Consider the following 55,704-nt stretch of genomic DNA (forward strand, 5'->3'; position numbering starts at 1 on the left):
TCGTAGAAGCCTTCCTTCTTCGCCAGCTCGAAGCCCTGGAGCGTCACCGGAACGTAGCCGGTGTCCATGTGCCACTTGGCGTCCACCTCCGGACGGGCGAGGTGGCTGAAGAAGGCGGCGACGGCCTTGTACTCGTCGGCGGTGCGCTTGGGCGAGGTCATCACCCAGAAGGCGGCGCCGCCGATGATCGAGTTCTTCGGCGACGAGATCGCGTCCGGCCAGTAGGGCAGCGGCGCGGCGCCCCAGTTGAACTTGGCCTCCTTCACGATGCGCCCGCGCAGGCCGGACGAGGCCTGGATCATCGCGCATTCACCCGACGGGAACAGCGAGTCCGCCGCGTTGTCGCGCCCGCCGTAGCGCAGCGCGCCTTCCTTCTGCAGGTCGATCAGCGTCTGGAGATGCTTCACGAAGAACGGGTCGTTGATCTTCAGCGTGGCGTTCAGCCCGCCGAAGCCGTTGGCCTCCGACGCGAAGGGCTTGTCGTGCAGCGCGCCGACCTGCTCGAACTGCGTCCAGGTCGGCCAGGAGAAGGTCATCGGGCAGGTCACGCCGGCCGCCTTCAGCTTGCGCGCCGCGTCGGCCACCTCCGGCCAGGTCGCCGGCGGCCTGTTGGGGTCGAGCCCGGCCTTCTGGAAGGCGTCCTTGTTGTAGAAGGTGATGGTGGTGGAGCTGTTGAACGGCAGGGCCATCATCTTGCCGTCCTTGGAGCTGTAATAGCCCCGGACCGCCGGGATGTAGGCCGCGGCGTCGAGGCCCGACCCCGTCTCGCTCATCAGCTGGTGCACCGGCTTGATGGCCGGGCCGGCGGACAGCATGGTGGCGGTGCCGACCTCGAACATCTGCACGACGTGGGGGGCGTTGCCGGCGCGGAAGGCGGCGATGGCCGCCTGCATCGTCTCCGGATAGCTGCCCTTGAAGGTCGGGTTGACCTGGACCTTGTCCTGGCTCTCGTTGAAGCTCTTCACCACCTGCTCGAGCTGGCCGCCGAGCGGCTGGGGCAGGCCGTGCCAGAATTCGATGACGGTTTTCTGCTGGGCGTGGGCGGCGCCGGTGAAACCGGCGGCGAGCGCGAAGGCGGCCGTCGAGACGGCGAGCTTGCGGCGGGTCAGCATGGTGGTCTCTCCCTGGAACCAATCGATTGCGTGATGTGCTGACATGCAGGGCGCGGGTTGCGGTCCCGCGACGGTCTTGTGAAGATTTGATGACGTGTCCCTCAGGCGCGCGCACGGACGCGCCGCATCCGCTTCCCACGGTTGCAACGTCAGTCCGGCATAAGGCACGGAACGGGACTTAGGATGGTGACGGGTGCTGCGCCGGCATCGATGGTTTTCCTCCCCGCATGTGTTTCTTTTTTGCAAGCCTTAAGGATAGAGGGGAAGGCTGTCAATCAGCCGTACGTATCAGTACGGACTATCACCCTTACGTCATCTCTCGGGGTGCCGATTTTGCGCGAGCGCCCACAGCGCGGCGTCGTCGCGGCACAGGGAGCCGGCCAGTTGCGACAGCCTGTCCCCCATCAGACCCGAGGAGCGCAGCAGGCAGTGGGACCGGCTTGGCGCCGACAGATAGAGCGACGCCGCCGGGGCCGCGACCGGCGGGGCGGGGTACAGCGCGGCGGGCGGCGGACAGTAGTAAGGCTGCGCACCGGGATTGTAGCCGGGCACCAGCCGGTCCAGACCGGGCCGGGGGCCGAAGACGCAGCCGCGCTGGTCCCAGTCCAGGCTCGTCGTCTGCGCGGCAGCGGGCAGGGCAACAAGGGCGGTCACAGCCAACCCCGCCAGTTGTCCGGCCAGCCGGAACCCTGCTTTGCGATGCATGCTTCCCTCCGATCCCAGGCCGCGCCTGTGATGCACCCAGACCATGACGCCCGGGCCGGCGGGTCGTGAACGGACCCGGCCTTCGGAGGAATTATGCGCGCTCCATCGTCCATCGGAGCCGCGCCGATGGACGGGTCGGAGAGCGCAAGCGAGGACGACGCTCTCTGTTCGTTCGGTGGAAGGAGGAGGCGGGTTTCCCCGCCCCGTCAGGCCGCGCTGCTCTTCTCGACCGACCGTTCCTCGGCGCTCTCCGCCGCCAGCGGGACCTCCACCGCGAAGACGGAGCCCTTGCCGGGGACCGAGCGCAGCGAGACCGTCAAGCCCAGCAGCGTCGCGAGACGCCGCACGATGGCGAGGCCGAGCCCCAGCCCGTGCCGGCGGTCGCGGTTCGGGTTGCCGAGCTGGCGGAAGTCGTCGAAGATCGCCGACTGGTCGGCGGGGGCGATGCCGATGCCGGTGTCCCACACCTCGATGCGCAACGCCGCGCCGCGCCGCCGCGCCGCCAGCAGCACGCCGCCCGACTCGGTGAAGCGCAGGGCGTTGGACAGGATGGGGCGCAGAAGCTGCTCCAGCAGCACCGGGTCGGTGCTCACCTCCGCATCGGCGGAACGGACGTTGAAGCGCAGGGCCTTGGCGTCGGCCTCCGGCGCGAATTCGTTGAGCAGGCGGCTCAGCGTCTCGTCGATGGGGAAGCTCTGCACCTGCGTCCGGACCAGCCCGGCCTCCAGCTTCGACACGTCCAGCAGGGCGCGCAGAAGTCCCTCCGCCGCCTCGATCGACATCTCCAGCTTCTCGCCGAGGTCGCGCGCGCCGGGATCGGTCAGGCGGCCCATCAGCAGATGGTGGAACAGATGCATGGCCTGGAAAGGCTGGCGCAGGTCGTGGCTGGCCGCCGACAGGAAGCGCCCGATCGCGGTGCGTCCCGTCTCGGCCTCCTGGCGGACCCGCTCGGTCTCGGCCTTCGCCCGCTCGGCTTCGGCGCGGGCGGCGGCCAGGGCGGCGGCGTTGGTGTCGGCGATGGCGGCGACCGCCGTGATCACCCCGTCCGCGTCGCGCACCGGGCTCAGCACCATCTCGCCCCGGGGCAGCAGGCCGAAGGCCGACACCGGCGCCCCGGTGAGGACGGCGCGGCGGACCTGCGCCTCGACCTGGGACACGATGGCCGCCGGAACGTCCAGGTCGGTCAACGCCCGGCCCTCCACCTCCTCCGGCAGACGACCGAAGGCCGCGGCAAAAGCCTGGTTGACCACGAGAAGCCGCGCGTCCAGCCCAAGCAGAGCGTGAGCGGCGCCGTTGGCGGAGACCAGAGCCTCAAGCCAGATCGCACGATTGGTCATATGACCTTCGGTTGAGTTCTTTCTGGTATACTCGCCCACAACTTCACCGCAAAAACTGAGAGTGCATCATACTTATCTTGCCACTTGCCCATCGGAGTCAAATGTCACATGCAAGACTCACTTGGGACAAATTCCGTTTGAATGTGAAAGACAACGGCCCCATTGGCCGCAGCCGGCCGCGCGGGCTATAAGTCAGGTATGTTCTTCCGCCGGAAATCCCACCCCTCCAAGCCCGCGGTTCCCCGCCCGAAGGCCCCGCGCGCCCTGGCCGTCGCCGGCCTGCCCGTGCCGCTGGAGTTGCGGGAAAGCGCCCGCGCCCGCCGGATGACCCTGCGGGTGGACGCCGGCCGCGGGCTGATCCAGGTGGTGATCCCGGTGGGCGTCCCGGAGGCCGAGGCGCTGCGCTTCGTCGGGCGGCACGACGGCTGGGTCCGGGCGCGGCTGGCCGCCCTGCCGCCGCAGCTTCCCTTCACCCACGGAGCGGTGGTGCCCTATCTGGGAATCGACCATGTCATCCGGCACGCCCCGGACCTGCGCGGGGCGACCCGGCGCGAGGACGGCGCGATCCTGGTCGGCGGCCGGGCGGAGCATGTCGCCCGCCGGGTGCGCGACTTCCTGATGGCCGAGGCGCGGCGGGAGCTGGCCGAACGGTCGCGCGCCAAGGCCGCGCTGATCGGCGCGCGGGTCGCCGCCGTCACCGTGCGCGACACCAAGAGCCGTTGGGGAAGCTGCTCGGCCACCGGACGCCTCTCCTTCTCCTGGCGGCTGATCCTGACCCCGGAGTCCGTTCTGGATTACGTGGTGGGGCACGAGGTGGCGCATCTGCGCGAGATGAACCACTCCCAGCGCTTCTGGACGCTGTGCGCCCAGCTGACCGGCGACGTGCGCACGCCCCGCCTCTGGCTGAAGGCCAACGGCGCCCGGCTGCTGCGCTACGGCGAGGGTGGCGGCGAGGGAGGCGGCGAAGGAGCGGAAATGGTTTCACCTGCAAATGACGGTCATGCCGAAACGCCGTGACGGGGCCACGCCGAGCCTCTGCTAGAGTGCGCCACCTCCCCCCTCCCCCGACGACCCGACCCCGTCCATGCCCCGTCCCGATTCCCTGACCGTCCGCGTGCTGCTGACGGCGCTCGTCGCCTTCGGCCCGCTGTCCACCGACCTCTACCTGCCCTCCCTGCCCACGCTGGTCACCGTGTTCGACACGGACATCGCCACGGTGCAGCTCACCCTGTCGGTCTTCCTCGCCGGCTTCGCGGTGTCGCAGCTCGTCTACGGGCCGGTGTCCGACCGGTTCGGGCGGCGGCCCGCCCTGCTCGGCGGCATCTTCATCTATCTGGTGGCGAGTGCGGCCTGCGCGCTGACCGACGACATCGAGACGCTGATCGTCGCCCGCTTCTTCCAGGCGCTGGGCGCCTGCTGCGGCCCGGTGGTGGCGCGGGCGGTGGTGCGCGACGTCTTCGGGCGCGACCGGGCGGCCACCGTCCTGGCTTACATGGCGATGGCCATGACGCTGGCCCCGGCCGCCGGCCCCATCCTGGGCGGCGTCCTGACGGAGTGGTTCGGCTGGCGGAGCAACTTCCTGCTGCTGACCGGCTTCGCCGCCCTGATCCTGGCCGCCACCTGGGCCCTGATGGGCGAGACCAACGCCAACCGCGACGAGACGGCGCTCCAGCCCGGCCGGCTGGTCGCCAACTACGCGCTGCTGCTGCGCGACCGCGGCTTCGTCGGGCAGATGCTGACGGTGGCCTTCGCCTACAGCGGCATCTTCGCTTTCATTTCCGGGTCCAGCTTCGTGCTGATCGGGCGGCTGCACCTGACGCCCGCGCAGTTCGGGGCGAGCTTCGGCGCGGTGGTGCTGGGCTACGCGGTGGGTTCCTTCCTGGCCGGGCGGCTGAGCGCGCGGCTGGGCGGACCGCGGATGATCCGCACCGGCACGGCGGTCTCGCTGGCCGGCGGGTTGCTGGGGGTGGGGCTGGCCCTGGCCGGGGTGCTGCATCTGGCGGCGGTGGTCGCCCCGGTCTTCCTCTTCATGCTGGGGGCCGGGCTGACCCTGCCCAACGCCATAGCCGGGGCGGTCGGTCCCTACCCGATGATGGCCGGGCTGGCCTCCTCCCTGGTCGGCTTCGTGCAGATGACCGTGGCGGCGCTGATCGGGGTGGTGCTCGGGCACACCCACGCGGACAGCCAGCTTCCCATGATGACGGCCATCGGGCTGGTCGCGCTGGGCGGCGCGCTGGCGCATCGGCTTCTGGTCAGTCCTCGGACTTGACGGAGTCCGGAATCCAGCGCAGGGCGTAGGAGAAGACGATGGTGACGGCGAGGCAGAGCGCCAGCGCCATGCCCGCCAGCAGGTAGAAGCCGGCCCCGCAGGCGATGCCCAGAGCGCCGGCCATCCAGATCAGCGCCGCGGTGGTCGCCCCGCGCACCGTGGCCCCGGCGCGGAACATCACCCCGGCGCTGATGAAGCCGATGGCCTGGGCGATGCCCTGGATGACGCGGGTCGGGTCCATGTCGCCTCCGCCCCCGCCGCCCTTCCCGGCCATGCCCCAGTAGAGTTCCAGCGCAACCAGGGTCGTCACCGCCGCGCTGATGGCCACCAACGTGTGGGTGCGCAGCCCCGCCGCCTTGCCCCGGATCTCGCGGTCGAGTCCCAGCGCCGCCCCGCAAACCGCCGCCGCGGCCAGCCGGGCCGCCATGTCCCAGACCGGAATGGCCGTACTCAAGTCCATGTTATTCCTCCCTATTTTTACCTTTGCGTAACGCTTGCTACTTTTTTGCGCCCCGTCGCATTTTTCACTTTAAAAGGCGGCCGGTTCGATCTATGTAACCGCAACTCGCAAGCGCACGTGCCGCTGGCCCGCCCCTCGTCCTTTTCGAGATGTGGTTATGCAACGACGTAACGCGTGATCCCCGACCGTCCCTTAAGCAAGGCGGCGTCTTGGAGGTTACGATGGTTCATGTTGTTGTGGGTGGGCGCCGGCTCACCCGTCTCCGACTCTTTCCGGTTCTGTCCAGTTCGGCTCTTCCCCGCAAGGCGACGCGGCAGTCCAGTATGGGCGGCCTGAACGCCTGACCGTCTTTTCTTTCTGACCGGTCAGCAGCGTTCGGCCGCTCCGCCCCTGCTTTTTCACAATTTGTCCGACACCTTCATCTTGCGTCCGGGAGACTGAGATGACCGAAAAGATTGCGCGCTTTTTCGAAGAGCAGCGTCCGCAGACCCCGTGCCTCGTCGTCGATCTGGACGTCGTGGAAGCGAACTACCACGACCTGGAGGAAGCGCTCCCGGACGCCAAGATCTTCTACGCCGTGAAGGCCAATCCGGCGCCGGAGATCCTCGGCCTGCTGACCCGTCTGGGCTCGGCCTTCGACACCGCCAGCGTCCCGGAAATCCAGATGGTTCTGGCCGCCGGCTGCGCGCCGGAGCGGATCTCCTACGGCAACACCATCAAGAAGGAAGCGGACATCCGCCGCGCCTTCGAGCTGGGCGTGCGCCTGTTCGCCTTCGACAGCGAGGCGGAGCTTGAGAAGATCGCCCGCGCCGCCCCCGGCGCCCGCGTCTTCTGCCGCATCCTGACCTCCGGCGAGGGCGCCGAGTGGCCGCTGTCGCGCAAGTTCGGCTGCGACCTCGCCATGGCGCGGGAGCTGCTGCTCAAGGCCAAGGGCATGAACGTCGTTCCCTACGGCGTGTCCTTCCACGTCGGCTCGCAGCAGAAGGACCTGATGCAGTGGGACCACGCCATCTTCCAGGTGGCGCAGCTGTTCCGCGAGCTTGAGGTGCTGGGCGTCGACCTCGGCATGATCAACCTGGGCGGCGGCTTCCCGACCCGCTACCGCACCGACGTGCCGGAGACCACCGCCTACGGCCAGGCCATCTTCGAGTCCCTGCGCACCCACTTCGGCAACCGCCTGCCGGAAGCCATCGTGGAGCCGGGCCGCAGCATGGTCGGCAACGCCGGCATCATCGAGAGCGAGGTCGTCCTCGTCTCCCGCAAGTCGGCCAACGACGTGAAGCGCTGGGTCTATCTGGACATCGGCAAGTTCAGCGGTCTCGCCGAGACGATGGACGAGGCGATCCAGTACCCGATCCAGGTGATGGGGGACGACGGCGAGGGCGACACGGAAGCGGTCGTGCTGGCCGGCCCGACCTGCGACAGCGCCGACGTGCTCTACGAGCGCGCCGAGTACAAGCTGCCGATGGACCTGAAGGCCGGCGACCGCGTGCGCATCCACGCCACGGGGGCCTACACGACGACCTACTCGGCGGTCTGCTTCAACGGCTTCGCCCCGCTCCAGCAGATCTGCATCTGATCGGACGGCGCTTCGGCCAAGCAAAAGGCCCCTCTTCCTTCGGGAGGAGGGGCCTTTTCTTTTGGCCGCTTGCGGGAATGCCGGGACCCGGATGCGAAAAGGGCCGCTCCCTTAGACAGGAGCGGCCCTTTTCCTTGCGGTCTCCCGCAGCCGTGACGGCGGCATCAAGCCTTCCAGAACGGCTTGCTGATCTCGCCTTCGACGTCGATCTGGGAGATGCCGATGTCGTGCAGCATCCGGTCGTCCAGCCGAGCCAGCTCGCGGCGGGTGATGGTGCGCTGCCGCCACAGGGCGAACGTGTCCAGAACGCTGTCCAGCACATACGCCACCGGAGCAGGGCGCAGGGTACGGCCGGCGGGGGCCGTGCGCAGAGCGATTGCCATGGTGGTCATCCTATCTTTGAAGGTCCCGAGGGGGCCTGCCGGAAGTGGCCGCCGCGCCCTCGCTTTGTGAGAAAGAATATTGCTCATCCCGCGCAAACCCGCCACCGCCATGTGGGTATGCGAGCCGTGAGCTTTCTCGATAGCTGTCGTAGGAATATCACCGATGCAAGAATAATGGACGAATGCACAGCTTTTGGGCGCCACAAATTGTGCAGTTCACCAACAAACCGAGTTTGAAACGGAGCGCTGGACAGGCGCCGCGGCGCGTCCTACCTCTGATCCCGACCGTCGTCCGACACCGAGTTCTTCCCATGATCGACACCATCGCCTTCGACGGCGACGACACGCTGTGGCACAACGAGTCCCTGTTCTCGATGACGCAGGACCGCTTCCGCGCGCTGCTCGCCAACCATTTGGCCGATCCGGCGGACATCGACCGACGGCTGCTGCAGGCCGAGCGCGAGAACCTCCGCGTCTACGGCTACGGCATCAAGGGCTTTGTCCTGTCGATGATCGAGACGGCGGTGGACCTGACCGACGGGCGCATCGGCGGGCGGGACATCCAGAGCCTCGTCGAGTTCGGCAAGGCGATGCTGGAACACCCGGTCGATCTGCTGGACGGGGTGCAGGAGGTGGTGGAGGGGCTGGCCGGGCGCTACCGGCTGCTGCTCGTCACCAAGGGCGACCTGTTCGACCAGGAAAGCAAGATCGCCCGCTCCGGCCTCGCCGGGCGCTTCGACGCCATCGAGATCGTCAGCGAGAAGGACCCGGCCACCTACCGCCGCCTGCTCGACCGGCACGGGGTGGACCCGGCGCGTTTCGTCATGGTGGGCAACTCCGTGCGGTCGGACATCCTGCCGGTGCTGGCCGTCGGCGGCCACGCCGTCCATGTGCCCTATCACGTCACCTGGGCGCACGAGGTGGCCGAGCCGCCCACCGAGAACTACCGCCGCATCGACAGCCTGCACGGCCTGCCGCCGCTGCTCGCCGCCTGGTGAAGGGAACGTGGTGAAAGGGAGACCCCGATGAGCTTCGCCCTGCTGACCGACCCCGCCCGCCCCGCCGTGGAGCCCGAGACCGGTGGCCCGGCCGCCGACCGCGTCCTGTCCGGCGCCCCGGTCTTCACCACCTGGAACGAGTACGAATCGGCGGACGGCAAGCGCTTCGCCGGCGTCTGGCGTTCCACCCCCGGCTCCTGGCGGATCGTCTACGACGAGTGGGAGTATTGCGAGATCCTGGAGGGCCGAAGCGCCATCAGCCACGCCGACGGGCGCCGCTGGGTCGTCGGCCCGGGCGACCGCTTCACGCTGGAGCCGGGTTTCGACGGCGTGTGGGAGGTGCTGGAGACCACGACGAAACGCTACGTGGTCATTCTTCCCTGAGCAGATCACGCCATCCTCAGCCCTCTCCCCTCCGGGGAGAGGGTGGCCCGAAGGGCCGGTGAGGGGGATGCGCGTGGCGGGAAGTTCGGCAAAAGCGCACCCCCCTCACCCTAACCCTCTCCCCAGAGGGGAGAGGGAACATCAAGCGCTTCAGCTTCGCTCCCCGAACAGGTGGACGGCGCCCAGGTCGGCGCGGTTCAGCACGACCACCGCCTTGCGCCCGATCTCCACGGCCAGCGCGCACAGCGCCATGATCGACAGCACCAGGACGACCCGCGCGACGTCGCGCGCCCAGGCGCGCCGCTTGCGCCGCCGGGCCGCCAGATGCGCGGCCAGCTTCTGCCGCAGGGCGCTGCCGCGCCGTCCGTAGCCGCCCGACCAGCCCCAGCCGCTCGCCACCGGCGGCGGATCGCCGGGGGCCGCGTCCGGGGCGGGCTTGGCGGGAACGGGCAGTCCGGCGCCACCCGCGGGCGGCGACTCGGCGTCAGGAGTCTTGGCCGGGGTGGCGGTCGGGCTGGCGGTCGGGGTGGCGGTCGCGCCGGTCGGGTCGGTCGCGGTCACGGCGGTCATCCTGCGGCGGAGGAACGGTCGATGGGCCGTTATCTACGCCCTTTTCACGAAAGCGCAACACGCCGCGCCCCGGCGCCCGGAAAGGCCACACGGAAAAAAGCGGAGCCGCGACCGGATGCCGCGCCCCGCCTTCCGTCCCGTCAGCGCCGGCCGCGGGGATCGCGGCTCAGGCCCTTGGCCTCCAGTTCCGCCAGATATTCCGCCCACAGGCGGTCCTGGTCCTCGCCCAGCTCGTACAGCAGCTTCCAGGAATAGATGCCGCTGTCGTGCAGGTCGTCGAAGACGATCCGCAGGGCGTAATGGCCGATCGCCTCCAGGCTCATGATGCCGACATGGCGGCGGGCCGAGACGGTCTGCTTCTGGCCGGGGCCGTGGCCCTGCACCTCGGCGCTGGGGCTGTGGACGCGCAGGAACTCTGCCGGATAGGAGAAGGTCCGGCCGTTGTCGAAATCGACCTCCAGCCGCTTCTCCTCCTTCTTCAGCCGGACTTCCACCGGCCAATGCTTCGTGCCGAAGGCATCCGACGCGAATTGCTCGTCGGACATCAGGCCGCCCCCGGCTTCCCGTCGAGGCTGCGGGCCTCGTCGATCAGCATGATCGGAATGCCGTCGCGGATCGGGTAGGCCAGCCCGGCGCGGTCGCTGATCAGCTCGGCGCGCTCGGCGTCATAGCGCAGCGGACCCTTGGTCAGCGGGCAGACGAGGATCTCCAGAAGCTTCGGATCGACGCGCGCCTGCGTCTTGCCGTCGGCGGGCGTATCGTCGTGGGGGTGGGCGCTCATGGATCGGGCCTCGCAGTCGGAGAGTGCAGTGTCGGTTGAAGGACGTGGTCGTCAGTGACGCAGCGCGCCGCCGCCGTCGCCCTCGTGGCCGTCGAGAATGGCCATCTCGACCAGGGCGATCAAGAGCTTCGCGCGCTCCGGCAGGTCCGGCGTCTCCAGAAGGGCCTGCTTTTCGCTGGCTGAGAAGGGGCAGATCATGGCCAGCGAGGTGACCAGCCGTTCGTCCGGCGTCCCGTCGATGGCCTTCCAGTCGACCGACAGCCCCTGCATCCTGAAATAGCCCTTCAGCCCGGCCAGCAGACGCGCGCGATCCAGCCCGCAGCCGTCGGCCCCGCCGCGCTCCAGCGGGTCGATCAGGTCGCCGGAGAAGCGGTCCCAGTCCGCGGCGACGCGGCGGTAGCCGCGCTGGCCCTCCAGCTCCCGCATGATCGCGAAGCGGCTGACGCCGGTCAGGGTGATCAGGTAGCGGCCATCCTCCGTCTCGGCGAAGCTGGTGATCCGCCCGGCGCAGCCGGTGCCGTAGACCGCCGGCTCGCGCAGGCGGCAGGCGGGGTCGGTCGGCTGGACCATGCCGATCATGCGGTCGCCGGCCAGCGCGTCCTCGACCATCGCGAGGTAGCGCGGCTCGAAGATGTTCAGCGGCAGACGCCCGCGCGGCAGCAGCAGGACTCCCGCAAGCGGGAAGATCGGGAGCTGCCGCGGCAGGCGGTCCGTTGACGGGTCGATGGGGTTCCGGCTCATGCGACGAATATAGAACCCCCGGGCACGGCGAACAGAGCGATCACGAACGAAGCGGCCGCGAACGACAACGGCCCGCGGCCGCCCCCGTGATCAGCGGAACAGGATCGAGGACAGCCGGCGGCGGCTCTGCACCGTCAGCGGATCGGTCGGGCCGAAGGCCTCGAAGAACTTGACGAGCTGCTTGCGGGCGGCCTCGTCGTTCCAGGCGCGGTCGCGGCGCACCAGCTCCAGAAGCTCGTCCACCGCGGCCTCGCGCTTGCCGGCGGCGAACAGCGCGAGCGCGAGGTCGAAGCGGGCCTCGTGGTCGTCGTGGTTGTGGGCGACCTTCTCCATCAGTTCCGGGATCGGGCCGGCGTTGGCGGCCTGCTCGGCGACCTCCAGCGCGCTGCGCACCGCGGCGATCTCCTTGTCCTTGGCGATCTGCTCCGGCACCTTGTCGAGCATCTGCTTGGCGCGGGCCAGGTCGTCGTTGACGATCAGGCAGCGGACCAGCCCGGCGTAGGCGGCGGCGTTCAGGTTCTCCGGATCGGCCTGCAGGATCTCGCCGTAGATCTCCGAGGCGGTCTGGGTGTCGCCGGCCTCCAGCGCCTCCTTGGCCTGGGCCATCGCCTCCTCCAGGATGTCGCCCTCGCCGCCGCCCGCGGCGCCGGCCAGCTTCACCAGCTTCTCCACGAAGGCCTTGATCTGCGACTCCGGCAGGGCGCCCATGAAGCCGTCCACCGGACGCCCCTGGAAGAAGGCGTAGACCGCCGGGATCGACTGCACGCGGAGCTGCGAGGCGATCATCGGGTCCTTGTCGGTGTCGATCTTGACCAGCCGCACCTTGCCCTTCGCGGCCAGCACCGTCTTTTCCAGGATCGGGCCGAGCTGCTTGCACGGGCCGCACCAGGGCGCCCAGAAATCGACGATCACCGGCACGGACTGCGACGCCTCGATGACGTCGACCATGAAGGCGCGGTCGCTGCTGTCCTTGATCAGGTCACCGGCAGCGGGAGCGGCACCGGCGGCAGCGGGCTTGTTGGCGGGCGGAATGGAGAACATGGCGGTCACGTATCCCTTTGCGATCTCGCGTGATAGATGAGCGCACGGGGCGCGTTAAGCAAGCGTCGGCTGACAGTCCGGCGGCTCCTCCCCGAAGGGCACGATCAGCGGCTCGTGCCCGCCGGCCCGGAGGAAGCGCAGCAGGTCGGCGGCGGCGATGGCCGTGGTCCGGTCGTTCAGCAGCGGATGGTAGTTCAGCGGGTCGTGGGCCAGCATCTGCTCCTGCAGCACCACCCTCACCCGCCGCTCGCGGTCGTTGACCAGCGCGAAGGGCGTGACCGAACCGGGCCGCACGCCGAGATAACGCCACAGCCGGTCGGCGGAGGCGAAGGACAGCCGCGCCGACCCGATCACCTTGTCGAAGCGGTTCAGCTCGACCCGCGCGTCCTCCAGCGCGACGACCAGCCAGTGCTGCTCCTTCTTGTCCTTCAGGAACAGGTTCTTGCAATGGCCGCCGGGCAGCGCGCCGCGCAGCGCCTTGCTCTCCTCCACCGTGTGCAGCGGCGGGTGGCTGTGGGTCATAGTGCGGATGCCGAGCGCCGCGAGATGCTCCAGGAGCTGCTCCGGGCTCGTCGGCAGCGGCTCCTCGGCCCTGCCCTCGGGGGTGTCGCGGGTGTCCATGGAGCCATCTTTAGCGGTGCCGGGAAAATTCGTCCAGGCGCTGGAAAAAAGTGAAACATGACGCTTGCATTGCGCCGATCCATGAGTATAGTCCGCCGCACGCCGCCGGACGGCACCGAACAAGGGTCCGAACGGCAGCGAAACGGAGCGCGGGCGTAGCTCAGGGGTAGAGCACAACCTTGCCAAGGTTGGGGTCGAGGGTTCGAATCCCTTCGCCCGCTCCATCTTCCCGGCGGAGGCGATGATCCTCCAGACGGGAAGCAGCACGGTGGATGGAAAGGCTGGACCTTCGGGTGCCGGCCTTTTTCGTTTTTCCCGCCCGGCCATCCCCGATCCCCGTGCGTTGCAAGCCCGCGACCGGCGCCTTCGCTTCTGAAGCCGAGTCTGCACCGCAGCCGGCCGCCGGCCGCGACCGGCATCTCACCCCCCGAGTATCCCAACCCCGGCCCAACGCAGCCATACAGGGCGCGCGCCGCCGGAGGCCGCAATCTAAAGACGCGAAATATGACAAACAGCATGCCTTTGTAGGTCATTCCTCGCGCACATACCCCATATGATCGCGTGAATAAATTTACTCTTAGGCAACCTACTTGCGTATGACCTCCGGAAAGACTAAGCTTCAAATACGAAACAAATAGAACTTCTATCCGATTAGGGTTGTATGCACCATGGATGGTCTGGTTGCGTCGGACGGGCTGAGCCCGTGATTTTCCCGGATAGGACGCTCCTGTCCGGCCGGCGTCCGCCGCTCCGGCAACACCGGCCCTCCCCCGCCTGATCGTCAACGGCTCCGCTGTCGTCGCGCTGCGACCGGCGGTGCCGCTGGTCGCGCTTCCAAGCCCCGCTTCGTACAGCCCAGACGACACTCCGTTCAGACGAGAAGAGGTCCCTCCCATGGCTATGCAACGCTACATCGTGAATTTTCCGCGCCTGTCCCCGGACATGCTGGAGATCTGGAAGACGGTCCCCAGCAGCATCGCGTCCGACGTGCAGAACCGCTGCCAGAGCATGGACGCCCGGATCAAGCCCTGCGCACCGGGCATGCGCATCTGCGGCCAAGCCCGCACCGCCGTGTCGATGCCGGGCGACAACAGCATGCTGCTGACCGCCTGCAGCCTGGCCGAGCCGGGCGAGGTGGTGGTGGTCGCCGGCGCCGGCCTGGAAGAGGTGGCGCTGGCCGGCGAATGGGTGGTCCGCGGCTGCAAGTCGCGCGGCCTGGGCGGTCTGGTGATCGACGGCTCCGTCCGCGACCTCCAGGAAATCCGGACCATCGGCTTTCCGGTCTTCGCCAAGGGCTCGGTCCCGCGCGGCCCGCACAAGGCCTTCGGCGGCAAGATGGACGTGCCGGCCGGCGTCGGCGGCATGGTGGTCAATCCGGGCGACCTCATCATCGGCGACGACGACGGGGTGACCGTGGTTCCGCTCGCCGTGATGGACGAGGTGCTGAAGCGCTGCCTGGAGCTGATGGCCAAGGAGAAGATCTGGTCGCAGCAGCTCGACGCCGGCAAGTCGCTGATGGAGGTGCTGGGCGTGCCGGAACCGGAGATCGTCGAAACGCCCACCCTGCGCTGACCCCGGACATCCGCCGGACCACGCGGGCCGGCGGACCGCACAGCCCTTCGAGCCGCCCCCAAGACCGGTTTCCGCCGCCATGACGCTCATCTTTCAAATCGTGCTGCCGATGTTCGTCCTGGTCGCGCTCGGCTTCTACGCCGGGAAATCGGGCAATTTCAGCAACACGGCGGCTCAGGGGCTGTCGCGCTTCCTCGGCATCTACGCCCTGCCCGCGCTGCTGTTCGCGGCGATGGCCAAGGCGAAGATCCCCGATCCCATCGAATGGGGCTTCGTGGCGTCCTTCTTCGTCGCGGCCTTCATCATCTTCGGGCTGGGTGCCGCCTGGATGCTGTCCATCCGGCGGAAGGACGAGGCGGCGATCGGCGGCTTCGCCCCCTCCTTCTCCTCCATCGGCCTGCTCGGCGCGCCGATCCTGATGGACGCCTACGGATCGTCGGTGGCCATCCCGGTGATGCTGCTGATCCTGTTCCAGTCGCCGCTGCTCTTCACCACGGCGACGATGATCGCCGAGGCGCAGCGGACGGCCGGCGGGCGGCCGGTCGTCGCCGCGGTCAACGCCGTCAAGGCGACCCTGCTCAGCCCGATGATCCTGTCGATCGTCGTCGGGATGGGCTTCAACCTGACCGGCGTCCATGTGCCGGACGCGGTCATGAAGGCGGCCGACTACGCCGCCGCCACCGTGCTGCCCTGCGCCTGCTTCACGCTCGGCACCGCGCTGTCCTTCGGAAAGCTGTCGGGCAAGTTCGGACAGGCGCTCGTCCTGGCGGTGATGAAGACGGTCCTGCACCCGGTGCTGACCTGGGTCCTGGCGGTGGAGGTCTTCCACCTGCCGCCTGACTGGCTGGCTCCCGCCGTGACCGCGGCGGCGCTGCCCATCGGCGTCAACGTCTACGCCTTCGCCGAGCGCTACCAGACGGGGCGGGAGCTGGTGTCCATGTCGCTGCTGCTGTCCACCCTGATGTCCCCGATCTCGATTTCCGTCGCCTTCATGGTGGCGATGGGCTGACGCGGTCATTTCGCCGCAGGCAACTTTCATTATGCGTCCATTTGACGCTTATCACGCACGCCCGATCGCGCGGAACTCCAAGAAACCACGCCAGATAGAAAGCATTCGTCGAAAATCGCTGTGATTTCCGGATGACCGCACCGGTCAGCACGATTGATACACGAATAGAGACTCTGTATCTTCCACTTTGAAGCGTCAAAGCCGCTTCCATCGGGTCGATTTGACAGCGTTGGGCCTATGAACCGCTCCTTTTCGCGAGAATGGCGACCGAACTCCGCCGCTGTGCCGGCAATGGGATCGGCCATCCACGAAGACAGACATACCGAAGTATGTGTTCATCCAATACAAGGTGATGACGGATCTTCGTGTCGTTCGTGACCCAACATTTCAATGCTGTCAAAATCAATGACCGCCGATCTTTACGAGAATTTCAGAAAAGGAGCCCCAGCCTGTGTCCGCATCGGGACGGGCGGGATCTCCCGGGACCCCACCGCGTCCGCGGCCAAGGGGGTCTTCCGCAATAACGCAGGAAAGAAGGGCATCCAGATGATCATTCGCAGCAAGTTCCTGGCGCTGGCGACCGGGACCCTGGCGCTGGCCATGTCGACGACCGCTCTGTCGACGGCCCGGGCCGCCTATCCCGAGAAGCCGATCACCGTGGTCGTCGCCTACGACGCCGGCGGATCGACCGACGTGACCGCGCGCCTGCTGGCTCCCTTCATCGAGAAGCATCTGGGCGGCACCCGGATCGAAGTGGTGAACAAGCCGGGCGCCGGCGGCGAGATCGGCTTCGCGGCCATCGCCGACGCCGCACCGGACGGCTACTCCATCGGCTTCTGCAACACGCCGAACATGGTGTCGATCCCGATCGAGCGTCAGGCCCGCTTCTCGGCGGACCGGCTGGACCCGCTGGTCAACGTCGTCGACGATCCCGGCGTGTGGAGCGTTCCCGGCGACAGCACCTTCAAGACGCTGAAGGACGTCGTGGAGCACGCCAAGGCCAACCCGAACACCGTCACCGTCGGCACCACCGGCGTGGGCTCGGACGACCAGCTCGCCATGCTGCTGGTGCAGCGCCAGGCGGGCGTGCAGTTCACCCACGTGCCCTTCTCCGGCTCGGCCGCCAACTACAAGGCGATGCTCGCCAAGAAGATCCAGATCAGCGGCCAGAATCTCGGCGAGGGGCTGCGCGGTCAGGCCTCCGACCAGATCCGCGTGCTCGGCGTGATGAGCAAGGAGCGCTGGAAGGCCGCCCCGGACATCCCGACCTTCGCGGAGCAGGGCTACCCGGTTCTGATGGCCTCGCTGCGCGGCGTCTGCGCGCCGAAGGGCCTGCCCGCCGACATCCGCGCCAAGCTGGTCGATGCGGTGACCAAGGCCGCCACCGATCCGGAGTTCGTAACGAAGGCCGAGGCGAAGGAGACCTTCCAGCCGCTGCGCGTCCTCAGCCCCGACGCCTTCGCGGCGGAGCTGAAGCAGCTCGACACCGAGCTGAAGTCGCTGTGGCAGTCGTCGCCCTGGCTGAAGTGATCCGGGGCTGAAGCGACCCGGGCGGGCTGGTCCGTCCGGGTCCGGCCCGTCCCCGCAACCGCCCGCCGCCCGCCGCCGGCCGCCGGCCGCCGGCCGGCGTCGGGTGCGGTTCCAGCCCCCCATGACCATCCGGCTGACCATCCGGCGCCAACGGACCGGCCAATGGCTGAAGCAGGTGCTCCATGACTTTCCTCAATCACCTCCACATTCCCACCAAAATGGGAATCCCGGCGGCGACAGCGATCCTGGGCATGCTTGCCATCGCGTTGCTCGGCGGCTCCGCCATCACGGAACAGTCACGCCTGCTGGACACGCTGTTCAACCGCTCCTTCACGCGGGAAGCGGATGTCCAGGCGTTGACCGACACGCTGACCGTCGCCCACGCCGGCCTCTACCGGACGGTGATCCTCAGCACCGCCAACGCCTCCCCCAAGGCGGTCGAGGATGAGGCGAAGGCGCTGACCGAACAGCTCTCCAGGCTGAAGGTCCAGGCGGACAAGATGAAGGGCCAGTCGGCCGCGACCGAGGAGGAGGGGCAGATCCTCCAGCGCTTCGGTTCCGACACCGCCGCCTATCAGGCGAAGGTGACCAGCTTCCTCGATCTGCTGAAGATGGGCGTCGATCCGCTCGACTTCCTGCAGGAGGTCCAGGCGGCCTACGGGCGGCTGAACGGCACCTCCCGCGATTACCTGACCTACCAGCGCCAGCAGTCGGCCGACGCCTACGCCAACGTGAACGCGTCGGTCGACGCGACCACCCAGGCCTTCATCGCCTCGGCGATCGTCGCCCTGCTGATCACGGTGGGCGTGGCGCTGTTCATCGGCTTCAACATCGCCCGTCCGGTGGTCCGCCTGACCACGGTGATGGAACGGCTGGCCCAGGGCCGGCTGGAGGACGAGGTGCCCGCCGCCGAGCGCGGCGACGAGATCGGCCAGATGGCCCGCACCGTCCGCGTCTTCAAGGAGAACGCGCTGCGCGTCCAGGAGATGGCCCGCGAGCAGGAGGCCATGCGCACCCGCGCCACCGAGGAGCAGCGCCGGGCCATGAACAGCCTCGCCGCCGACCTGGAGGCGTCGGTCAAGGCGATGATGGGCGAGGTGGTGCGCTCCGCCGACTCCATGCGCGGCGAAGCCAACGTCATGCTGGAGAACGCCCGGCAGACCAGCCACCACAGCGATTCGGTCGCCCACGCCGTGCAGGAGGCGACGAGCGAGGTGGAGAGCGTGGCCGCCGGCGCCGAGCAGCTCCGCGCCTCCATCGACGAGATCACCCGCTCCATCACCCAGTCGACCCAGCTCGCCCGCGGCGCGGTGGACGAGGCCGGGCGGACCGACTCGATCGTCCAGGGCCTCAGCGAGGCCAGCCGGAAGATCGAGGAGGTGGTCGGCCTCATCAACAACATCGCCGGCCAGACCAACCTGCTGGCTCTGAACGCCACCATCGAGGCGGCCCGCGCCGGCGAGGCCGGCAAGGGCTTCGCCGTGGTGGCGCAGGAGGTCAAGAGCCTCGCCAACCAGACCGCCAAGGCCACCGACGAGATCGGCGCGGAGATCGCGGCGGTGCAGGCGGCGACGACCGCGGCGGTCAACGCCATCCGCGCCATCGTCAACACCATCCGGCAGGTGGACGAATCGCTCAGCACCGTCGCCGCGGCGGTGGAGGAGCAGGACGCCGCCACCCGCGACATCAGCGAGCGCTCGCAGCGCGCCGCCACCGACACGGTGGCCGTGCTCCAGGAAATGCGGCTGGTGCAGCAGGCGGCGGAGACCACCGGCCATTCCGCCGGCGCCGTCCAGACCACGACGGAGGAGCTGTCGCGCAGCTTCAACCGGCTGGACAACGAGATCGAAGCCTTCATCACCCGCATCACCGCGGCCTGACCCGGCCCGATGCGGGGAGGACGCCGTGGCGTCCTCCCGCACCGCCCACGAAAAAGGCCCCTCTTCCACGTGGAAGAGGGGCCTTTCCCATGCGGCCTTTTCCGTTGGGTTTTCCCCGATCACTTCAGCCAGGGGAACTCGCGCCAGAGGTTGCGGAAATCGCCGTCCAGCTCCTTCAGCTCCGCCGAGAAGGCTTCCGAATCGAGGATGCGCAGCGGCTGGTAGGTGTCGCGGGCCTTGCTCTGGAAGTCCGGATCGTTGGCGGCCTTGGTCACCGCATCGACCAGCTTGGCGCGGATCTCCGGCGGCAGGCCCTTCGGCGCGCCGACGCCGCGCAGCGACGCCATGGTGATGTTGTAGCCCAGTTCCTTGAAGGTCGGCAGGTCGGGCGCCATGTCCCAGCGCTGCGTGCTCATCACGCCGAGGATGCGGATGTTGTCGCCGCCGGCCTTGCCGCGCAGCCCCTCGCCCAGATTCTGGCCGCAGATCTGGGTGTGGCGGCCGAGCATGGAGCGGTAGTTCTCCGCGCTGCCGGGAAACGGCACATGGGTGAAGCGGACGTTGGCCTGCCGCTGGAGCAGCAGCATGCCCAGATGGTCGTCCGACCCGACACCGGTGGAGCCCAGCGTGATGGTGTTCGGGTTGGCCTTGGCCTGGGCGACCAGATCCTCCACCGTCTTGTAGGGGCTGTCGCCGTGGACCGTCATGATGCCCGGGTCGTCGACGATGTTGACCAGCGGGTCCAGCCGGTCGAGCGTGAAGCGGGCGTTGCGCTCGATCGGGATGGTCACGACGTTCGGCGTGTTGATGAAGCCGATGGTGTAGCCGTCCGGCGTGGCGTCGGCGATGGCCGCGAAGCCGATCTCCCCCCCGGCGCCGCCGCGATTCATCACCACGATCCGTGCGCCGCCGCCCAGGTATTTTTCGATGAAGGGGGCCAGCATGCGCGCGGTCACGTCGGTCGATCCGCCGGCCCCGTAGGCGACGATCATGGTGATCGGCTTGTCCGGGTAGGCGGCCTGGGCCGCAGTCGCGCCCAACAGCAGGGCACAGGAGGTCAGGAGGCTGGAAAGGAAACGTCTGGCTTTCATGGTCGGCTCCGCCAAATGCTGCCGCCCGATCACCACAACGGAGCGTCGCCAAAGAGCGTCCCGTGGCATCGGTTGCACAATTCATAGTAACACGATTTTTTGTACACAATAGTATTTAAGGCGCAACCATAGTGAGAGGACTGGACACAATGCCGCGCCGGCCATCGTCACCGGCCATCGTCACCGGCCATCGTCGCCAAATGGCGACGGCTCGAACGGCCTTTCCACCTGGGAAAGGCCGTTCGAGCCGGTTCCGTCCTTGGGAGACGGGAGTCAGTTGATCGGCTCGGCGCGGTTGCCGAACAGGGCGCGCAGCTTGCGCCCGATGGCCGCGACCAGCAGGCCCTGGTTGCCGCCCTCCGGCTTGGGGAACCAGTCCGGCTCCTCGGCCTGGATGCGCCGGACCACCGTCAGGAACGCCTCGACCACCAGCGGGTCGAAGTCCTTGCCCGCCCGTTCGGCGATCCAGGTGATGGCGTGCTCCACCCCCCAGGCCTTGCGGTACTGGCGGTCGGTGATGAGGGCGTCGAACACGTCGGCCACGGCCATGATCCGCGCCGACACCGGGATCGCCCCGCCGCGCAGCCCTTCCATGTAACCCGACCCGTCGTAGCGCTCGTGGTGGTAGCGGGCGATCTCCGCGGCGATCGACAGCAGGCTGCGCCCGCGCAGGGGCAGCGCCGCCTCGCTGAGGATGCGGTGGCCGATCAGGGTGTGGCGCTGGATGGCGGCCATGTCGTTGTTCGCCAGCTCGCCGGGAATGCCCAGCGTCTCGTCCGACACGCTCAGCATGCCGACGTCATGCAGCAGGGCGGCCAGCCCGACCTTCTCCACCAGCTCCTCGTCCAGCTCGTCGGCGAAGCGGCCATGGACGCGCAGCTCGCGTGCGATGTCGCCGACCAGCCGCTCGATGCGCTGGAGATGGCCGGCGGCGGCGTTGTCCTTGTATTCGGCGAGCGACCCCATGGCGAGGACGGTGGCCTTCTGGGCGGTGTTCAGCTCCTCGAACAGCAGGGCGTTCTCGAAGGCGATGGAGCATTTGTTGCGGAACAGCTCCAGCAGCTGCCATTCGCGCGCGGTGCCCTCGTTGTTGTGGCCCTCGACGTAGATCATGCCGATGATGCCGCCATGGGCGCGCAGCCGCAGGGCGCAATAGCCCGGCTCCACGATGGTCTCGGAACTCGGGCTCAGCCGCTCCAGGGCCGCGGCCACGTTGGGCTCGCCCAGCTCGGCGACGTCCACGTCCTTCCACTTGGCGAAGCGCCCGGTGGAGGCGCGGACGCGGATGCGGCGGTCGCGCGGCAGCGTGTCGCCCTGGATGCACAGCAGGGCGTGCCGCCCGATGCCCAGCAGCCCGACGACGCGCGGCAGGATGTTGGGGAACAGCACGTCCGGGGTGCGCATCTCCAGCAGGCCGGTGGTCGCCACCAGCATGCGGGCCAGCGCCTTGCGCCCGGCCGCCTGGGTCTGCAGATTGGTGAAGGCGCGCAGCCGCGGCACGACGGCGGTGCGCAGCGCGCGCGCCGTCAGCCCGTCCTTCAGGCGGTAGTCGCTGACGTCGTGGCCCTCCACCACCTCCTCCTCCGGCGCCCGCTCGGGGTGGGCGGTGCAGACCAGGATGCGGACGCGGCTGTTCCCCAGATCCTTGCGGATGTGGTCGATGAAGGCGAGCCCTTCGGGCGGCCCATCCGCCGCCGGGTCCAGCACCGGCTCCAGCAGGACGGCGGCGGTGTTGGGGTTGCGGTACAGCGCCTCCCGCGCCTCGGCGGCGGTCGCGGCGGTCAGCACCGTCACCGGCGCGCCATCCAGCGCGAAGCCGTCGAGCGCGGCGCGTGTCAGCCCGGCCAGCGCCGGATCGGGATCGACCACGAGGACATGCAGGCGGGGCTTGGCGGGCGGAACCGGGATGGCCTCCGGCGGGCGGGCGTCGTCGTTGGTCATGACCGTCTCGATGGTTGCGCGCCATGAGCGCGCCTGCACAAAAAATACGCCCACTTTCCGACTCATTCAACTTTCATCGATTTGGATGCGAAGGGCTTCTCCGTAATAACCGCCTCTTCCGGTTACGCCCCTCCGCCTGTTGCCTGTTGCGGCAAATCGGCTACCCTCTGCCTACAACGGCGGCAAACCGCCGCAAAAAATCAGGGAAGGATTGGAGCGATGGCTCTCAGGGCCGAACAGCTCAAGGACGAGCTGACCGAAGAGGTCGTGCGGCAGGTTCGCGAGCGGCTGGGCCGCAGCCGCGCGGCACCGGCGGAGCGCTTCGTACGGCAGTTCTACGACAACGTCCCGCCCGACGACATCATCCAGGCTCCGGCGGAGCAGCTCTACGGCGCGGCGCTGGCCATGTGGCAATGGGGCCAGCAGCGCGAGGCGGCGGACCGCGCCAAGGTCCGCGTCTACAACCCCCGCGTCGAGGAGCATGGCTGGCAGTCCCACCGCACGGTGGTGGAGATCGTCAACGACGACATGCCCTTCCTCGTCGATTCGGTGACCGCCGAGCTGAACCGCCAGGGGCTGACCGTCCATCTGGTCATCCACCCCGTGGTGCGGGTCAAGCGCGACGCCGACGGCCAGCTCGTGGAGCTGTACGAGCCCGCTGCGGCCCCCACCGACGCGGCCCCCGAATCCTTCATGCATGTGGAGGTCGGCGCGGTCACCGGCGCCGCCGCGCTCGACCAGGCCCGCGAGGGGCTGGAGCGCGTGCTGGCCGACGTGCGCGCCGCCGTCGCCGACTGGCGGGCCATGCGCCAGCAGGTGCGCGCCGCCATCGTGGAGGCCGACTGCGCCCGCGCCGCCGTCCCGGCCATCATCCCCGACGACGAGGTGGACGAGGCCAAGGCCTTCCTGTCCTGGGCCGACGACGACCATTTCACCTTCCTCGGCTACCGCGAGTACCGCTTCGAAAGCGGCGCCGACGGGGCGGACTCCTCGCTGGGGCTGGTCGCCGGCAGCGGTCTGGGCATCCTGCGCGACGACTCCGTCACCGTCTTCGACGGGCTGCGCAACTACGCCACCCTGCCGCCCGACGTGCGCGACTTCCTGCGCAACCCGCGCGTCCTGATGGTGACCAAGGGCAACCGCCCCTCCCCCGTGCACCGCGCGGTGCCGATGGACGCCTTCCTCATCAAGCGCTTCGACGCCGAGGGGCGGATCATCGGCGAACGGCTGGTCGCCGGCCTCTTCACCTCCGTCGCCTACAACCGCAGCCCGCGCGAGATCCCCTATCTCCGCCGCAAGGTCGCGGAGGTGATGGATCTGGCCGGCTTCGACCCGCAGGGCCATGACGGCAAGGCGCTGCTGCACATCCTGGAGACCTACCCGCGCGACGAGCTGTTCCAGATCCAGGTGCCGGAGCTGCTGGACATCGCGGTCGGCATCCTGCACCTGCAGGAACGGCAGCGGCTGGCCCTGTTCGTGCGCAAGGACCCGTTCGAGCGCTTCGCCTCCTGCCTCGTCTACGTGCCGCGCGACCGCTACGACACCACGCTGCGCCGGCGCATCCAGTCCATCCTGGAGGCCGCCTACGACGGCACCTGCACCGGCTTCACCACGCAGCTGACCGAAAGCGTGCTGGCCCGCCTGCATTTCATCATCAAGACCGAGCCGGGCCGCGTGCCCGCCGTCGACGCCACCGATCTGGAAACGCGGCTGGTCCAGGCGTCGCGCGGCTGGGACGACCATCTGCGCGACGCGCTGGTCGAGGCCCATGGCGAGGAGCAGGGGCGCACCCTGTTCCGCCGCTACGCCGACGCCTTCCCCACCGCCTACCGCGAGGAGTTCAACGCGGAGGCCGCGGTCTTCGACATCGAGCGGATCGAGAAGGCGACGGCCCAGGGCGCGCTGGGCATCAACCTCTACCGCCCGCTGGAGGCCGAGGGCGACGAGCTGCACGTCAAGATCTACCATGAGGGCCGCCCGGTCCCGCTGTCCGACGTGCTGCCCATGCTGGAGCACATGGACCTGAAGGTGATCACCGAGGCCCCCTTCGAGATCGCCATCGCCGGCCACGCCGCCCCGGTGTGGATCCACGACTTCACCGCGCGCTCCCAGAACGGGCTGCCCATCGACTGCGCGATGGTGAAGGAGAAGTTCCAGGACGCCTTCGCCGCCGTCTGGGACGGCCGGATGGAGGATGACGGCTTCAACCGCCTCGTGCTCCGCGCCGGCCTGACCGCGCGGGAGGTGACGGTGCTGCGCGCCTACGCCAAGTACCTGCGCCAGGCCCGCATCCCCTATGGGCAGGACGTGGTGGAAAGCACGCTGGCCGGCCATCCGGCCATCGCGCGCAAGCTGGTCGCCCTGTTCCACAGCCGCTTCGACCCGGCCCGCCGCCCGCAGAACGATCCGGGGCTGGCCGCGGAGATCGAACGCGCGCTCGACGGGGTGAAGAACCTCGACGAGGACCGCATCCTGCGGCGCTTCCTCAACCTGCTGTGCAACACGCTGCGCACCAACGCCTATCAGAGTGGCGCGGACGGGCGGCCCAAGACCTACCTCTCCTTCAAGATCGACAGCCGCAACATCGACGACCTGCCGCTGCCCCGCCCGATGGTCGAGGTGTTCGTCTACAGCCCGCGGATGGAGGGCGTCCATCTGCGCGGCGGCAAGGTGGCGCGCGGCGGCATCCGCTGGTCCGACCGGCGCGAGGATTTCCGCACGGAGATCCTTGGGCTGATGAAGGCGCAGATGGTCAAGAACACCGTCATCGTGCCGGTCGGCTCCAAGGGCGGCTTCGTGGTCAAGCGCCCGCCGCCGCCGTCCGCCGGGCGCGAGGCGGCGCTGGCCGAAGGCATCGAGTGCTACAAGACGCTGATGCGCGGCCTGCTGGACATCACCGACAATCTCGACGCCGAGGGCGCGGTGGTGCCGCCGCCCGAGGTGGTCCGCCACGATGAGGACGACCCCTATCTGGTGGTCGCCGCCGACAAGGGCACGGCGACCTTCTCCGACATCGCCAACTCGGTGTCGGTGGATCACGGCTTCTGGCTGGGCGACGCCTTCGCGTCGGGCGGCTCCGCCGGCTACGACCACAAGAAGATGGGCATCACCGCCCGCGGCGCCTGGGAATCGGTGAAGCGCCATTTCCGCGAGCTGGGGCACGACACCCAGACGCAGGACTTCACCGTCGTCGGCGTCGGCGACATGTCGGGCGACGTCTTCGGCAACGGCATGCTGCTGTCGAAGCACATCCGCCTGCTCGCCGCCTTCGACCACCGGCACATCTTCGTCGATCCCGACCCCGACGCCGCGCGGAGCTGGGAGGAGCGGCAGCGCCTGTTCGACCTGCCGCGCTCCTCCTGGGCGGACTACGACGCGTCGCTGCTGTCCGCGGGCGGCCGCGTCTTCGACCGCTCCGCCAAGTCGCTGGAGCTGACGCCGGAGATCCGCCAGCGCTTCGGCATCGCCAAGGACCACATCACCCCGCTGGAGCTGATGCAGACCCTGCTGAAGGCCGAGGTGGACCTGCTGTGGTTCGGCGGCATCGGCACCTACCTGAAGGCGGCGGAGGAGACCAACGCCGAGGTCGGCGACAAGGCCAACGACGCGCTGCGCATCGACGGGCGCGACGTGCGGGCCAAGGTGATCGGCGAGGGCGCCAACCTGGGCGTCACCCAGCGCGGCCGAATCGAGGCGGCGCGGCACGGGGTGCGGCTGAACACCGACGCCATCGACAATTCGGCGGGCGTCGACACCTCCGACCATGAGGTGAACATCAAGATCCTGCTGAACGACGTGGTTGTCCGCGGCGACATGACGCTGAAGCAGCGCGACCAGCTGCTCGCCGCCATGACCGACGAGGTGGCCGGTCTGGTGCTGGCCGACAACTACCTGCAGAGCCAGGCCCTGACCGTCGCCCGCGCGCAGGGTCCCGACGCGCTGGAGGCGCAGGCCCGGCTGATCCGCGCGCTGGAGAAGGCGGGGCGCCTGAACCGCGCCATCGAGTATCTGCCCGACGAGGAGGAGCTGTCCGCCCGCATGGCCAACCGCGAGGGGCTGACCCGGCCCGAGCTGGCGGTGCTGCTGGCCTACGCCAAGATCACGCTCTACGACGATCTGCTGGCGTCGGACCTGCCGGACGATCCCTTCATGGCAGACGACCTCACCCGCTACTTCCCCAAGCCGCTGCGCAAGGCCCATGCGGAGGCGGTGGGCCGGCACCGGCTGCGGCGGGAGATCATCGCGACCAGCGTCACCAACAGCCTCGTCAACCGCACCGGCCCGACCTTCGTCAAGGAGATGATGGAGAAGACCGGCATGGGCCCGGCGGACGTCGCCCGCGCCTACACCATCGTGCGCGACGCCTTCGGCCTGCGCTCGCTGTGGACGGGGATCGAGGATCTGGACAACGTGGTTCCCGCAGCACTCCAGACCGCCATGATCCTGGAGACGGTCCGCCACATGGAGCGCGCCGCCGCCTGGTTCCTGGCGAGCTGCCCGCAGCCGCTGGACATCGCCCGCGAGACGGAGGCCTTCCGGCCGGGCATCGAGACGCTTCTGGCCGGTCTGGACAACGTGCTGGACGCCGAGGAGACGGCCCGCCTGACCGCCCGCGTCGCCTCCTACCAGGAGCAGGGCGTCCCCGCCGAACTGGCCCGCCGCATGGCGGCGCTGCCGGTGCTGGCCGCCGCCCCCGACCTCGTCCGCATCGCCGGGCGCACCGGGCGCGGGGTCGCGGACGTCGCCGCGGTCTACTTCATGCTGGGCCGCCGCTTCGGCCTGGAGTGGCTGCGCGACAAGGCCGCCGCGGCGAAGGCGGAGAACCATTGGCAGAAGCAGGCGGTGGCCGCCCTGGTGGACGACCTGTTCGCCCACCAGACCGCGCTGACCACCCGCGTCCTGGAGGCGGTGGACCAGCTTCCCGCGGAAGCCCCCGTGGAGGCCTGGATCGCCCACCGCCGCCCGGTGGTGGAACGGGTGGAGCAGCTGCTGTCCGAGCTGCGCACCCAGCCCAACGTCGACCTGTCGATGCTGGCGGTGGCGAACCGGCAGCTTCGCGGCCTGACGGCGGGGTAAATGGCTTGAAAACCCCTCTTCCGGCCCCCTTCGGGCGGGTCCGGAAGAGGGTTTCCCATGCGTCCAGCCCGCTTTCCGGGTATGGTGCGGCCAATCCAAGGATTGTCCGCCCAACCGGAGCCGCCGCGATGACCGACCCCCAGCCGACCCTGAACGACGCCATCCGCCTGCTGCGGACGAACGATCTGGGCGGGGCGGAGGCGGCCTGCCGGGCGATCCTGGCGACCGACCCGCACAACGCGCAGGCCCTGCACCTGCTGGGTGTCGTCGCCGCCCACACCGGCCATCCCGACGGCGCGCTCGACCTTTTCGCCCTGGCCATCGCGGAAGACGGCAAGGATCCGTCCTTCCACAACAGCCGCGGCAGCCTGCTCTTCCAGCTCGGCCGCGCGGCGGAGGCGGAAGAGGCGTTCCGCGCCGGCATCGCCCTCAACGACCGCCTGCCGGAGCTTCACGGCAACCTGGGCAACGCGCTGAAGGCGCTGGGCCGGCTGGACGACGCCGAGGGCGCCTTCCGCGCCGCCCTGGCCCTGCGCGGCGACGCGCCGGAGATGCACAATTTCCTGGGCACCACGCTGCGCGAGCTGGGCCGGCTGGACGAGGCGGAGGCCGCCTTCCGCGCCGCGCTGGAGCGGGCGCCGGAGTATCTGGAGGCCCGCTACAACCTCGCCGAGGCGCTGAGCACCCGCGGCGCCCTGGAAGAGGCGGAGGAGGCGTTCCGCGTGGTGATCGCGGCGGCGCCCCGCTTCGTCCCCGCCCATGTCGGCCTCGCCCACACGCTGCAGAGCCTCGACCGCGCCAACGAGGCGGTGGAGGCCATCGAGGCCGCCCGCGCCATCGCGCCGGACCATCCGCTGGTGCAGTTCACCCGCCGGCTGATCTATTCCAACGCCGTCCCAGGCTGGCACCTGCCGATGATCAACGACTTCGAGCGCAACGACGCCTACGAGGCGGCGCTGAAGCGCGCGGTGACCCCGGACTCGCTGGTCCTGGAGATCGGCACCGGCTCGGGCATCGTCGCCATGATGGCGGCACGCGCCGGGGCGCGGAAGGTGGTGACCTGCGAGGTGAACCCGATCCTCGCCCGCATCGCCCGCGAGACCGTCGCCAACAACGGCTACGCCGACCGCATCGACGTCGTGCCGAAGCTGTCCACCCGCCTGTCGGTGGGCGAGGGCGGCGACCTGCCGGAGAAGGCCGACGTCTTCGTGTCGGAACTCATCAACATCGGCATGCTGGCGCCGCGCATGCTGTCGGTCCTGCAGCACGCGCGCACGCATCTGGTGAAGCCCGGCGGCGCGATCATCCCGCGCGCCTCGACCGTCTACGCCATGCTGGTGGAGACCCCGGAACTGGCCCGCATCAACCCGGTGAAGACCATCGGCGGCTTCGACATGTCGACCTTCGACGTGTTCCGCTCCCCCGGCTACCAGCAGATCGACCTCGGCGCCGACACCCACACGCCGCTGTCGGCCGCCTTCACCGCGCTCGACTTCGACTTCACCCGCAACATGCCCGAGGAGGGCGCGCGGGAGATCGCCGTGGAGATCACGGCGGAGGGCACCTGCCACGGCGTGGCCTTCTGGTTCGACCTGCAGATGGACGAGGAGGTCACCTACCGCTCCGAAAGCCGGTCGCGGACGAACCACTGGAAGCAGGCGATGACCTATCTGGAGACGCCGATCCGCGTGCGCCCCGGCGACCGGCTGACCATCGTCGCCCGCTACGACAACAACCAGATTTCGTTCGGCGTGGGCGGTTGAGCGGGCGCAGGCCCCGCGTTCGCCCCCGGGCTGGAGCCAGTCGACCGACGCCGAACCGGAGAGGACCCATGAGCACCGACAAGACGTCCGACCGCATCGCCACCGACATCGCCGTCACGCCGCCGGACCTGTCGGACCTGGAGCGGCAGAAGGCGGAAATCGAGGCGATCCAGGCGCAGATGACGCAGTTGCGTGCCCGGATCGATCAACGTTTGGAAGACCAGCGCCCCACCATCGACCTCGTTCCGGTCCACCTCGACGAATCCTCACCGGCGACGGCGTCCACGGCCATTCGCCCGCGAGACTAGAGCGCGCCCCTTTTGACAACCCTGGCCTGTGCGTTATAGGCTGCCATCAACGGTTGGCGGCGGCGAACGCCCGCCTGGATGGTCGGGAGGGTCTCACATGTCGATCACGGCGGCGAACGGGCAAGCGTCGGGTTCAAGCCTCGCCGGTTCCAGCCTTAAGGCGGCCTTGACCGTGCTGAGGGGCGCCGACAAGGGAACCTCCGCCAACACGGCCGCCGGGCAACCGGCGGCAGCCTCCGACGGCCCGGCCGTCTTCGTCACCCTCTCCGTCGAGGCCCAGGCCTTCATGGCCACCACCACCGCGTCCAAGGCCGGCAAGACCGGAAACGGCGGGGCGGGGGGACCTTACGCCGCCTATTTCCCGACGCGCGACGGCAAGCCCGCCACGGCGCTGGCGAAGGCGGTGTCCGATCCGGGAGCGGTGTCCAGTTCGGCGGGCCTGAGCGGGCCGGCCATCGCCAAGGACGCCCGCGCCCGCATGGACGCGCAGTACGAGGCCATGAAGGCTGGCGGCAAGCCCTTCGATTTCGACAGCTTCGAGGGCCGCGACTGGTACTCCCTGATGGGCGATCTCGACCGCCGCTCGCTCGAAGCGGTCCGCAGCAACGCCGGCGGCCAGTTCAGCAAGCAGGAACAGGACATCGCCCAATCCATCATGGCGCAGCAGGAAGGGCTGGCCATGGGACTCTACAACGGCCCGATCAGCCAGGAGGCCAGCTTCGTCGATCCGTTCCGCGGCGACGAGGCGGCGCGGCGGAAGGCGAACCTCACCTTCCTGGACGCCGTCGGCCCGGAGGAGAAGACCTCGACCGAATGGGCGACGCGCCGGGCATCGGCGCAGGTGTCCTACGAAATCCTCACGAGGGAGAAGGGCGAGGAACCGGAAACGCTCGGAAGCGACAACCCGCTGGCAGCGCTGATCAAGCAGGCGATGGACCGTTCGCAGTCCGACCCGCTGCGGCACATCCCCAAGACGCCGGAGGAGTTGAAGACGCAGGCCTGGTTCAAGGGCTTCGAGTCCCAACTGGACAGCGCCGTCGCCCAAAACACGGCTCAAGGCATCGCCCAGGGCATCGCCCAGGGCATCGCACAGGCGAAGGCCACCACGCCGCCGTCAGGGCCCGCCAAACCGGCGTAGCTCCGCCCCCCGGTTGGCATTCCCGGCCGCTTTGCCTAGAGTGGGCCATCCCGGACAACAGATGGCCGATCCTTCAGCATGCCCCACACCGCCGAGGCGCCGAGCCGCCGTGCCATCGCGTCCTGGTGCCTCTACGACTGGGCGAACTCGTCGTACAACACCATCATCACGACCTTCATCTTCTCGGTCTATTTCGCCCGCGGCGTGGTCGGGGACGAGGTGGCCGGCGCCTCGCGCTGGAGCGCGGCGCTGACCGTCGCCGGGCTGCTGATCGCCCTGCTCAGCCCCATGCTGGGCGCGGTGGCCGACCGGACGGGACGGCGCAAGCCGTGGATGGCGCTGTTCACCGCCCTGACCGTGGTCTTCTGCGCCGCGCTCTGGTGGGTGAAGCCCGATCCCTCCCACGCGCTGTTCGCCCTGGTCTGCGTGGTCATCGGCACCGTCGCCTTCGAACTGGCGAACGTCTTCTACAACGCCAGCCTGACCGCGCTGGCGCCGCCGCGGATGCTGGGGCGGATTTCCGGCTGGGGCTGGGGCATCGGCTATTTCGGCGGGCTGGCCTGTCTGGTGGTCGCCCTGTTCGTCTTCGTGAAGTCCCCCACCCCGCTGTTCGGCCTGCTGGACACGGCGGAGCAGGCGCCGGTGCGCGCCACCGCCCTCCTCGCCGCCGCTTGGTACGGGCTGTTCGCCCTGCCCTTCTTCCTGTTCGTTCCGGACGTGCCGGCGACCGGCCTCGGCATCCGGCAGGCGGCGCGGGAGGGGATGGCGACGCTGCGCCGGACGCTGGCGGAGACGCGCAAGTACCGCAACACGCTGCGCTTCCTGATCGCCAGCGCGATCTACCGTGACGGCATCAACACCATCACCGCCTTCGGCGGCATCTTCGCCGCCCACGCCTTCGGAATGAGCTTCGAGGAGATCCTGCTCTTCGCCATCGCCCTGAACGTGGTGGCCGGCGTCGGGGCCATCGGCTTCGCCTGGGTGGACGACCGGATGGGGGCCAAGCCGACCATCCTGGTCAGCCTGATCGGCCTGACCGCCTTCGGCGTGCCCCTTCTGCTGGCGACGGAGAAGGCGTGGTTCTGGGTGCTGGCCCTGGGGCTGGGCGCCTTCTTCGGGCCGGCGCAGGCCGCCGGGCGGTCGATGATGGCGCGGCTGGCCCCGCCGGGCATGGTGGGGGAGATGTTCGGGCTCTACAGCCTGACCGGGCGCATGGCCGGCTTCGTCGGGCCGCTCGCCTTCGGGCTGGCCACCACGCTGTTCGACAGCCAGCGGGCCGGCATGGCGAGCGTTGTGGCTTTCTTCGTGATCGGTTTTGGGCTTATGCTGGCGGTTCGGGAGCCGGCACCGGGCGATGCGAATACGGTGCGACAGTCCGCCGCGGCATGACGGCGGATTCACCCAGCGGAAGCTGCTAACTTGCCTTTTGCTGCGACGCACAACGAACTTGGCGCGGAGGGCGGAACGGACATGTTGCACATCAAGGACATCGAGGCCTTCGCGCACATCAACGAGGCGCTGGCCCGCGACCACGCCGCGGCGCGTGGGGAAAGCGACTCGGCGGGGCATCCTTCGCCCCATCATCCCGCAATGCATCCGGCGATGCTGATCGCCATGGCGGCGACCGGGCGCCTGAAGCCGGAAGACGGTGCGGACGGGAAAACGACGCAGGCCGAAGCCGCCGCCTTGCTGGCGCGGCTGATGGGGGCGCGGCGGGGGTAAAGGGTTCTGGGGGGCGGCGTACTTGCCCCCTCCCCGGCCCTCCCCCGCTTACGCAGGGGAGGGAGAATGGTCCCCTCCCCTGCGTAAGCGGGGGAGGGTTAGGGTGGGGGCAATGGAAGCGCCCCCGCCCGTCTCAGTGCCGGAAGTGCCGCATCCCCGTCAGCACCATCGCCAGACCCTTTTCATCGGCGGCGGCGATGACGTCGTTGTCGCGGATCGAGCCGCCGGGCTGGATCACCGCCGTCACGCCGGCCTCCGCCGCGGCCAGCAGGCCGTCCGCGAAGGGGAAGAAGGCGTCCGAGGCGACCACCGAGCCCTTGGTCAGCGGCTCGCTCAGGCCGGCGGCCTTGGCGGCCTCCGCCGACTTGATGGCGGCGATGCGCGCCGAATCGACGCGGCTCATCTGACCGGCGCCGACGCCCACCGTGGCGCCGTTCTTGGCGTAGACGATGGCGTTCGACTTCACGTGCTTGGCGACGCGGAAGGCGAAGAGCAGGTCGGCCAGCTCCTGCTCCGTCGGGGCGCGCTTGGTCACCACCTTCAGGTCGGCGGGGGTGATGCGGCCGTTGTCGCGGTTCTGCAGCAGGAAACCGCCGGACAGCTGCTTCACCATCATGCCCGGCTCGGCCGGGTTCGGCACGTCCTTGGTCAGCAGGACGCGCAGGTTCTTCTTGGTGGCGAGCAGGGCGCGGGCCGCGTCGTCGGCGTCCGGGGCGATCACCACCTCGGCGAACAGCTTGGAAATCTCCTCCGCCGTGGCGGCGTCCAGCGGGCGGTTGACGGCGATGATGCCGCCGAAGGCGCTGACCGGGTCGCACAGCAGGGCCTGCTTGTAGGCGTCGAGCAGGTTCGCCCCCTCGGCCACGCCGCAGGGGTTGGCGTGCTTGATGATGGCGACGGCCGGGCGCTCGAACTCGGCGACCAGCTCGAAGGCGGCGTCGGTGTCGTTCAGGTTGTTGTAGGACAGCTCCTTGCCCTGGAGCTGGATCGCCGTCGCCACACCCGGACGCTGCTCGCCGGTGACGTAGAAGGCCGCCTGCTGATGCGGGTTCTCGCCGTAGCGCAGGGTCTGGCTGAGCTTGCCCGACAGGGTGGTGCGCGGCGGGAAGGTCTCGCCGAGCTGGCCGGCCAGCCAGGAGGAGATGGCCGCGTCGTAGGACGCCGTGCGGGCGTAGGCGCGCTGGGCCAGGGTGCGGCGGAGCGTCAGCGTGACGGCGCCGTCATGGGTCGCCAGCTCGTCCAGGACCGCCTCGTAATCCTCGGGGTCGGTGACGACGGTGACGAAGTCGTGGTTCTTGGCCGCGGCGCGGATCATCGCCGGGCCGCCGATGTCGATGTTCTCCACGCAGTTGGCGTAGTCGGCGCCCTTCGACACCGTCGCCTCGAACGGGTAGAGGTTCACCACCACGAGGTCGATCGGCGGGATGTCGTGGGTGGTCATCGCCTCGGCGTGGATGTCGCGGCGGGCCAGGATGCCGCCGTGAACGCGCGGGTGCAGCGTCTTGACGCGCCCGTCCATGATCTCCGGGAAGCCGGTGTGGTCGGAGACCTCCTTCACCGGAATGCCGGCTTCGGCCAGCCGCTGGGCGGAGCCGCCGGTCGACAGGATCTCCACGCCCTTGGCCGCCAGCGCCTGGCCGAGCGCGACGAGGCCCGTCTTGTCGGACACGGAGATCAGCGCGCGCGTGATGCGGACGAGATCGGGGGCGGGCGAGTGGGCGACGTTCGGCGGGCTCATCGGGGCATCCTGGCTGTCATGGAACCGGCTGCGGCGGACCGGGCATGGGAAGACGGGGCTCGGGAAGACGGGACCTGACCGATCCGGAAAAGCGAAACACCCCGCTTCGTCACCCCCGCCCGGGCGGGGATCACGGTCGCAGGGCGAACACTCCACAGAGTCTCAAAACAGGCACCGATCCGTATTCCCACGGCCTGTCCGCCGCGGATGCGCGCGGTTTACCCCCCCTTGCGCTCGCGGCGCAAGGCCCATTTCACCGTCTTGATGGCGGGGCCGGTATGTCCGGAGATGGCGATCTGGGTGGTCCGCCGCGGTTCGTCGCCGCTGCCCAGATAGATGCTCTCCTCCAGCTCCAGCGTGCCGCCCGAGGCGCGCAGCCGCCAGGCGGCCCCGCTCGGCAGCTTCAGCTGCACCTGCCCGCCCTGGACGGGGGTCGCCTGGACCGCGGGGTGCAGGTGGAAGCGGATGGTGAAGGGCCGCGGTTCCGGCGTGGCGCCGATCACCGGCTCCAGCATGTCCTCGCCGCGCAGGTCCTCGCCGTTTTCCGCCAGATAGACGCGGCGGCGGTGCAGATAGCCGAAGTTGCGGCTGTAGCCGTTGTGGGTGGCGACGACCAGCACCGCCCCGTCGTTCTCCTGACGCTCGCAGCCGACGTGCGAGGGGCGGCGGCCCAGTCCGCCCTCCTCGATCACCTCCGACGAGTTGGTCTCGGCCAGCACGACGGTGGAATGGGCGGCGGTTCCGGCCAGCGCGGCGCGCCAGGGGCCGGTCTTCACCGGATGGGCGCCGCAATTGACGATCAGCCGCTCCTTGCCGACCGACATCTCCAGCGACAGGGTGCCGGCGTGGGCGGTGGCGTCCAGCCCGGTGACCGGCGGCACGCCGGTGTCCATCAGCACCATGGTCCGCCCGGCGATCAGCCGCTCGAAGCCGGTGTGCGGCGCGCTCTTCAGCGGGCGTCCGCGGGCGTCGGCCTGGGCCAGCACCGTGTCCACCAGCGCCGCGTCCTCCTCCCGCCCGCCGTTGAACAGGGCGAGCCCGCCGTCGCCGTGGCGGAAGAAGCGCAGGGCCGGGGTCATGCGGTCGATGGCGTGCTGCAGCGCCTCCGGCACGTCGGCGCGGGCGGTGCGCAGGACCGACCGCATGTCGATCAGGTCGCGCAGGATGCGGAGCTGCACGGAGGGGCAGCGCTCGATATGGCCGCCGTCCGGCAGGATCTGGCGCGGCAGCTCGCGTTCCAGCAGCTTCAGCGCGTCCTGCCCGACGCGCTCGTGCTCCGGCAGGCAGAAGCCGCCGTAGACGAGGCCCTTGGCCGCGGTGACCAGCGCCTTGCCGTCCAGCGCGCCGGGCACCACGCGGGTCAGATGCTTGACCTGCCGCGCGAGGCTGTCGAAGACCGCGGCGCGGAACTCGTCGTCGGCGGAGGCGCAGTAGAAGTCATGCAGGCCGATCCAGGCGGCGATGCGGGCGCCCAGCACCTCCGGCGCCCAGGTCTGGGCGTTCCAGCCGCCGTTGTGGTCCAGCCAGGACAGCACCAGCGAACGGGCGCGCCGCCGCGCCGTGTCGCCGCCGACCGCCCGCAGGTCGCGCAGCCAGTCGAAGCCGTGCAGGGCGTCCTGCCAGACGGCGCTGCCGGCCCGCCAGTTCGGCGCGCCGTGGGCGTCGGCCGCCGCCGCCTGTCCGCCGAAGCGGAAGACGCCGGCCAGGATCGCCGAGCCTTCCCCGGCGTCGCCCGGCCAAGGATCCGGCGGCACGGCGGACAGGGCGGTCGGCGCGCGGCCGCCCAAGGTCAGCTTGTAGATCGGGTTGCCGAAGGCGATCTGCGCGACGCCGTCCCGCAAGCGGCCCATTTTCCCACGCCCGGCGCTCATCGGCTCACCCCGTCACGCGGCAGGGGGAGGCGATGGCCGGCGCTTCGCTGAAGGCATTCGGGCGATCGGGGGGATGCATCCTGTTGTCGTATCAAATTCGCCTCGACCCCCGCAAGCCGGTGGTGCCCTAATCGTGCAGCCGTCGCAGCCGTGCCACGAAGAACCCGTCGATCCCGCCGAGGTCCCCGAGCATGCCCGGCAGGGATCGTACCTCACCGCGCTCGTTGATCAACTCGGCCAAATTGCCATCCCCCGCATGCCCGCCGCCCAAGCCGCCGCCCAGATCTCCAGGCGTGATGGGCAGGCGCTCGACCCGCTTGTCGCGGGCCAGGATGCGGTCGATCTGCGCCTCGCCCTCCTCCGGCTGGATGGAGCAGGTGCAATAGACCAGCGTGCCGCCCGGCTTCACCAGATCGACGGCGTGGGCCAACAGGCGGCTCTGCGCCTTGGCCAGCTTGGCGATGTCCTCCGGCGTCTTCACGCGCAGGATGTCGGGGTGGCGGCGGATCGCCCCGGTGGCCGAGCAGGGGGCGTCGAGCAGCACCGCGTCGGCGGGCTGGTCCGGCGTCCAGGTGGCGGCGTCGGTCGCCAGCACCTCCGCCGACAGGTTGAGGCGGGCCAGATTCTCCCGCACCCGCTCCAGCCGCTTGGCGGAGCGGTCGACCGCCGTCACCCGCGCGCCCTGCGCGACGAGCTGCGCGGTCTTGCCGCCGGGGGCGGCGCACAGGTCGTAGGCGCTCTTGCCCGCCAGATCGCCGAACAGCTTGGCCGGCAGCGAGGCGGCAAGGTCCTGCACCCACCAGGCGCCCTCGGCGAAGCCCGGCAGCTCCGTCAGGTTGCCGCCGGCGGCGCGGCGCAGCGTGCCGGTGGGCAGCAGCCTGGCCTCCAGCCGCTCCGCCCAGGCCGCGGGATCGGCCTTGACGGTGATGTCCAGCGGCGCCTCGTGCAGGTGCGCCTCGACGATGCCGCGGGTGCGGCCGATGCCGTAGGCCTGCCGCCAGGCCAGCCACAGCCAGTCCGGCGTGTTCAGGCGCCCGGCGTCCTGCTGGGCGGCCAGCTCCGTCCCCTCGCGGCCGATGCGGCGCAGGACGGCGTTGATCAGGCCCTTGTAGGGTTCGGCTCCCCGGGCCGCGGCCAGCTCCACCGCCGTGTCGACGGCGGCGTGGGCGGGCGTGCCGAGGAAGACGAGCTGGGCCGCGCCCAGCCGCAGGATGTCGTGCACGGTGGCCTTGGGCAGGCCCGGCTTGGCGAGGCTGCCCTGGATCAGCGCGTCGATCTGGCCGAGCCGGCGCAGCACGGTGGCGGTCAGGAGCCGCACGAAGCCGCGGTCGCGCGGGTCGAGCCCGCGCAACTCCGGATGCGCGTCGAACGCATCGTCGAAGGGAATGGATTTGCGCAGCACATCGCGCAAAAGGTCGAGCGCGGCGGAGCGCGCGGCGAGGGAGGCGTCGGACATGCCGCTGGATGTAGCGCGCCGGACGGCGGGTGTCGAGTAGCCGCTGCGCGGGGCAGCCCGGATTCGGACGCCCTTCAGCGGGCCAGCGCGCCGCGCCGTCCGCCTTCGTGGTCGGGATAGGGGCCGACGTCCTCGACGAAGAAGCAGGAAACGCCCCGCAGATCGCCCCGGCGCAGGATGAAGCGGTTGCCGTTGCCCGCCTTCATCGCCCACAGCCCCGCCCCTTCCAGACCCGTTACCTCCAACGCGGTCAGTTCCAGCTCCGGCGGCACCGGGTCCTCGCCCAGCCGCTTGAGGAAACGGTCGGCGCGCACGCGGTCGTCCGGCGGCAGGCTGCGCGCGGCGCGGGCGTCGTAGCGGTCGCTCTTGACGTAGCGGGTCCCTGTTCCCTGGATGGGGCTGGACGGCCCGCCGGGATCGGCGGCGGCGCGCTCCAGCATCAGCGCCCAGCGCGCGTCCCGCGCCATGGCCAGGGCGCGGCGGTGGACGGCGCGGCAATGCTCGGCCAGCTCGTGGAAGCGGGGCATCAGGTCGCGCTTGCGGAAGCCGACTTCCATCATGACGCGCTCCACCGCCCCGTCTGCCGCGGCGCCGGAGGCGGGGATGCCGCGCGTCTCCAGCGCCAGCAGGGCGTCGATGCGCCGGTCGCGCTCCGCCGCCGCACCGGAGGCCGGACTTCCGCCCTGCGCCAGCGTCTGTCCGAGTTGCTCCACCGCCGCGTCGGCGCGGCGCTCGGCCTCGGCGATGCACAGGAGCACGTCGTCACGGCCGGTGGCGGGGGAAACGGTCAGCCAGCCCGCATCGAACAGCGGGGTCTTGTCGAGAAACAGATCCGGCACGATCCCCGTCAGCCGTCGGCGCGCATGCGCCCGACGATCTCCTCCAGCACCGCCTCGGCCTTGTCGTTGTCCACCTGACAGGTGCCCGCGGCCTCGTGGCCGCCGCCGCCATACTCCAGCATCAGCGGGCCGATGTTGGTCTTGGAGCTGCGGTTGATGATCGACTTGCCGCAGGCCAGCACCGTGTTCTGCTGCTTCAGGCCCCACAGCACATGGATCGACACGTTCGATTCCGGGTACATCGCGTAGATCATGAAGCGGTTGCCGGCGTAGATGGTCTCTTCCCGGCGCAGGTCGATGACCACGACGTTGCCGCGGATCGTGCTGCAGCGGGCGAGCTGGTCGGAGAATTTCGCCTCATGCTCGGTGTAGAGGTCCACCCGCTCCTTCACGTCGGGCAGGGCCAAAATCTCGTCGATGCCGTGGTTCCGGCAATAGTCGATCAGCTCCATCATCAGCTGGTAGTTGGAGATCCGGAAGTCGCGGAAGCGGCCGAGGCCGGTGCGCGCGTCCATGATGAAGTTCAGCAGGGTCCAGCCCTGCGGCTTCAGGATGTCCTCGATGCCGTACTGGGCGGAGTCGGCCTGATCGACCGCGGCCATCATCGCGTCGGAGATGGTCGGGAAACGCTCCTTGCCGCCGTAATAATTGTAGACGACGCGGGCGGCGGAGGGGGCGTCGGCCTCGATGATGTGGTTGTCGCGCTTGCCGACGCGGATCGTCTCCGACAGATGGTGGTCGAAGGCGAGATGGACGCCGGGCACATAGGGCAGGTTGGTGGTGATGTCGCGGTCGGAAATCTCGACCTTGCCGTCCTGCATGTCCTTGGGATGCACGAACTTGATCTCGTCGAGGATGCCAAGCTCCTTCAGGAGCACGGCGCAGACCAGCCCGTCGAAATCGGACCGGGTGACGAGGCGGTATTTCGTGACGTCGGACATGCGGTTCCCCCTGATCGCCCCACAATCGGCAAGCAGGGGGAAAGTAGTCTTACGCCTTTCGCCACGCAACCGGGAACCGAAACGCCTCCGCTCACCCCCAGGGGCTGCGCGGCATGAAGGAGGGGCCGGCCATGCCGCGCAGCCGGCGGACCCGCTCCTCCATGTTCGGGTGGGTGGAGAACAGGCTGTCGAGGCTGCGCCCGTGCAGCGGGTTGGCGATGAACAGATGCGCCGTGGCCGGGTTGGATTCCGCCGCGTAGTTCGGGATCTGGTGGGCGTAGTTGTGGATGCGGGTCAGCGCGTCGGCCAGCCACAGCGGGCGCCCGCAGATCTCCGCGCCGATGCGGTCGGCCTCGTACTCGCGGGTGCGGCTGATCGCCATCTGGACGATCATCGCGGCGAAGGGGGCCAGGACGGCGATCAGGATGCCGCCGATCAGCCCCAGCGGGTTGCCGCCCTGCCCGTTCTGGCTGTTGCCCTGCGACGCGCCGAAGAACATGCCGAAGTTGGCGATCATGGAGATGGCGCCCGCGATGGTCGCGGTGATCGTCATGATCAGCGTGTCGCGGTTCTTCACATGGGCCAGCTCATGCGCCATGACGCCGGCGATCTCCTCCGGGCTCAGCAGGCGCAGCAGGCCGGTGGTGGCGGCGACCGCGGCGTTCTCCGGGTTGCGCCCGGTGGCGAAGGCGTTGGGCTGGTCGTTCTCCATGATGTAGACGCGCGGCATCGGCAGGCCGGCGCGCTCTGCCAGCTGCTGGACGATGCCGTAATATTCGGGGGCGGTGTAGGCGTCGACCTCCCGCGCGCCGTACATGGACAGAACCATGTCGCCGGAGTTCCAGTAGCTGAACAGGTTCATGCCGAGCGCCATGACGAAGGCGATCATCATGCCGCCCTTGCCGCCGATCAGATAGCCGATGCCCATGAACAGGGCGGTCAGGCCGGCGAGGAGGATGGTGGTCTTCACATAGCTGGTCATGGCGATGTTCCGGGCAATCTTCTGGACGGTTTCACTGTTGATGGGACAGGACGGCCCCGGCGGGGCTTTTCGTCGGGCTTGTCTGGTGATATGGGCTTGGCGGAAGGCATCGTTCAAGATGGCCAAGCACCGCACCCGACCCCAGAGGACGGCCATGACCGAGACGAAGACCACCGGCCCGGCACCGCAGGACGCCGAAAAGGCTGACGCCGAAACGACCCCCGAAACCGGCGCCAAGGGACCCGAGCAGATGCCCGGCGAAATCGGCGGCCCGAAGGGACCGGAGCCGACCCGCTTCGGCGATTGGGAGTTCAAGGGCCGCTGCTCGGACTTCTAAGCCGGCGCCCCCTAGGATCGATTGCCTGAACGACCCCATCCTGAAATTGAATACATACGCAACCAGGACACAATACCTAGGTTGTGCTTGATGCGTTCTTGTTCGCGCGCTACCCTGTGACCGGTTCGCCGTACCGCGCACCGGTACCCTGGGGAGTTCGCGCCATGGGATCGCACAGACCCGTCAACCCATGCCCGCCCCGCACTACGGGAACTTTGGCCGGAATATGGGCCGGACTATGGGCCGGGATTTGGCTCGCCATTCTGTGCATATCGCTGGCCGGCGCCGTCCGGGCCGCTCCGCCCGCCCTGCCCGGCCCGATCCCGGCGGAGGTGCTGGAGGTCCTTGACGGCGACACGCTGCTGGTGCGCGCCACCATCTGGCTGGGTCAGGTGGTGGAAACCCATGTCCGGGTGGACGGGCTGGACGCGCCGGAGATGCGCGCCCGCTGCCCTCGTGAGCGGGAACTGGCGGAGACCGCCCGCGACCATGCGCGCCTCCTGATCGGGGCTGCTCCGGTGCGGCTGCTCGACGTCCAGCCCGACAAGTATGGCGGGCGGGTGCGCGCCCGCGTGCTGACCGGCGGAGGCGCCGACCTGTCGGCCGCGCTGATCGAAGCGGGGCTTGCCCGCCCCTATCACGGCGAACGGCGCCAGCCCTGGTGCGACGGGACGGGCATGGGCTAACCCCGCTCCACCAAAGGATGAGCCGGGAACCCGCCGGCTCGCTCCGCTGTTGCCCCTCCCACCAAGGAGGAGAGCGAACCATGACGACCCAGGCCTCGTCTTACGTCCCCGGCGCCATCGCCTTGCTGGCCGCCAGCCTCGCTCTGTCCGGCGCCGCCGTGGCGCAGGACGCCAAGACGATGGAGGGTGGACTCGGCGCCGCACCGCCATCCCAGGGCGAAGCCTGGATGGAATCGACCGGCGCCCAGGACCCGACGCTGGGCGAGCGCCGCACCGAGAAGCAGAAGAACGCCGCGGAGACCCGCGCGCAGGGCCGCATCGGCTCCGTCCCCGACGCGGCGAGCGGCGAGTCCGGCCTGAAACCCGGCACGGCCGAGGCGGTGAGGAACCAATCCGGCAGCGGCGCCTCCGGCGGATCGGACACCGCTCCCAAATAACAGCCCACAAAACGAAACCGGGGGCCACGAAGGCCCCCGGTCCGTAGACAAACCCCGATGAACGCCGCGATCAGGCGTTGTTCATGCGGTTCTCGATCAGGTCGGTCACGACGGTCGGATCGGCCAGCGTCGAGGTGTCGCCCAGGCTGTCGTGCTCGTTCGCGGCGATCTTGCGCAGGATGCGGCGCATGATCTTGCCCGAACGGGTCTTCGGCAGGCCCGGCGACCACTGGATCAGGTCCGGCGAGGCGATCGGGCCGATCTCCTTGCGCACCCAGGCCACCAGCTCCTTGCGCAGCTCCTCCGTCGGGCTTTCCCCGGCGTTGAGCGTGACGTAGGCGTAGATGCCCTGGCCCTTGAGGTCGTGCGGGTAGCCGACGACGGCAGCCTCGGCGACCTTCGGGTGGGCGACCAGCGCGCTTTCCACTTCCGCCGTGCCCATGCGGTGGCCGGACACGTTGATCACGTCGTCCACGCGGCCGGTGATCCAGTAATAGCCGTCCGCGTCGCGGCGGCAGCCGTCACCGGTGAAGTAGTAGCCCGCGAAGGTCGAGAAGTAGGTCTGGACGAAGCGCTCGTGGTCGCCGAACACCGTGCGCATCTGGCCCGGCCAGCTGTCGGCGATGCAGAGGTTGCCTTCCGTCTCGCCTTCCAGCTCCTTGCCGTCGTTGTCCACGACGACCGGCTTGACGCCGAAGAAGGGCTTGGTCGCCGAACCCGGCTTCTGGCCGATGGCGCCCGGCAGCGGGGTGATCAGGATGCCGCCGGTCTCGGTCTGCCACCAGGTGTCGACGATCGGGCAACGGCCCTCGCCAACCACGTTGTAGTACCACAGCCAGGCTTCCGGGTTGATCGGCTCGCCCACCGACCCCAGGATGCGCAGCGAGGACCGCGACGTCTTCTTCACCGGACCCTCACCCTCGCGCATCAGCGAGCGGATGGCGGTCGGAGCGGTGTAGAAGATGTTGACCTTGTGCTTGTCCACCACCTGCCAGAAGCGGGAGATGTCCGGATAGGTCGGCACGCCTTCGAACATCAGCGTGGTGGCGCCGTTGGCCAGCGGGCCGTAGACGATGTAGCTGTGGCCGGTGACCCAGCCCACGTCGGCCGTGCACCAGTAGACCTCGCCGTCCTTGTAGTCGAAGACGTACTGGTGGGTCATCGACGCGTAGACGAGATAGCCGCCGGTGGTGTGCAGCACGCCCTTCGGCTTGCCGGTCGAGCCCGAGGTGTAGAGGATGAACAGCGGGTCTTCCGCGCTCATCTCCTCCGGCGGGCAGTCGGCGGAGACCGACGCGGTCTCCTCGTGGTACCAGAGGTCGCGGCCCTCGGTCCAGGCGACGTCGCCGCCGGTGTGCTTGACGACCAGCACATGCTTGACGCCCGGCGCCGCGGCGACGGCCTTGTCGGCGTTCGCCTTCAGCGGAACCTTGCGGCCGCCGCGCAGCCCCTCGTCGGAGGTGATGACGAAGTGGCTGTCGCAGTCGACGATGCGGTCCTTCAGGCTGTCCGGCGAGAAGCCGCCGAACACGATGGAGTGGATGGCGCCGACGCGCGCGCAGGCCAGCATGGCGTAGGCGGCCTCGGGGATCATCGGCAGGTAGATGGTGACGCGATCGCCCTTCTTGACGCCGTTCTTCTTCAGGACGTTGGCGAGGCGGCAGACCTGCTCGTGCAGTTCCTTGTAGGTGATGTGCTTGGAAACGCCCGGATCGTCGCCTTCGAAGATGATGGCGGTCTGGTCGCCGCGCGTCGCGAGGTGGCGGTCGACGCAGTTGGCGGAGACGTTCAGCGTGCCGTCGTAGAACCACTTGATGTGGACGTCGCCGGTGTAGCTGACGTCCTTCACCTTGCTGTAGGGCTTGATCCAGTCGATGCGCTTGCCCTGCTCGCCCCAGAAGGCTTCCGGATCGTTGATCGATTGCTCGTACAGGCGGGCGTAGGCGGCTTCGTCCACGTAAGCGGTTTTGGCGATTTCCGGCTTAACAGGAAAAAACGAATTGTCGGACATTGGCTCGCGATTCCCCCGTAGTGCTTCTGGTTACGCCCTGAAGGGCTGTTGGGGAGCGGCTTCCGACCGCTCCTGTTGCGGGACATTATCCACACAAGTTCCCGTCACCACAAGCAGAACGGCTGATTGTCCGTCCCCTCCATCGGGGTTTTCGGCTCCACTTTGTTGCAGCGCACCGCCCGTTCCTTTGACTTCACCGGCATCCGCAGCGGCACGACCGCGCGACTATTTGTCGCGCATAATACGAAAGCATGATGACGCTCTTTGGCGGGCCGCTTAACCCGGTCTTAACCGCCGCATCGTTAGCGTGCATGCTGTTCACCCAACAGCAGGGCACCGGCATGGCCAGCACGACCAACGCGGACGGCACCACCGGAAACGGCACCACAGGAAACGGCACGGCCAGCGGCGCCGCCGGGCATGGCGTGGAACTGGCCGGGCGCCTGTCGGAGATGGGCAGCCGCACCAGCCTGATGGTGATCGACGCCGCCCTGCGCACGGCGTCGCTGGCCGAGTTGGAGGCGTCCGGCTCCGCCGCCCTGGCGCCGTTCGGGGAAGACGCGGGCTTCGCCGGAGCCGCCGCGGAGATGCAGGCGCTGGCCCGCCGGATGCTTCAGGCCACGCAGGACTTCCAGGCGGCCATCTGCGAACCGGCGGACTGATCCGCCGCCGCGGACGGCCGCGCTCTCAACAGATCCGAAGAACCGTCACGCCTCGATCCCGGCCAGCGCGCAGACATGCGCCCATTCGGCGTCCGACACCGGGCAGACCGACAGGCGCGACTGCTTGACCAGGGCCATGCCCTGGAGCAGCGGATCGGCCTTCATCGTCTTCAGCGTGACCGGCGTCTTCACGGGCAGCAGCGCCCGCACGTCCACCATGCCGAAGCGGCCCGCCTCGTCGCTCGGGTCCGGGTAGTATTCCCGCGCGATCTCGACGACGCCGACCACCTCCAGCCCCTCGTTGGAGTGGTAGAAGAAGGCGCGGTCGCCGACCTTCATGGCCTTCAGGTTGTTCGACGCCTGATGGTTGCGCACGCCGTCCCAATGGGTGGTGCCGTCGGCGACCATGCGCTCCCACGAGTATTTGAAGGGCTCCGACTTCAGAAGCCAGCGGGCCATTTCTGTCCGCCCCCGCTCAGGACTTCGGGTAGACCCGGCGCCACGCCCGGATCTCCACGCTCTCGAACAGCCCGGCCTGGGCGTAGGGGTCGTTGGCGGCGAAGTCCTTCGCGGCGGCCTCGTCGGCGCACTCCACGATCAGCAGGCTGCCGGCCATGCCCTGGCCGTCGTCGGACAGCAGCGGGCCGGCGGCGAACAGGCGGTCGGCGTGCGCTTCCAGATAGGCCAGATGAGCGGGGCGGTTGTCGGCCCGCACCTGGGCGGCGCCGGCCTTGTCGGTGCAATGGAACATGTAGAGCATGGGAAACCCCTTCCGTTCGGTCGGGCGGGAGCCTAGCGCAGCCGCGGCCGCCGCGGAAGGTGCCGAACCCGTTCGTGACGGCCTTTCTGTCGTCGTGGCGCCCCCGCCCCTCAGCGCCCCTCCTCGCGGAAGGGCCGCGACAGCAGCCCGTCGATCGTCGCGTCCAGCCCGGCGCCGCGGTTCAGGATGGCGTCCACGGCGGCGCAGAGCGGCATGTCCACGCCCTTCTTCCCGGCCAGCCCGACCACCGCGGCGGCGGTGTAGACGCCCTCGGCGACGGAACGGCGCTCCGCCAGCACCTCGGCCAGCGTCCGGCCGGCGCCCAGGGCGGCGCCCAGCGACATGTTGCGCGATTGCAGGCTGGAACAGGTCAGCGTCAGGTCGCCCAGCCCCGACAGCCCCATCAGCGTCTCCGGCCGGCCGCCGAGCGCCAGGGCCAGCCGGGTGATCTCGGCCAGTCCGCGGGTGATCAGCGCCGCCCGCGCGTTGTCGCCCAGCTTGCGGCCCTCCACCACGCCGCAGGCGATGGCCAGCACGTTCTTCACCGCCCCGCCGATCTGCGAGCCCACCACATCGTCCGACAGGTAGGGGCGGAAGGTGCGGCTGCCCAGCGCCTCGACCAGCCGGGCGCCCAGCGCGGCGTCGGCGCAGGCCAGCGTCACCGCGGTCGGCAGGCCGCGCGCCACCTCCGCCGCGAAGGTCGGACCGGACAGCACGGCCAGCGGCGTCCCCGCCGGCAGCGCGGCGGCGGCGGCCTCGCTCATCAGGGCGTGGCTGTCCAGCTCGATCCCCTTGGCGCAGATGACCAGCGGGGTGCCCGGCCGCAGATGGGCGGCGAGGCCGGCGCAGGCGCTGCGCAGATGCTGGGCCGGGGTGACGAGAAGGATGGCGTCGCAGGCGGCGACCTCGCCCAGATCGCCGGTCGCGCGCAGCTCGGCGGGCAAGGTGACGCCCGGCAGATAGTCGCGGTTCTCCCGCGCGGCGTTGACCGACTCGACCACCGCCGGCTCGCGCGCCCACAGCAGGGCCTCCCGCCCGGCGCGCAGGGCGGCCAGAGCCAGCGCCGTGCCCCAGGCCCCGCCGCCGATCACGCCGATGCGCCGGAAGTCCGTTGCCGCCATGGATGCCCCCCGTTTTTAAGACTTGTCCTGAAGGATTTGCCCGCCTGTTTAGGCGGAGCGTCCCCGGTCCGCAAGCCGGACGGTCACGCCTCCGCTGTCAGCAGAAGCTTCATCCCGACATGGCTCGCCCGGAAGCCCAGCCGCTCGTAGAAGCGGTGGGCGTCGGTGCGCCGGGTCTGGCTGGTCAGCTGCACCATCACGCAGCCCTCGGCGCGGGCCAGCGCGATGGCGTGCCGCATCATGGCGCTGCCGATCCCCTGGCCGCGCAGCGCGCCGTCCACCTTCACCGCCTCCACCGTCGCCCGCGCCGCGCCCCGGCGGGCCAGCCCGTGGGTGACGGTGAACTGGAAGCAGCCGACGATCCGTCCGTCCCGCTCCGCCAGCACGATGGAATTGCCCGGCTGGGCCGCCATGCGGTCGAAGGCCTCCCAATAGAGCGGGTCCAGCGGCTCGCCGTAGACGTCGCCGCCGGTGGACAGGGCGTCGTCGGCGATCAGCCGGACGATCTCCGGCACGTCGTCGCGCCCGGCGGTGCGGAAGGTCAGGGTCACGACGGCATCATCCTCACGCCTTCACGCCGGAGCCGACCCCGGCCTTGCCGATGGCGGGCTTGGCGGTCGGATCGAGCGGCCAGCGCGGGCGCGGGGCGAAGTCCAGCGGGTCGGTCTGGCCCAGCCGCAAGCGCTCGATCCCCGCCCAGGCGATCATCGCCGCGTTGTCGGTGCACAGCCGCAGCGGCGGCGCCACGAAGGGCATGCCCTCGCGGTCGGCCAGCTTTTGCAGGCGGGCGCGCAGCGTCCTGTTGGCCGCCACCCCGCCGGCCACCACCAGGGCGCCGCCTTGCGGGTGCATCTCCTTGAACTGGCGCATGGCGCGGGCGCAGCGGTCGGCCATCACCTCCGCCACCGTGGTCTGGAAGGCGGCGGCGAGGTCGGCCCGGTCCGCCGCCGACAGCGGCGTCCCCAATTCCTCGACATGGCGCCGCACCGCGGTCTTCAGGCCGGAGAAGGAGAAATCGCAGCCGGGGCGCCCGACCATCGGGCGCGGCAGGTCGAAGCGGCCAGGATCGGTCGCCAGCGCCGCCGCCTTCTCCAGCAGCGGCCCGCCGGGATAGCCGAGGCCGAGCAGCTTGGCCGTCTTGTCGAACGCCTCCCCCACCGCGTCGTCGATGGTGGTGCCGAGCCGCCGGTAGCGGCCCCCCCCCTCCACGACCAGAAGCTGGCAATGCCCGCCGGACACCAGCAGCAGCAGGTAGGGAAAAGGCACGTCGTCGGTCAGCCGGGCGGTCAGCGCGTGACCTTCCAGATGGTTCACCGCGACGAAGGGCAGGCCGCGCGCCGCGGCGATGGCCTTGGCGGTCATCACCCCGACGATCACCCCGCCGATCAGCCCCGGCCCGCCGGTCGCCGCCACGGCGTCGATGTCGGCGAAGCCCAGCCCGGACTCCGCCATGGCGCGGCGGATCAGCCCGTCCAGATGCTCCAGATGGGCGCGCGCGGCGATTTCCGGCACCACCCCGCCGTAGGGCGTGTGGTCGTCCAGCTGCGAGAGCACCACGTCGGCGCGGATCTCCCGCGCGTCGGTCACGATGGCCGCCGCCGTCTCGTCGCAGCTCGTTTCGATTCCAAGAACGATCATGATGACCGTCAAACTAGCCGTCCCGACCGCTCTGGTATAGGGTCTTGGCCCGGAAATTTAAGGCTGTTCAGGCGCCCATGAACAAGGACGTCCCCGACGACGACGCCAGCATCGTCTATTACGACGGCGATTACCCGTCGCTGGAGATCGGCGAGGCGCGGGCGGAGCACGCGGCGACGCTGGCCCGGCTGGGCATCCTGGGCGACGTGCCCTTCTACAAGGAGCGCGCGGCGGAGACCGGCGGCCCGATCCTGGAGATCGGCTGCGGCAGCGGGCGCCTGACCATCCCGCTGGCCCGCGCCGGGCACACGGTGTGGGCGGTGGACGTCTCCGCCGCCATGCTCGACCAGCTCCGCGCCAAGCTGGAACGCGAGGCGCCGGAGGTGCGGGACCGCGTCCATGTGGTGCGGCAGGACGCCGCGGCGCTGGACCTGCCGGTGCGGGATTTCCGGCTCGCCGTCCTTCCCTTCAACGTGCTGATGCTGATCCCCGACCTGACGGTGGAGCGCCGCACGCTGGCCGCCGCCGCCGCCCATCTGGCGCCGGGCGGCGCGCTGGCGCTGGACGTGATGAACCCGCTGACCCTGCCGATGGACGCCGAGACGAAGCCCAGCCCGTCGGAGCCGCGGCGCAACCCGCACAGCGGCAACCGCTACATCCGCAACACCCTGGCCACCCGCCTGGACGAGCGGCAGTGCCAGCGCATCCACGGCTGGTACGACGAGCTGCTGCCGGACGGCAAGATCGCGGTGACCGAATACGGCTTCACCTGGCGGATGATCTTCCGCTACGAGCTGGAGCTGATGCTGGAGAGCGCCGGATTCGCCGTGGAACGGCTGGCCGGCGATTTCGAGGACGCCCCGTGGACGGTCGACAGCCGCCGCATGGTGGTCACGGCGCGGCGCGCCTCCCCCTTCACCGCCGCCCCCTTCACCAAAGAGTAGCACGCGCGTCACCAGGGCTTGCAAAGCGCGGTGGATCGCCTAGAACACTGCCCCCATGACCCAACCGCTCCGCATCGGCACGCGCGGCAGCCCGCTGGCGCTGGCGCAGGCCCACGAGACCCGCGACCGGCTGATCGCGGCGCACCCGCATCTGGCCGCCCCCGGCGCCATAGAGATCGTCGTCTTCAAGACGACCGGCGACCGCATCCTGGACCGCACGCTGGCCGAGGCCGGCGGCAAGGGCCTGTTCACCAAGGAACTGGAGGACGCGCTGCTCGACGGCCGCGCCGACCTCGCCGTCCATTCGATGAAGGACGTGCCGACCTGGATGCCGGACGGGCTGGAGATTGCCACGCTCCTGCCGCGCGAGGACACGCGCGACGCCTTCTTCTCGCGCGGCGGCCACACGGTGGACACGCTGCCCGCCGGTTCCGTCGTCGGCACCGCGGGCTTGCGCCGTCAGGCCCAGATCCTGGAGCGGCGGCCCGACCTGACGGTCGTGCCCTTCCGCGGCAACGTGCAGAGCCGCCTCGCCAAGCTGGAGGCCGGGGAGGTCGACGCCACCCTGCTGGCGCTCGCCGGGCTGCGCCGCCTCGGCCTGACCGACCGCATCACCGCCGTGCTGGAGCATGAGGAGATGCTGCCCGCCGTCGCCCAGGGCGCCATCGGCATCGAGATCCGCAGCGCCGACGACGCCACCCGCGCCCTGCTGGCCCCGCTGAACTGCGCCGCCACCACGGCCCGCGTGACGGCGGAGCGCGCGCTCCTCGCCATGCTCGACGGCTCCTGCCGCACCCCCATCGCCGGGCTGGCCACGCTGGACGGCGACCGGCTGCACCTGAAGGCCAAGGTGCTGTCCAACGACGGGCGGCAGGTCTTCCGGGCGGAGCGCAGCGGCAGCGCCGGCGACGCCGCGGCGATCGGCGCCGACGCCGGGGCGGAGATCAAGGCCGTCCTGCCGCCCGACTTCTTCAAGAGCTGACGGCGGCCGGCGATGGCGGCCCCCCACATCCTGGTCACCCGTCCGGCGGAGGATTCCGAACCGCTGGCGACCCGTCTGCGCGCGCTGGGATTCACCGTGTCGGCGGAGCCGATGCTGGAGATCCGCTGGCTCGACGGACCGGAGCCGGACGTCGGGAACGTACAGGCCCTTCTCTTCACCAGCGCAAACGGCGTACGGGGCTACACCAGACGTACGAGCCGGCTTGACCGTCCGGTCTATGCGGTCGGCGACGCCACCGCGACCGCCGCCCGGGCGGCCGGTTTCACACAGGTCGAAAGCGCGTCCGGCGACGTGTACGCGCTGGCCGATCTGGTGCGCCGACGCTGCACCGCAGCGGCGGGTCCGCTACTTCATGTCGCAGGAACCAAGCTCGCCGGCGACCTGTCGGCCCTGCTGGGCGAGGCCGGATTTTCCATCCTGCGGGAAACGCTGTACGACGCCGTTCCGAGCGCGCGGCTGTCGGACGGCACGGCGGCGCTGTTGCGTACGGGAACACTGGACGCCGTGTTGTTTTTCTCTCCCCGTACCGCCCGTTCGTTTGTTAGGCTTGTCGCCGAGGCCGGGCTCATCGACCGCTGTCGTACAGTGGACGCGCTCTGCCTCAGCCCCGCGGTCGCGGAGGCTGCCCGCGCGTACGGTGAGCTGGGAGTGACACCGTGGCAGAACGTACGGGTGGCGCCACGGCCGGAGCAGGACTCTCTGCTCGGCCTGCTGCCGGACCCGTCCGGCGGCACGGGCCGGGCTTGAGCGCATCCGCTTGGGGGCTTGTGTGGCGTTCGTTGAGAACAACTGCGACCAGAAGGCACCCAATGACCTCTCGCCCAGGCTCCGAACACGAGGCTGACCCGAACGGCCACACGCCGTCCGACCAGAACCAGACGCCCGACCAGAATCAAGTGGGCGGCGGCCCCGCCGTCGAACGCATCATCGAACGCTTCGGCGGCATCCGCCCCATGGCCCACAAGCTGGACATCCCGGTCACCACGGTGCAGGGCTGGAAGAAGCGCGGCGCCATTCCGCTGGCCCGCCACGCCGACCTCCGCACCTCCGCCGCCAAGCATCGGATCAAGCTGAGCGAAGCCGACCTGGAAGCCGCCACGCCGAGCGAGGACCGCAACGCTCCCGACGCCGCCGGCTCGGTGGTGCCGCTGCCGCCGGACGCCGCTGTCATTCCGCCGGCCGTCTCCCTCCCCGGGAGCGCCGGGCCGTTCGACTCCGGCACGGCCGAGCCCACCAAGGCCGAGGACACCCTGCCGGGCGCCGACACGCTGGCGGGCGGTGGCCCGGTGCCGGCCACGGACCTGCCGCCCTCCATCCTGCCGCCCGCCGCGGACACGCTGCCGGGCGCCGCCGACACTCTGCCCGGCGGCGACGTGAAGGCCGAGACCATCAAGGGCGAGGAGATCCGCTCCGAGGAGATCAAGGTCGAGGAGACCAAGGCCGAGGAGGTCAAGGCCGATCCCTTCGCCGATCCCTTCAAGGCCGATGCGGTCAAGAGCGAGACGCCGCCCCCGGTGGAGCCCCCCGCCCCCGCCTACACCGCCTCCTCCTACGAGCCGCCGCGTTACGAGGCGCCGCGCGAGGAGCGCAAGTCCGGGGCCGGCTTCGCCACCGCCGTGTCGCTGATCGCCCTGCTGGTCGGCGCCGCCGCCCTGTCGCAGCCCTGGTGGGGCCCGCGCGTCCCCGGCTGGCCCACCGCCGGCGGTCCCGCCGCTCCGGTCGCCACGGCGCCCGCGCCGCAGCCCGATCCGGCTCTGCGCAACCAGATCCAGCAGCTGTCCGAGCGCCTCGCCAAGCTGGAGCAGCGCCCCGCCGCCCCGGCCGAGGGCAACGCCGCCGCCGCCGGCATCGACCAGCAGACGCTCGACAACGCCGTCGGCCAGCTCACCGCCCGCATCCAGCAGCTCGAGGAGCGTCCGCAGGCCGCCGCCGCGGCGGCCCCGGCCGAGCCCGATCCGCGCATCGCCCAGTTGACCGAGCAGCTCGGCCAGGTCCAGCAGCGCGTCGACGCGGTGGGCAGCGAGGTCCAGGCCGCCGGGCAGATCCGTCAGGACGTGGACGCGCTGAAGCAGGAGCTGTCCACCGTCAACCAGGCCGTGGAATCCCGCCGCGACGCCGCCACCGCCGCCCAGACGCTGGTGCTTGCCGCCGGGCAGCTCCGCTCCGCCCTGGCCGCCGGTCAGCCGTTCCAGCAGGAACTGCAGGCCGTCCGCGCCGTGGCGTCGGGTGACGCGCAGGTGACGCAGCCGCTGGAGGCCGTGGCCGGCTACGCCGCCAAGGGCGTGCCGACGCAGCCGCAGCTCACCGACCGCTTCACCGCCATGGCCTCCGACATCGTGCGCGCCGACAACCAGGGCGAGGGCAACGACTGGGTCGAGCAGGTCACCGGCAAGATCGCCACGCTGGTCACCGTCCGCCGCTCGGGCGGCGACGCGGTCGGCGACGGCGCCTCGGCGGTGGTCGCCCGCGCCGAAGCCGCGCTGCAGGCCGGCAATCTCGGCGGCGCGGTCAAGGAGCTGGGGACCCTGAAGGGTCCGGCGGCGCAGGTCGCCGCCCCGTGGATCGCCGACGCCAAGGCCCGTCTGGCCGCCAACGAGGCCGGCCAGCAGCTCACCAACCGCGCCATCGGCCTGCTCTCGCAGTCCGCCGGTGTCAAGGGAGCGGCCCAATGACACGCGCCATCTGGTTCATCATCAAGGTCGCCATCGTCGTCGCGATCGCGGTCTGGCTGGCCAACCACCCCGGCACCGTCGCCATCAACTGGCAGGGCTACGTCGTCGAGACCGGCTTCGGCATCGCCATCCTGATCGGCGTCGCCGCCCTGGCGGCGGGCATCGTCCTGTACCGGCTGGCCCGCGCCATCCTCGGCGCGCCGCGCAACTTCGGCCGTTACCGGCGTTCGCGCCGGCGCGAGCGCGGCTATCAGGCGCTGACCCGCGGCATGGTCGCCGTCGCCGCCGGCGACGCCACGACCGCCCGCAAGATGGCGCGCAAGGCCGACGGGCTGCTCAACGAGCCGCCCCTGACCATGCTGCTGTCGGCCCAGGCCGCCCAGCTCCAGGGCGACGACCGCGCGGCGAAGGAATACTTCACCGCCATGCTCGACCGGCCGGAGACCGCCTTCCTCGGCCTGCGCGGCCTGCTGACGCAGTCGCTGAAGGCCGGTGACCGGGTGGAGGCGCTGCAGCTCGCCCGCCGCGCCCAGTCGCTCCAGCCCAACACGCCCTGGCTGCTTGGCACGCTGTACGACCTGGAAGCCCGCTCGGGTGAATGGGCGGCGGCGGAAGGCACGCTGCAGCAGGCCGTCCAGGCCGGCGCCATCAACCCCGACGACGGCCGCCGCCACCGCGCCACCCTGCTTCTGGAGCGCAGCTTCGAGGCGGAGCGCCGCGGCCGGTCCGATTCGGCCCTGTCGCACGCCCAGGCGGCGCACGACCTGCTGTCCGGCTTCGTCCCGGCGGCGGCCCGCGCGGCCCGGCTGCAGATGGCCATCGGCAAGCACAAGAACGCCGCCAAGACCATCGAGCGCTGCTGGCGCGTCAACCCGCACCCGGACCTGACCTCGGCCTACCGCGAGGTGGTGTCGAGCTACGACCCGATGACCCGCGTCAAGCTGTTCGAGAAGCTGCGCAAACACGCCCCCAACGACGTCGAGTCGCTGCTCGCCGTGGCCCGCGCCTCCCTCGACGCCCAGCTGTGGGGCGAGGCCCGCGCCCATCTGACCAAGGCGCTGGAGATGCGGCCCTCCCGCCGCGTCTTCCAGCTCCTGGCCGAGCTGGAGCGGGCGGAGCGGCAGGACGAGGAGGCGGCGCGCGCCTGGCTGGCACAGGCGGCCAACGCCCCGGCGGACGCGGCCTGGACCTGCACCGCCTGCAACGCGGTCAGCCCGAGCTGGGGCGGCCTGTGCGGCCATTGCGGCGCCTTCGACAGCCTGGAATGGAAGGCCCCGACCGTCAGCATGTCGCTGATGAGCCCGGAGGCCGCGCCGACGGTCATCACCCATCAGGCGACGGAGCCCGTCACCGGCCAGCCGGGCGTCGCACCCGGAGGCCAGATCGCCCCGCAGGGAGCGACCTAGCCGCGCCTCGGTCGCAGCAGGAAAGTCGGTCGCAGCAAGAAAAAAGCCCCTTCCCGGTCCGCCGGGGAGGGGCTTTTTCTTTGTCGAAACGGTGGGTCGAAACCCGGGCGCCCTGCGGCCCCGGACGCTACGCGTTGCCCAGCCGGGCGCCGTCCAGGATGGCCTCGTCGAAGATCGCGCTGCTGCGGTCGCAGCCGGTCAGGTCGGCCAGCGTCAGGTCGCAGCCCTTCATGTTCGTGGCGCTCAGCGAGGCGCCGGCCATGCGGGCGCGCACCAGCGAGGCGCGCATCATCTTGGCCCCGGCGCTGATCAGCAGCATCCCCAGATTGGCCCCGTCCAGGCAGCCGTCGATGAGGATCGCGCGGTCCAGCTTCGCGCCGCGCAGGTCGGCGCCGCGCAGGTCGGCGGAGCGCAGATCGGCGCCGTCGAACTGGGCCGCCTGGAGTTGCGCGCCGTTCAGCCGGGCGTGGCGCAGCCGCACGCCGGAGCCCTTGGCGAGCGTCAGCACCTTGCCCGACAGGTCCACCCCGTCGAGGTTCAGGCCGGTCAGGTCGAGCTGGCGCCCCTGCTGGCCGCTGGTGCCAAGCCACAGCAGGTGCTGGTGCAGCAGAACCTCGATGTCCGCCGCCGCGATCGCCGGCTGGACGGGCTCCGCCGCCGGGTCCTCGTCCGGCTCCGGAAGGGTCGGCGGCGCCAGGGCGGCGGCGGCGGCCTCCTCGTCGGTGCGGATGGAGGTGACGAGGTCCAGCTCCGACACCTTGGCCCCGTCGAGCTTGGCGCCGCGCAGGTCGGCGCCGTTCAGGTCCGCCCCCTGGAGGTCGGCGCCGGAGAAGTTGCAGTCGCGCAGGTCGGTGCGCTGGAGCCGCGCCCCCGACAGGCGGGAGTTGGTGAAATCCGCCGCCCGCGCGAAGCTGCCCGACAGCTTGGCCCGCGCCATGTCGGCGTTGGTCAGCTTGGCCGAGGCCATGTCCGCCGGTCCCGGCTCGAAGCCGATCACCTTCAGCTCGCCGGACGCGCTGCGGTTGGCGACGCTGCCGTCGCGCAGGTCGACTTCCACCATCACCGCGCCGTCCAGGATCGCGCCGCGCACATTGGCGCCGCGCATGTCGGTGCGGTAGAGCCGCGCTTCCGACAGGTCGGCGCCGCGCAGATCCGCGCCGTAGAGGTCGGCGTGGTCGAGGATGGTTCCCCGCATCCTGGCGTCGCGCAGGATGGCGCCCGACAGATGCGCGCCGGTCAGGTTGCGGCCCGACAGGTCGAGCCCGGTCAGGTCAAAGAAGGGCAGGTTGGCGCGGGCGCCGTTGGGCCGCCCCTCGGTGAAGCGGACATGGCGCTCGCACACCCGGTCCAGCTGCTCCTGGCTCAAGCGTATCCGGGACTTGTGGGAGCCGTCGTTCGCCATCGGCGCCTCAGGCGAACAGCGCGTCGATGTCGGCCTGCGAAATCTCGCTGCCGCCGCCCGACGGTTCGGGCGCCGGGGCGGCGGGACGCGGGGCCGGCTTCGCAGCGGCGGCAGGGGGGGGCGGCGGCGCGGGCGGCGGCGGGGGGCGGGCGCCTCCGCCGGTTCGGCCCGTTCCAGAACCTGGGGGATCTGCGTGGCCAGCGTGTCGAACAGGGCGTCGATGTCGTCCTGGCTGACCTCCGGCCCGCCGAGCTGCGGGCCGTTCAGCAGATGCGCGTCGGGCCGGGTGTCGCCCAGCTTGCGGTGGGACGAGACCTCGCCCATGGACTCGGTTTCCGACGCGGTGGCGATGCGGTCGACGCCCCAGATCTCGATCATCGTGTTCACGCGCTGCTCGATGTAGCGCAGCGTGTTGACCACCTTGGTGGTGCGCTGACCGGTGATGTCCTGGAAGGCGCAGGCGGTCATGATCTCGATGCTCCAGGCGTCGATGGCGTCGACCATCTCGGCGATGTCGGGATCGTCGCGCGGGATGCCCTGGGTGATCTCCTGGATCTTCTCGGTGGCGTTCAGGATGTCGGTGGTCGCCCGCTCGGTCGCCGCGACGATCTCGTCCAGTTCGCCGGTCGCCGCCTCGATGCGGTTCGACCCGGTGTCGGCGGGGCGCAGCGCGGCGATGTCGCTGCGCGTCTCGCGCACCACCTGGGTGATCGACATCAGCTCCTGCTGAAGCTGCAGGCCATCCCCCATCCCGCCACCCGGCGCCGGGCGGGGCAAGGCGCCGTGC

50 protein-coding genes and 1 tRNA gene (2 of these 51 cut by a window edge) are annotated in these 55,704 nt (G+C 69.9%); 25 read left to right on the top strand and 26 right to left on the bottom strand.

Annotated elements, in window-relative coordinates; translation table 11 throughout:
* The 3 genes from ugpB to TSH58p_RS09855 form a co-directional block, all read right to left on the bottom strand.
* Positions 1-1,112 carry the 5' portion of a sn-glycerol-3-phosphate ABC transporter substrate-binding protein UgpB gene (gene ugpB / locus TSH58p_RS09845; protein WP_109072073.1) on the bottom strand. The gene continues 226 nt to the left of window position 1, outside the view, so only the first 1,112 of its 1,338 coding nucleotides appear in the window; its start codon is at positions 1,110-1,112; its stop codon lies beyond the left edge, outside the window.
* Between the two features lie 312 nt (positions 1,113-1,424).
* Positions 1,425-1,817, bottom strand: a complete 393-nt coding sequence (locus TSH58p_RS09850) for a hypothetical protein (protein WP_109072072.1) — start codon at positions 1,815-1,817, stop codon at positions 1,425-1,427.
* A 206-nt stretch (positions 1,818-2,023) separates the two neighbouring features.
* Positions 2,024-3,154 (bottom strand): HAMP domain-containing sensor histidine kinase, encoded by a 1,131-nt coding sequence (locus TSH58p_RS09855; RefSeq protein WP_109072071.1) that lies wholly within the window; start codon positions 3,152-3,154, stop codon positions 2,024-2,026.
* A gap of 198 nt (positions 3,155-3,352) precedes the next feature.
* Here TSH58p_RS09855 and TSH58p_RS09860 point away from each other — a divergent pair, with 198 nt between their 5' ends.
* Positions 3,353-4,171, top strand: coding sequence for a M48 family metallopeptidase (locus TSH58p_RS09860; RefSeq protein WP_109072070.1), 819 nt, complete (start codon positions 3,353-3,355; stop codon positions 4,169-4,171).
* Positions 4,172-4,238: 67 nt separating this feature from the next.
* Positions 4,239-5,423, top strand: a complete 1,185-nt coding sequence (locus tag TSH58p_RS09865; protein WP_109072069.1) for a multidrug effflux MFS transporter — start codon at positions 4,239-4,241, stop codon at positions 5,421-5,423.
* Here TSH58p_RS09865 and TSH58p_RS09870 read toward each other — a convergent pair.
* A complete protein-coding gene (locus TSH58p_RS09870) occupies positions 5,407-5,883 on the bottom strand; it encodes an MgtC/SapB family protein (protein ID WP_109072068.1) in 477 nt (158 codons plus the stop codon). The two genes, TSH58p_RS09865 and TSH58p_RS09870, sit on opposite strands and share 17 nt — an antisense overlap.
* Positions 5,884-6,325: 442 nt before the next feature.
* On the opposite strand from TSH58p_RS09870, the gene TSH58p_RS09875 reads away from it, so the two are divergent.
* On the top strand, positions 6,326-7,462 hold the full coding sequence (locus tag TSH58p_RS09875) for a type III PLP-dependent enzyme (protein ID WP_109072067.1): 1,137 nt from the start codon (positions 6,326-6,328) through the stop codon (positions 7,460-7,462).
* 164 nt (positions 7,463-7,626) lie between these two features.
* On the opposite strand, the gene TSH58p_RS09880 is transcribed toward TSH58p_RS09875, so the two are convergent.
* The gene (locus TSH58p_RS09880) at positions 7,627-7,845 is read right to left on the bottom strand and encodes a DUF1127 domain-containing protein (protein WP_014238561.1); all 219 of its coding nucleotides are present in this window, start codon (positions 7,843-7,845) and stop codon (positions 7,627-7,629) included.
* A gap of 311 nt (positions 7,846-8,156) precedes the next feature.
* On the opposite strand from TSH58p_RS09880, the gene TSH58p_RS09885 reads away from it, so the two are divergent.
* Together TSH58p_RS09885 and TSH58p_RS09890 are read left to right on the top strand one after the other, a co-directional pair.
* The gene (locus tag TSH58p_RS09885; protein WP_014238562.1) at positions 8,157-8,843 is read left to right on the top strand and encodes an HAD family hydrolase; all 687 of its coding nucleotides are present in this window, start codon (positions 8,157-8,159) and stop codon (positions 8,841-8,843) included.
* A gap of 27 nt (positions 8,844-8,870) precedes the next feature.
* Positions 8,871-9,227, top strand: coding sequence for a cupin domain-containing protein (locus tag TSH58p_RS09890; RefSeq protein WP_109072066.1), 357 nt, complete (start codon positions 8,871-8,873; stop codon positions 9,225-9,227).
* Positions 9,228-9,377: 150 nt separating this feature from the next.
* Here the strand turns inward: TSH58p_RS09890 and TSH58p_RS09895 are convergent, their stop codons facing one another.
* The 6 genes from TSH58p_RS09895 to TSH58p_RS09920 form a co-directional block, all read right to left on the bottom strand.
* A complete protein-coding gene (locus TSH58p_RS09895; RefSeq protein WP_146205939.1) occupies positions 9,378-9,788 on the bottom strand; it encodes a hypothetical protein in 411 nt (136 codons plus the stop codon).
* 149 nt (positions 9,789-9,937) lie between these two features.
* Positions 9,938-10,342, bottom strand: a complete 405-nt coding sequence (locus tag TSH58p_RS09900) for a gamma-butyrobetaine hydroxylase-like domain-containing protein (protein ID WP_109072064.1) — start codon at positions 10,340-10,342, stop codon at positions 9,938-9,940.
* Positions 10,342-10,578, bottom strand: coding sequence for a Trm112 family protein (locus TSH58p_RS09905; RefSeq protein ID WP_014238566.1), 237 nt, complete (start codon positions 10,576-10,578; stop codon positions 10,342-10,344). Before TSH58p_RS09905 ends, TSH58p_RS09900 begins: the two co-directional genes overlap by 1 nt.
* Before the next feature lie 51 nt (positions 10,579-10,629).
* Positions 10,630-11,319 (bottom strand): LON peptidase substrate-binding domain-containing protein, encoded by a 690-nt coding sequence (locus tag TSH58p_RS09910; protein WP_109072063.1) that lies wholly within the window; start codon positions 11,317-11,319, stop codon positions 10,630-10,632.
* A gap of 90 nt (positions 11,320-11,409) precedes the next feature.
* Positions 11,410-12,360, bottom strand: a complete 951-nt coding sequence (locus TSH58p_RS09915) for a co-chaperone YbbN (protein ID WP_109072062.1) — start codon at positions 12,358-12,360, stop codon at positions 11,410-11,412.
* Between the two features lie 54 nt (positions 12,361-12,414).
* The gene (locus tag TSH58p_RS09920) at positions 12,415-12,981 is read right to left on the bottom strand and encodes a prolyl-tRNA synthetase associated domain-containing protein (protein ID WP_109072061.1); all 567 of its coding nucleotides are present in this window, start codon (positions 12,979-12,981) and stop codon (positions 12,415-12,417) included.
* Positions 12,982-13,130: 149 nt separating this feature from the next.
* Here TSH58p_RS09920 and TSH58p_RS09925 point away from each other — a divergent pair.
* The 5 genes from TSH58p_RS09925 (at position 13,131) to TSH58p_RS09945 (ending at position 18,972) form a co-directional block, all read left to right on the top strand.
* Positions 13,131-13,205: transfer RNA gene (locus TSH58p_RS09925), tRNA-Gly, on the top strand.
* A 670-nt stretch (positions 13,206-13,875) separates the two neighbouring features.
* Positions 13,876-14,553, top strand: a complete 678-nt coding sequence (locus TSH58p_RS09930; protein WP_109072060.1) for an RraA family protein — start codon at positions 13,876-13,878, stop codon at positions 14,551-14,553.
* A gap of 79 nt (positions 14,554-14,632) precedes the next feature.
* Complete coding sequence (locus TSH58p_RS09935; RefSeq protein ID WP_109072059.1) at positions 14,633-15,562, top strand: AEC family transporter; 930 nt, start codon at positions 14,633-14,635, stop codon at positions 15,560-15,562.
* Positions 15,563-16,108: 546 nt separating this feature from the next.
* On the top strand, positions 16,109-17,092 hold the full coding sequence (locus tag TSH58p_RS09940; protein ID WP_109072058.1) for a tripartite tricarboxylate transporter substrate binding protein: 984 nt from the start codon (positions 16,109-16,111) through the stop codon (positions 17,090-17,092).
* 182 nt (positions 17,093-17,274) lie between these two features.
* Positions 17,275-18,972, top strand: coding sequence for a methyl-accepting chemotaxis protein (locus TSH58p_RS09945; protein WP_109072057.1), 1,698 nt, complete (start codon positions 17,275-17,277; stop codon positions 18,970-18,972).
* A gap of 119 nt (positions 18,973-19,091) precedes the next feature.
* Here the strand turns inward: TSH58p_RS09945 and TSH58p_RS09950 are convergent, their stop codons facing one another.
* Together TSH58p_RS09950 and TSH58p_RS09955 are read right to left on the bottom strand one after the other, a co-directional pair.
* On the bottom strand, positions 19,092-20,063 hold the full coding sequence (locus TSH58p_RS09950) for a tripartite tricarboxylate transporter substrate binding protein (RefSeq protein WP_109072119.1): 972 nt from the start codon (positions 20,061-20,063) through the stop codon (positions 19,092-19,094).
* 273 nt (positions 20,064-20,336) lie between these two features.
* Positions 20,337-22,004 (bottom strand): HD domain-containing phosphohydrolase, encoded by a 1,668-nt coding sequence (locus TSH58p_RS09955; RefSeq protein WP_109072118.1) that lies wholly within the window; start codon positions 22,002-22,004, stop codon positions 20,337-20,339.
* Between the two features lie 219 nt (positions 22,005-22,223).
* On the opposite strand from TSH58p_RS09955, the gene TSH58p_RS09960 reads away from it, so the two are divergent.
* The 6 genes from TSH58p_RS09960 to TSH58p_RS09985 all read left to right on the top strand — a co-directional run bounded on the left by TSH58p_RS09960 (position 22,224) and on the right by TSH58p_RS09985 (position 32,011).
* Positions 22,224-27,080, top strand: coding sequence for an NAD-glutamate dehydrogenase (locus TSH58p_RS09960; RefSeq protein ID WP_109072056.1), 4,857 nt, complete (start codon positions 22,224-22,226; stop codon positions 27,078-27,080).
* Positions 27,081-27,208: 128 nt separating this feature from the next.
* Entirely contained in the window at positions 27,209-28,843 is a 1,635-nt protein-coding gene (locus tag TSH58p_RS09965) for a tetratricopeptide repeat protein (protein WP_109072055.1), read from the top strand.
* Between the two features lie 68 nt (positions 28,844-28,911).
* Entirely contained in the window at positions 28,912-29,151 is a 240-nt protein-coding gene (locus tag TSH58p_RS09970) for a hypothetical protein (RefSeq protein ID WP_109072054.1), read from the top strand.
* A gap of 97 nt (positions 29,152-29,248) precedes the next feature.
* Positions 29,249-30,289 (top strand): hypothetical protein, encoded by a 1,041-nt coding sequence (locus TSH58p_RS09975; RefSeq protein WP_109072053.1) that lies wholly within the window; start codon positions 29,249-29,251, stop codon positions 30,287-30,289.
* A 78-nt stretch (positions 30,290-30,367) separates the two neighbouring features.
* Entirely contained in the window at positions 30,368-31,678 is a 1,311-nt protein-coding gene (locus tag TSH58p_RS09980) for an MFS transporter (protein WP_109072052.1), read from the top strand.
* A gap of 81 nt (positions 31,679-31,759) precedes the next feature.
* Positions 31,760-32,011 (top strand): hypothetical protein, encoded by a 252-nt coding sequence (locus TSH58p_RS09985; protein WP_109072051.1) that lies wholly within the window; start codon positions 31,760-31,762, stop codon positions 32,009-32,011.
* 133 nt (positions 32,012-32,144) lie between these two features.
* Here TSH58p_RS09985 and purH read toward each other — a convergent pair whose 3' ends face one another.
* The 6 genes from purH to htpX all read right to left on the bottom strand — a co-directional run bounded on the left by purH (position 32,145) and on the right by htpX (position 39,838).
* Positions 32,145-33,749, bottom strand: coding sequence for a bifunctional phosphoribosylaminoimidazolecarboxamide formyltransferase/IMP cyclohydrolase (gene purH / locus TSH58p_RS09990; protein WP_109072050.1), 1,605 nt, complete (start codon positions 33,747-33,749; stop codon positions 32,145-32,147).
* Between the two features lie 218 nt (positions 33,750-33,967).
* Positions 33,968-35,599 carry a heparinase II/III family protein gene (locus tag TSH58p_RS09995; protein ID WP_109072049.1) on the bottom strand — a complete coding sequence of 544 codons (1,632 nt, stop codon included), beginning with the start codon at positions 35,597-35,599 and terminating at the stop codon, positions 33,968-33,970.
* Between the two features lie 148 nt (positions 35,600-35,747).
* Positions 35,748-37,076, bottom strand: a complete 1,329-nt coding sequence (locus TSH58p_RS10000) for an RsmB/NOP family class I SAM-dependent RNA methyltransferase (RefSeq protein ID WP_109072048.1) — start codon at positions 37,074-37,076, stop codon at positions 35,748-35,750.
* Between the two features lie 74 nt (positions 37,077-37,150).
* A complete protein-coding gene (locus tag TSH58p_RS10005) occupies positions 37,151-37,915 on the bottom strand; it encodes a hypothetical protein (RefSeq protein WP_247874249.1) in 765 nt (254 codons plus the stop codon).
* Between the two features lie 8 nt (positions 37,916-37,923).
* A complete protein-coding gene (locus tag TSH58p_RS10010; protein WP_109072047.1) occupies positions 37,924-38,856 on the bottom strand; it encodes an exopolyphosphatase in 933 nt (310 codons plus the stop codon).
* A 91-nt stretch (positions 38,857-38,947) separates the two neighbouring features.
* Positions 38,948-39,838: a zinc metalloprotease HtpX gene (gene htpX / locus TSH58p_RS10015; protein WP_109072046.1), complete on the bottom strand. Its 891-nt coding sequence runs from the start codon at positions 39,836-39,838 to the stop codon at positions 38,948-38,950.
* A gap of 154 nt (positions 39,839-39,992) precedes the next feature.
* On the opposite strand from htpX, the gene TSH58p_RS10020 reads away from it, so the two are divergent.
* From TSH58p_RS10020 to TSH58p_RS10030, 3 genes are all read left to right on the top strand, one after another.
* Positions 39,993-40,175, top strand: coding sequence for a DUF1674 domain-containing protein (locus tag TSH58p_RS10020; protein WP_109072116.1), 183 nt, complete (start codon positions 39,993-39,995; stop codon positions 40,173-40,175).
* 215 nt (positions 40,176-40,390) lie between these two features.
* A complete protein-coding gene (locus tag TSH58p_RS10025; RefSeq protein WP_247874248.1) occupies positions 40,391-40,861 on the top strand; it encodes a thermonuclease family protein in 471 nt (156 codons plus the stop codon).
* 80 nt (positions 40,862-40,941) lie between these two features.
* Complete coding sequence (locus TSH58p_RS10030) at positions 40,942-41,298, top strand: hypothetical protein (RefSeq protein ID WP_109072044.1); 357 nt, start codon at positions 40,942-40,944, stop codon at positions 41,296-41,298.
* Positions 41,299-41,368: 70 nt separating this feature from the next.
* Here TSH58p_RS10030 and acs read toward each other — a convergent pair whose 3' ends face one another.
* Positions 41,369-43,309, bottom strand: coding sequence for an acetate--CoA ligase (acs, locus tag TSH58p_RS10035; protein ID WP_109072043.1), 1,941 nt, complete (start codon positions 43,307-43,309; stop codon positions 41,369-41,371).
* A gap of 311 nt (positions 43,310-43,620) precedes the next feature.
* Here acs and TSH58p_RS10040 point away from each other — a divergent pair, with 311 nt between their 5' ends.
* Positions 43,621-43,971 carry a hypothetical protein gene (locus tag TSH58p_RS10040; protein WP_109072042.1) on the top strand — a complete coding sequence of 117 codons (351 nt, stop codon included), beginning with the start codon at positions 43,621-43,623 and terminating at the stop codon, positions 43,969-43,971.
* Between the two features lie 45 nt (positions 43,972-44,016).
* On the opposite strand, the gene TSH58p_RS10045 is transcribed toward TSH58p_RS10040, so the two are convergent.
* The 5 genes from TSH58p_RS10045 to tsaD all read right to left on the bottom strand — a co-directional run bounded on the left by TSH58p_RS10045 (position 44,017) and on the right by tsaD (position 47,490).
* Entirely contained in the window at positions 44,017-44,430 is a 414-nt protein-coding gene (locus tag TSH58p_RS10045) for an EVE domain-containing protein (protein ID WP_035669391.1), read from the bottom strand.
* Positions 44,431-44,446: 16 nt separating this feature from the next.
* Positions 44,447-44,731: a YciI family protein gene (locus TSH58p_RS10050; protein WP_035669394.1), complete on the bottom strand. Its 285-nt coding sequence runs from the start codon at positions 44,729-44,731 to the stop codon at positions 44,447-44,449.
* Between the two features lie 110 nt (positions 44,732-44,841).
* Positions 44,842-45,852 (bottom strand): NAD(P)H-dependent glycerol-3-phosphate dehydrogenase, encoded by a 1,011-nt coding sequence (locus TSH58p_RS10055; protein WP_109072041.1) that lies wholly within the window; start codon positions 45,850-45,852, stop codon positions 44,842-44,844.
* A gap of 83 nt (positions 45,853-45,935) precedes the next feature.
* Positions 45,936-46,403: a GNAT family N-acetyltransferase gene (locus TSH58p_RS10060; RefSeq protein WP_109072040.1), complete on the bottom strand. Its 468-nt coding sequence runs from the start codon at positions 46,401-46,403 to the stop codon at positions 45,936-45,938.
* 13 nt (positions 46,404-46,416) lie between these two features.
* Positions 46,417-47,490, bottom strand: a complete 1,074-nt coding sequence (tsaD, locus tag TSH58p_RS10065; protein ID WP_109072115.1) for a tRNA (adenosine(37)-N6)-threonylcarbamoyltransferase complex transferase subunit TsaD — start codon at positions 47,488-47,490, stop codon at positions 46,417-46,419.
* A 77-nt stretch (positions 47,491-47,567) separates the two neighbouring features.
* On the opposite strand from tsaD, the gene TSH58p_RS10070 reads away from it, so the two are divergent.
* The 5 genes from TSH58p_RS10070 to TSH58p_RS10090 all read left to right on the top strand — a co-directional run bounded on the left by TSH58p_RS10070 (position 47,568) and on the right by TSH58p_RS10090 (position 53,515).
* Complete coding sequence (locus TSH58p_RS10070) at positions 47,568-48,434, top strand: bifunctional 2-polyprenyl-6-hydroxyphenol methylase/3-demethylubiquinol 3-O-methyltransferase UbiG (protein WP_109072039.1); 867 nt, start codon at positions 47,568-47,570, stop codon at positions 48,432-48,434.
* A gap of 55 nt (positions 48,435-48,489) precedes the next feature.
* Positions 48,490-49,416 (top strand): hydroxymethylbilane synthase, encoded by a 927-nt coding sequence (gene hemC, locus TSH58p_RS10075; protein WP_109072038.1) that lies wholly within the window; start codon positions 48,490-48,492, stop codon positions 49,414-49,416.
* 12 nt (positions 49,417-49,428) lie between these two features.
* Complete coding sequence (locus TSH58p_RS10080; RefSeq protein ID WP_109072037.1) at positions 49,429-50,184, top strand: uroporphyrinogen-III synthase; 756 nt, start codon at positions 49,429-49,431, stop codon at positions 50,182-50,184.
* Between the two features lie 62 nt (positions 50,185-50,246).
* Complete coding sequence (locus TSH58p_RS10085; protein ID WP_146205938.1) at positions 50,247-52,109, top strand: mitofilin family membrane protein; 1,863 nt, start codon at positions 50,247-50,249, stop codon at positions 52,107-52,109.
* Positions 52,106-53,515 carry a heme biosynthesis protein HemY gene (locus tag TSH58p_RS10090; RefSeq protein ID WP_109072035.1) on the top strand — a complete coding sequence of 470 codons (1,410 nt, stop codon included), beginning with the start codon at positions 52,106-52,108 and terminating at the stop codon, positions 53,513-53,515. The genes TSH58p_RS10085 and TSH58p_RS10090 overlap by 4 nt, the downstream gene beginning before the upstream one ends.
* Before the next feature lie 127 nt (positions 53,516-53,642).
* On the opposite strand, the gene TSH58p_RS33910 is transcribed toward TSH58p_RS10090, so the two are convergent.
* Positions 53,643-55,704: the 3' portion of a pentapeptide repeat-containing protein gene (locus tag TSH58p_RS33910; protein WP_247895526.1), read on the bottom strand. 191 nt of this gene lie beyond the right edge of the window; only the last 2,062 of its 2,253 coding nucleotides appear in the window; its start codon lies off the right edge, out of view; its stop codon occupies positions 53,643-53,645.

Origin of the sequence: Azospirillum sp. TSH58 (genome assembly GCF_003119115.1) — a bacterium.
GTDB lineage: Bacteria > Pseudomonadota > Alphaproteobacteria > Azospirillales > Azospirillaceae > Azospirillum.

Coding starts and splice junctions, on each gene's coding strand:
- TSH58p_RS10010 (WP_109072047.1), bottom strand. CDS start 38,856: ATGTCCGACGTCACGAAATACCGCCTCGTCACCCGGTCCGATTTCGAC.
- TSH58p_RS09900 (WP_109072064.1), bottom strand. CDS start 10,342: ATGTCCGACGAGCAATTCGCGTCGGATGCCTTCGGCACGAAGCATTGG.
- TSH58p_RS09980 (WP_109072052.1), top strand. CDS start 30,368: ATGCCCCACACCGCCGAGGCGCCGAGCCGCCGTGCCATCGCGTCCTGG.
- TSH58p_RS09880 (WP_014238561.1), bottom strand. CDS start 7,845: ATGGCAATCGCTCTGCGCACGGCCCCCGCCGGCCGTACCCTGCGCCCT.
- TSH58p_RS09905 (WP_014238566.1), bottom strand. CDS start 10,578: ATGAGCGCCCACCCCCACGACGATACGCCCGCCGACGGCAAGACGCAG.
- TSH58p_RS09885 (WP_014238562.1), top strand. CDS start 8,157: ATGATCGACACCATCGCCTTCGACGGCGACGACACGCTGTGGCACAAC.
- TSH58p_RS09890 (WP_109072066.1), top strand. CDS start 8,871: ATGAGCTTCGCCCTGCTGACCGACCCCGCCCGCCCCGCCGTGGAGCCC.
- TSH58p_RS10020 (WP_109072116.1), top strand. CDS start 39,993: ATGACCGAGACGAAGACCACCGGCCCGGCACCGCAGGACGCCGAAAAG.
- TSH58p_RS09870 (WP_109072068.1), bottom strand. CDS start 5,883: ATGGACTTGAGTACGGCCATTCCGGTCTGGGACATGGCGGCCCGGCTG.
- TSH58p_RS09985 (WP_109072051.1), top strand. CDS start 31,760: ATGTTGCACATCAAGGACATCGAGGCCTTCGCGCACATCAACGAGGCG.
- TSH58p_RS10055 (WP_109072041.1), bottom strand. CDS start 45,852: ATGGCGGCAACGGACTTCCGGCGCATCGGCGTGATCGGCGGCGGGGCC.
- TSH58p_RS10070 (WP_109072039.1), top strand. CDS start 47,568: ATGAACAAGGACGTCCCCGACGACGACGCCAGCATCGTCTATTACGAC.
- TSH58p_RS09930 (WP_109072060.1), top strand. CDS start 13,876: ATGGCTATGCAACGCTACATCGTGAATTTTCCGCGCCTGTCCCCGGAC.
- TSH58p_RS09945 (WP_109072057.1), top strand. CDS start 17,275: ATGACTTTCCTCAATCACCTCCACATTCCCACCAAAATGGGAATCCCG.
- TSH58p_RS09975 (WP_109072053.1), top strand. CDS start 29,249: ATGTCGATCACGGCGGCGAACGGGCAAGCGTCGGGTTCAAGCCTCGCC.
- TSH58p_RS09955 (WP_109072118.1), bottom strand. CDS start 22,004: ATGACCAACGACGACGCCCGCCCGCCGGAGGCCATCCCGGTTCCGCCC.
- TSH58p_RS09970 (WP_109072054.1), top strand. CDS start 28,912: ATGAGCACCGACAAGACGTCCGACCGCATCGCCACCGACATCGCCGTC.
- TSH58p_RS09965 (WP_109072055.1), top strand. CDS start 27,209: ATGACCGACCCCCAGCCGACCCTGAACGACGCCATCCGCCTGCTGCGG.
- acs (WP_109072043.1), bottom strand. CDS start 43,309: ATGTCCGACAATTCGTTTTTTCCTGTTAAGCCGGAAATCGCCAAAACC.
- TSH58p_RS09960 (WP_109072056.1), top strand. CDS start 22,224: ATGGCTCTCAGGGCCGAACAGCTCAAGGACGAGCTGACCGAAGAGGTC.
- TSH58p_RS09860 (WP_109072070.1), top strand. CDS start 3,353: ATGTTCTTCCGCCGGAAATCCCACCCCTCCAAGCCCGCGGTTCCCCGC.
- tsaD (WP_109072115.1), bottom strand. CDS start 47,490: ATGATCGTTCTTGGAATCGAAACGAGCTGCGACGAGACGGCGGCGGCC.
- TSH58p_RS09940 (WP_109072058.1), top strand. CDS start 16,109: ATGATCATTCGCAGCAAGTTCCTGGCGCTGGCGACCGGGACCCTGGCG.
- TSH58p_RS09920 (WP_109072061.1), bottom strand. CDS start 12,981: ATGGACACCCGCGACACCCCCGAGGGCAGGGCCGAGGAGCCGCTGCCG.
- purH (WP_109072050.1), bottom strand. CDS start 33,749: ATGAGCCCGCCGAACGTCGCCCACTCGCCCGCCCCCGATCTCGTCCGC.
- htpX (WP_109072046.1), bottom strand. CDS start 39,838: ATGACCAGCTATGTGAAGACCACCATCCTCCTCGCCGGCCTGACCGCC.
- TSH58p_RS10045 (WP_035669391.1), bottom strand. CDS start 44,430: ATGGCCCGCTGGCTTCTGAAGTCGGAGCCCTTCAAATACTCGTGGGAG.
- TSH58p_RS10000 (WP_109072048.1), bottom strand. CDS start 37,076: ATGTCCGACGCCTCCCTCGCCGCGCGCTCCGCCGCGCTCGACCTTTTG.
- TSH58p_RS09865 (WP_109072069.1), top strand. CDS start 4,239: ATGCCCCGTCCCGATTCCCTGACCGTCCGCGTGCTGCTGACGGCGCTC.
- TSH58p_RS09915 (WP_109072062.1), bottom strand. CDS start 12,360: ATGTTCTCCATTCCGCCCGCCAACAAGCCCGCTGCCGCCGGTGCCGCT.
- TSH58p_RS10050 (WP_035669394.1), bottom strand. CDS start 44,731: ATGCTCTACATGTTCCATTGCACCGACAAGGCCGGCGCCGCCCAGGTG.
- TSH58p_RS09855 (WP_109072071.1), bottom strand. CDS start 3,154: ATGACCAATCGTGCGATCTGGCTTGAGGCTCTGGTCTCCGCCAACGGC.
- TSH58p_RS10085 (WP_146205938.1), top strand. CDS start 50,247: ATGACCTCTCGCCCAGGCTCCGAACACGAGGCTGACCCGAACGGCCAC.
- TSH58p_RS09950 (WP_109072119.1), bottom strand. CDS start 20,063: ATGAAAGCCAGACGTTTCCTTTCCAGCCTCCTGACCTCCTGTGCCCTG.
- TSH58p_RS10040 (WP_109072042.1), top strand. CDS start 43,621: ATGCTGTTCACCCAACAGCAGGGCACCGGCATGGCCAGCACGACCAAC.
- TSH58p_RS10030 (WP_109072044.1), top strand. CDS start 40,942: ATGACGACCCAGGCCTCGTCTTACGTCCCCGGCGCCATCGCCTTGCTG.
- TSH58p_RS09910 (WP_109072063.1), bottom strand. CDS start 11,319: ATGAGCCGGAACCCCATCGACCCGTCAACGGACCGCCTGCCGCGGCAG.
- TSH58p_RS10090 (WP_109072035.1), top strand. CDS start 52,106: ATGACACGCGCCATCTGGTTCATCATCAAGGTCGCCATCGTCGTCGCG.
- TSH58p_RS09935 (WP_109072059.1), top strand. CDS start 14,633: ATGACGCTCATCTTTCAAATCGTGCTGCCGATGTTCGTCCTGGTCGCG.
- TSH58p_RS09995 (WP_109072049.1), bottom strand. CDS start 35,599: ATGGGCCGCTTGCGGGACGGCGTCGCGCAGATCGCCTTCGGCAACCCG.
- TSH58p_RS09850 (WP_109072072.1), bottom strand. CDS start 1,817: ATGCATCGCAAAGCAGGGTTCCGGCTGGCCGGACAACTGGCGGGGTTG.
- hemC (WP_109072038.1), top strand. CDS start 48,490: ATGACCCAACCGCTCCGCATCGGCACGCGCGGCAGCCCGCTGGCGCTG.
- TSH58p_RS09875 (WP_109072067.1), top strand. CDS start 6,326: ATGACCGAAAAGATTGCGCGCTTTTTCGAAGAGCAGCGTCCGCAGACC.
- TSH58p_RS10080 (WP_109072037.1), top strand. CDS start 49,429: ATGGCGGCCCCCCACATCCTGGTCACCCGTCCGGCGGAGGATTCCGAA.